Annotated in this window: 44 protein-coding genes and 1 pseudogene (1 of these 45 running past the window's edge); 25 read left to right on the top strand and 20 right to left on the bottom strand. The window is 62.1% G+C overall.

Annotation, left to right across the window (positions count from 1 at the left end; all coding sequences use genetic code 11):
* From BGRAMDRAFT_RS24875 to BGRAMDRAFT_RS24855, 5 genes are all read left to right on the top strand, one after another.
* Positions 1-218, top strand: the 3' portion of a protein-coding gene (locus tag BGRAMDRAFT_RS24875; protein WP_006051635.1) for a DUF3088 domain-containing protein. 130 nt of this gene lie to the left of the window's left edge; the window shows 218 of its 348 coding nt (coding positions 131-348); the start codon falls outside the window, past its left edge; it ends in the stop codon at positions 216-218.
* Between the two features lie 285 nt (positions 219-503).
* Entirely contained in the window at positions 504-2102 is a 1599-nt protein-coding gene (locus BGRAMDRAFT_RS24870; RefSeq protein ID WP_006051634.1) for an ABC transporter substrate-binding protein, read from the top strand.
* Positions 2103-2115: 13 nt separating this feature from the next.
* Positions 2116-3096 carry an ABC transporter permease gene (locus BGRAMDRAFT_RS24865; protein WP_006051633.1) on the top strand — a complete coding sequence of 327 codons (981 nt, stop codon included), beginning with the start codon at positions 2116-2118 and terminating at the stop codon, positions 3094-3096.
* A 58-nt stretch (positions 3097-3154) separates the two neighbouring features.
* The gene (locus BGRAMDRAFT_RS24860; RefSeq protein WP_006051632.1) at positions 3155-4132 is read left to right on the top strand and encodes an ABC transporter permease; all 978 of its coding nucleotides are present in this window, start codon (positions 3155-3157) and stop codon (positions 4130-4132) included.
* Positions 4133-4134: 2 nt separating this feature from the next.
* Positions 4135-5877: an ABC transporter ATP-binding protein gene (locus BGRAMDRAFT_RS24855; protein WP_006051631.1), complete on the top strand. Its 1743-nt coding sequence runs from the start codon at positions 4135-4137 to the stop codon at positions 5875-5877.
* Positions 5878-5992: 115 nt separating this feature from the next.
* On the opposite strand, the gene BGRAMDRAFT_RS24850 is transcribed toward BGRAMDRAFT_RS24855, so the two are convergent.
* From BGRAMDRAFT_RS24850 to BGRAMDRAFT_RS35065, 4 genes are all read right to left on the bottom strand, one after another.
* Positions 5993-7015, bottom strand: coding sequence for an aldo/keto reductase (locus tag BGRAMDRAFT_RS24850; RefSeq protein WP_006051630.1), 1023 nt, complete (start codon positions 7013-7015; stop codon positions 5993-5995).
* Positions 7016-7051: 36 nt separating this feature from the next.
* A complete protein-coding gene (locus tag BGRAMDRAFT_RS24845; protein WP_006051629.1) occupies positions 7052-8677 on the bottom strand; it encodes an ABC transporter substrate-binding protein in 1626 nt (541 codons plus the stop codon).
* Between the two features lie 223 nt (positions 8678-8900).
* A complete protein-coding gene (locus BGRAMDRAFT_RS24840) occupies positions 8901-10109 on the bottom strand; it encodes an LLM class flavin-dependent oxidoreductase (protein WP_006051628.1) in 1209 nt (402 codons plus the stop codon).
* A gap of 126 nt (positions 10110-10235) precedes the next feature.
* A complete protein-coding gene (locus tag BGRAMDRAFT_RS35065; RefSeq protein WP_006051627.1) occupies positions 10236-10379 on the bottom strand; it encodes a hypothetical protein in 144 nt (47 codons plus the stop codon).
* Positions 10380-10861: 482 nt separating this feature from the next.
* Here BGRAMDRAFT_RS35065 and BGRAMDRAFT_RS24835 point away from each other — a divergent pair, with 482 nt between their 5' ends.
* Both BGRAMDRAFT_RS24835 and BGRAMDRAFT_RS24830 read left to right on the top strand, forming a co-directional pair.
* Positions 10862-12451 carry an ABC transporter substrate-binding protein gene (locus BGRAMDRAFT_RS24835; protein ID WP_006051625.1) on the top strand — a complete coding sequence of 530 codons (1590 nt, stop codon included), beginning with the start codon at positions 10862-10864 and terminating at the stop codon, positions 12449-12451.
* A gap of 131 nt (positions 12452-12582) precedes the next feature.
* Complete coding sequence (locus tag BGRAMDRAFT_RS24830) at positions 12583-13938, top strand: LLM class flavin-dependent oxidoreductase (RefSeq protein ID WP_006051624.1); 1356 nt, start codon at positions 12583-12585, stop codon at positions 13936-13938.
* Positions 13939-13974: 36 nt separating this feature from the next.
* On the opposite strand, the gene BGRAMDRAFT_RS24825 is transcribed toward BGRAMDRAFT_RS24830, so the two are convergent.
* The gene (locus BGRAMDRAFT_RS24825; protein ID WP_409372894.1) at positions 13975-14943 is read right to left on the bottom strand and encodes an NADPH-dependent F420 reductase; all 969 of its coding nucleotides are present in this window, start codon (positions 14941-14943) and stop codon (positions 13975-13977) included.
* On the opposite strand from BGRAMDRAFT_RS24825, the gene BGRAMDRAFT_RS24820 reads away from it, so the two are divergent.
* Positions 14834-15208, top strand: coding sequence for a winged helix-turn-helix transcriptional regulator (locus BGRAMDRAFT_RS24820; protein WP_006051622.1), 375 nt, complete (start codon positions 14834-14836; stop codon positions 15206-15208). The two genes, BGRAMDRAFT_RS24825 and BGRAMDRAFT_RS24820, sit on opposite strands and share 110 nt — an antisense overlap.
* Before the next feature lie 175 nt (positions 15209-15383).
* On the opposite strand, the gene BGRAMDRAFT_RS24815 is transcribed toward BGRAMDRAFT_RS24820, so the two are convergent.
* From BGRAMDRAFT_RS24815 to BGRAMDRAFT_RS24795, 5 genes are read right to left on the bottom strand one after another with little or no spacing between them, the layout of a single operon-like run.
* Positions 15384-15644 carry a hypothetical protein gene (locus BGRAMDRAFT_RS24815; protein WP_006051621.1) on the bottom strand — a complete coding sequence of 87 codons (261 nt, stop codon included), beginning with the start codon at positions 15642-15644 and terminating at the stop codon, positions 15384-15386.
* Positions 15645-15676: 32 nt separating this feature from the next.
* A complete protein-coding gene (gene fabI / locus BGRAMDRAFT_RS24810) occupies positions 15677-16459 on the bottom strand; it encodes an enoyl-ACP reductase FabI (protein WP_006051620.1) in 783 nt (260 codons plus the stop codon).
* Positions 16456-17685: an acetate/propionate family kinase gene (locus BGRAMDRAFT_RS24805; protein WP_006051619.1), complete on the bottom strand. Its 1230-nt coding sequence runs from the start codon at positions 17683-17685 to the stop codon at positions 16456-16458. Before BGRAMDRAFT_RS24805 ends, fabI begins: the two co-directional genes overlap by 4 nt.
* A gap of 4 nt (positions 17686-17689) precedes the next feature.
* Positions 17690-18628 (bottom strand): phosphate acetyltransferase, encoded by a 939-nt coding sequence (locus tag BGRAMDRAFT_RS24800; protein WP_006051618.1) that lies wholly within the window; start codon positions 18626-18628, stop codon positions 17690-17692.
* Between the two features lie 44 nt (positions 18629-18672).
* A complete protein-coding gene (locus tag BGRAMDRAFT_RS24795; protein WP_006051617.1) occupies positions 18673-21009 on the bottom strand; it encodes a DUF3141 domain-containing protein in 2337 nt (778 codons plus the stop codon).
* A gap of 294 nt (positions 21010-21303) precedes the next feature.
* Between BGRAMDRAFT_RS24795 and BGRAMDRAFT_RS24790 the strand changes: the two genes are divergently transcribed.
* The 7 genes from BGRAMDRAFT_RS24790 to BGRAMDRAFT_RS24760 all read left to right on the top strand — a co-directional run bounded on the left by BGRAMDRAFT_RS24790 (position 21304) and on the right by BGRAMDRAFT_RS24760 (position 33573).
* On the top strand, positions 21304-23700 hold the full coding sequence (locus tag BGRAMDRAFT_RS24790) for a phosphoketolase family protein (RefSeq protein ID WP_006051616.1): 2397 nt from the start codon (positions 21304-21306) through the stop codon (positions 23698-23700).
* A gap of 86 nt (positions 23701-23786) precedes the next feature.
* Positions 23787-26285 (top strand): glycogen/starch/alpha-glucan phosphorylase, encoded by a 2499-nt coding sequence (locus BGRAMDRAFT_RS24785; RefSeq protein ID WP_006051615.1) that lies wholly within the window; start codon positions 23787-23789, stop codon positions 26283-26285.
* Positions 26272-28362 carry a glycogen debranching protein gene (locus BGRAMDRAFT_RS24780; RefSeq protein WP_006051614.1) on the top strand — a complete coding sequence of 697 codons (2091 nt, stop codon included), beginning with the start codon at positions 26272-26274 and terminating at the stop codon, positions 28360-28362. Before BGRAMDRAFT_RS24785 ends, BGRAMDRAFT_RS24780 begins: the two co-directional genes overlap by 14 nt.
* Positions 28363-28451: 89 nt before the next feature.
* Positions 28452-30041 (top strand): aspartate:alanine exchanger family transporter, encoded by a 1590-nt coding sequence (locus tag BGRAMDRAFT_RS24775; protein ID WP_006051613.1) that lies wholly within the window; start codon positions 28452-28454, stop codon positions 30039-30041.
* Between the two features lie 56 nt (positions 30042-30097).
* The gene (locus tag BGRAMDRAFT_RS24770; RefSeq protein WP_006051612.1) at positions 30098-31093 is read left to right on the top strand and encodes a 2-hydroxyacid dehydrogenase; all 996 of its coding nucleotides are present in this window, start codon (positions 30098-30100) and stop codon (positions 31091-31093) included.
* Between the two features lie 198 nt (positions 31094-31291).
* Entirely contained in the window at positions 31292-31861 is a 570-nt protein-coding gene (locus BGRAMDRAFT_RS24765) for a BPSL1445 family SYLF domain-containing lipoprotein (RefSeq protein ID WP_006051611.1), read from the top strand.
* A 92-nt stretch (positions 31862-31953) separates the two neighbouring features.
* Positions 31954-33573 (top strand): tetratricopeptide repeat protein, encoded by a 1620-nt coding sequence (locus BGRAMDRAFT_RS24760; protein WP_006051610.1) that lies wholly within the window; start codon positions 31954-31956, stop codon positions 33571-33573.
* Between the two features lie 82 nt (positions 33574-33655).
* Here the strand turns inward: BGRAMDRAFT_RS24760 and BGRAMDRAFT_RS24755 are convergent, their stop codons facing one another.
* Both BGRAMDRAFT_RS24755 and BGRAMDRAFT_RS24750 read right to left on the bottom strand, forming a co-directional pair.
* Positions 33656-34111, bottom strand: a complete 456-nt coding sequence (locus tag BGRAMDRAFT_RS24755; RefSeq protein WP_132384610.1) for a hypothetical protein — start codon at positions 34109-34111, stop codon at positions 33656-33658.
* Between the two features lie 314 nt (positions 34112-34425).
* A complete protein-coding gene (locus BGRAMDRAFT_RS24750) occupies positions 34426-35280 on the bottom strand; it encodes a DUF2092 domain-containing protein (RefSeq protein ID WP_232292363.1) in 855 nt (284 codons plus the stop codon).
* Positions 35281-36623: 1343 nt separating this feature from the next.
* Here BGRAMDRAFT_RS24750 and BGRAMDRAFT_RS24745 point away from each other — a divergent pair.
* The 10 genes from BGRAMDRAFT_RS24745 to BGRAMDRAFT_RS24700 all read left to right on the top strand — a co-directional run bounded on the left by BGRAMDRAFT_RS24745 (position 36624) and on the right by BGRAMDRAFT_RS24700 (position 49851).
* Entirely contained in the window at positions 36624-39326 is a 2703-nt protein-coding gene (locus BGRAMDRAFT_RS24745; RefSeq protein WP_006051607.1) for a TonB-dependent receptor plug domain-containing protein, read from the top strand.
* A gap of 116 nt (positions 39327-39442) precedes the next feature.
* Positions 39443-40054, top strand: a complete 612-nt coding sequence (locus BGRAMDRAFT_RS24740) for a MotA/TolQ/ExbB proton channel family protein (protein ID WP_006051606.1) — start codon at positions 39443-39445, stop codon at positions 40052-40054.
* Positions 40055-40079: 25 nt separating this feature from the next.
* Entirely contained in the window at positions 40080-40499 is a 420-nt protein-coding gene (locus BGRAMDRAFT_RS24735; RefSeq protein WP_006051605.1) for an ExbD/TolR family protein, read from the top strand.
* Positions 40496-41266 (top strand): TonB family protein, encoded by a 771-nt coding sequence (locus BGRAMDRAFT_RS24730; protein ID WP_006051604.1) that lies wholly within the window; start codon positions 40496-40498, stop codon positions 41264-41266. The genes BGRAMDRAFT_RS24735 and BGRAMDRAFT_RS24730 overlap by 4 nt, the downstream gene beginning before the upstream one ends.
* Before the next feature lie 115 nt (positions 41267-41381).
* Entirely contained in the window at positions 41382-43250 is a 1869-nt protein-coding gene (locus tag BGRAMDRAFT_RS24725; protein ID WP_006051603.1) for an extracellular solute-binding protein, read from the top strand.
* 34 nt (positions 43251-43284) lie between these two features.
* A complete protein-coding gene (locus BGRAMDRAFT_RS24720; RefSeq protein ID WP_006051602.1) occupies positions 43285-44337 on the top strand; it encodes a microcin C ABC transporter permease YejB in 1053 nt (350 codons plus the stop codon).
* Positions 44291-45406 carry an ABC transporter permease gene (locus BGRAMDRAFT_RS24715; RefSeq protein WP_006051601.1) on the top strand — a complete coding sequence of 372 codons (1116 nt, stop codon included), beginning with the start codon at positions 44291-44293 and terminating at the stop codon, positions 45404-45406. The genes BGRAMDRAFT_RS24720 and BGRAMDRAFT_RS24715 overlap by 47 nt, the downstream gene beginning before the upstream one ends.
* Entirely contained in the window at positions 45403-47061 is a 1659-nt protein-coding gene (locus BGRAMDRAFT_RS24710; RefSeq protein ID WP_006051600.1) for an ABC transporter ATP-binding protein, read from the top strand. Before BGRAMDRAFT_RS24715 ends, BGRAMDRAFT_RS24710 begins: the two co-directional genes overlap by 4 nt.
* On the top strand, positions 47054-48490 hold the full coding sequence (locus BGRAMDRAFT_RS24705; RefSeq protein ID WP_006051599.1) for a TldD/PmbA family protein: 1437 nt from the start codon (positions 47054-47056) through the stop codon (positions 48488-48490). Before BGRAMDRAFT_RS24710 ends, BGRAMDRAFT_RS24705 begins: the two co-directional genes overlap by 8 nt.
* Positions 48490-49851, top strand: coding sequence for a metallopeptidase TldD-related protein (locus tag BGRAMDRAFT_RS24700; protein ID WP_006051598.1), 1362 nt, complete (start codon positions 48490-48492; stop codon positions 49849-49851). Before BGRAMDRAFT_RS24705 ends, BGRAMDRAFT_RS24700 begins: the two co-directional genes overlap by 1 nt.
* A 27-nt stretch (positions 49852-49878) precedes the next feature.
* Here BGRAMDRAFT_RS24700 and BGRAMDRAFT_RS24695 read toward each other — a convergent pair whose 3' ends face one another.
* The 8 genes and pseudogenes from BGRAMDRAFT_RS24695 to BGRAMDRAFT_RS33940 all read right to left on the bottom strand — a co-directional run.
* Entirely contained in the window at positions 49879-52680 is a 2802-nt protein-coding gene (locus tag BGRAMDRAFT_RS24695) for an ATP-binding protein (protein WP_006051597.1), read from the bottom strand.
* Positions 52677-53810 (bottom strand): substrate-binding domain-containing protein, encoded by a 1134-nt coding sequence (locus BGRAMDRAFT_RS24690; protein WP_006051596.1) that lies wholly within the window; start codon positions 53808-53810, stop codon positions 52677-52679. Before BGRAMDRAFT_RS24690 ends, BGRAMDRAFT_RS24695 begins: the two co-directional genes overlap by 4 nt.
* 177 nt (positions 53811-53987) lie before the next feature.
* Complete coding sequence (locus BGRAMDRAFT_RS24685) at positions 53988-54896, bottom strand: LysR family transcriptional regulator (protein WP_006051595.1); 909 nt, start codon at positions 54894-54896, stop codon at positions 53988-53990.
* 94 nt (positions 54897-54990) lie between these two features.
* A complete protein-coding gene (gene iolG / locus BGRAMDRAFT_RS24680; protein ID WP_006051594.1) occupies positions 54991-55983 on the bottom strand; it encodes an inositol 2-dehydrogenase in 993 nt (330 codons plus the stop codon).
* Between the two features lie 40 nt (positions 55984-56023).
* The gene (locus BGRAMDRAFT_RS24675) at positions 56024-56260 is read right to left on the bottom strand and encodes a hypothetical protein (protein WP_006051593.1); all 237 of its coding nucleotides are present in this window, start codon (positions 56258-56260) and stop codon (positions 56024-56026) included.
* Positions 56261-56287: 27 nt separating this feature from the next.
* A complete protein-coding gene (locus BGRAMDRAFT_RS24670; RefSeq protein WP_006051592.1) occupies positions 56288-57091 on the bottom strand; it encodes an SDR family NAD(P)-dependent oxidoreductase in 804 nt (267 codons plus the stop codon).
* 92 nt (positions 57092-57183) lie between these two features.
* Positions 57184-57432 (bottom strand): YciI family protein, encoded by a 249-nt coding sequence (locus BGRAMDRAFT_RS24665; protein WP_415857595.1) that lies wholly within the window; start codon positions 57430-57432, stop codon positions 57184-57186.
* Between the two features lie 46 nt (positions 57433-57478).
* Positions 57479-57671, bottom strand: a pseudogene (locus tag BGRAMDRAFT_RS33940) (maleylacetate reductase); the annotation flags it as partial.

The following is a 57671-nucleotide window of genomic DNA, read 5'->3' as shown; positions in this document are numbered from 1 at the left end:
CGCGCCTCGACATTCGCAGGGTGGCGTTTGCGCGTCCGCGCGCTGAAGTGGTCGCGGCGCTCGACGCTGACCACCAGGGGCTGCCTGTGCTGATTTTCGGCGACGAACAACCCGCGCCTGCCGATGCACAGGTGCTGGGCGACAAGCGCTTCGTGACCGATACTCGCCGCATTCTGGACCTGCTCGCAGAACGTCACGGTTTTCCCAAGGTGCATTGAATACAACGGCGTTGAAATGCGGGCGCGGATGACCAGGTGGTCGCCGCGCCCGCCTTGCTTTGTGCGGTCGAAAAAAGGGGAAGCGTTAACGACAGAAGTCGCCGCGCAGATGAGAAAACTCCCGGAGGCGCGCCTGGTTCTATCGTCGGTGTCGTGCTTTGCTTATGCGCAACCGTTGGTTCTTTTGGCGCGGCAGCGGCTTTATCGTGTGCGTTGCTGCATGGCCGGCGATGGAATAGGCCCTCGAACCGGAGGCAGCGCATCGACAAAAAGGATCTGCATCAAATGGCGGGACTTAACCGACGCGAGTTTCTGATCTCGACGGCCGCAACGCTGTCAGCCGGCATGCCTGCATGGGCACTCGCGCAGAGCGGCAACGTCGCGCCGAGAAGGGGCGGCACGTTGAACATGCTGATCAACCCTGAGCCGCCGGTCCTCGTCTCGATCTTTCAGACGACCGGCCCCGCGCTCGTCGCCAGTTCGAAGGTACTCGAAGGCCTGCTGGCTTACGACTTCGATCTGCGACCGAAGCCGCAACTTGCGACTGCGTGGGCAGTGAGTCGCGACGGTCTTCAATACAGCTTCACGTTGCGTCAGAACGTGAAATGGCACGACGGTCAGCCCTTTACGTCGGCAGACGTTGCGTTTTCAATCGAGCTGCTCAAGGCGGTGCACCCACGCGGTCGCAGCACCTTCGCCAATGTGACACGCGTCGTCACGCCGGATGCCCGCACCGCGATCATCGAATTGTCGAAGCCCGCACCGTTCCTGCTGAAGGCGCTGTCCGCAGGCGAATCTCCCATCGTGCCCAGGCATCTGTACGCGAGCGGCGATCCGTTGACGAACCCGCACAACAGCGCGCCGATCGGCACAGGGCCGTTCCGCTTCAAGTCATGGACACGCGGCGCCAGCATCGTCTATGAACGCAATCCGGACTACTGGGATGCCGGCAAGCCGTATATCGACGCACTGGTGTTCAAGGTGATTCCGGACGCGGCGGCGCGCTCGGCTGCTTTCGAAACCGGCGCACTCGACCTGGGCGGCGAAAACCCCGTGCCGTTGACCGATCTGCCGCGCCTCTCGCAATTGCCGCAACTCGTCACCGAGACGCGCGGCTACCGGTTTCTCGAGCCATTGTCGGAGATCGACTTCAATCTCGATCATCCCATCCTCAGGGACCTCAAAGTTCGCCAGGCCATTGCCCATGCGATCAATCCGCAGGTCGTGCAGCGCACGATCGCGTATGGCTACGCGGACATCTCGCCGACGCCGATCACACCGGGATCGCCCTATCACGACGCAAAGCTCTCGCCCTATGCGTTCGACATTGCAAAGGCGGAGCAACTGCTCGACGCGGCGGGCTATCCGCGCAAGGACGGCGTGCGCTTCCGGCTGACGCACGACTTCCTGCCTTATGGCGATATGTATCGCCGTCAGGCTGACTACGTGAAGTCCGCATTGGCGCGCGTCGGTATCGACGTGACGGTGCGTTCACAGGATCTTCCCGCGTTCCTGAAACGCGTTTATGCAGACCGTCAGTTCGATTTCACGAGTATCGGCGTGAATACGCTGTTCGATCCGAGCGTCGGTGTGCAGCGTCTGTACTGGTCGAAAAACATCCGCCCGGGCGTGCCGTTCTCCAATGCGCCGCATTACAGCAACGCCGAGGTGGACCGGCTGCTGGAAAGCGCGTCCGTCGAGACCGACGAAGGCAAGCGCGTCGCGCTCTATCAGGAGTTTCAGCAGATCGTGTATCGCGATCTGCCCATTCTGAACCTCGTGGCGCCGCGCATGATCACGCTGGCGAACCGGCGCGTGCGCAACCACACCGTTTCCGCGCAGGGCCTCGAGGGCAATCTTGCGGATGTCTTTCTCAGCGCGTGACAGGAGATCCAGCATGAGCCGGAGTGTGCGTTTCGGAGCGGTCGCGCGGCGGACAGCGTGGCAGGTGTTGCCGACCGTGATCGGCATCGTGATCTTCAACTTCTTCCTGCTGAAGCTGATGCCCGGCGACGCCGCCGATGTGCTCGCCGGCGAATCCGGCTCGGCGACGGCGGAGACGATGCAGGTACTGCGTGCGAAGTTTGGGCTCGACCAGCCGGTGCTGCATCAGTTGTGGTCGTATCTGACTCATCTTGCGCACTTCAGCCTCGGCTATTCGCCGCGCTACGACGCGCCCGTCATGCAGTTGATCCTGTCACGCCTGCCCAATACGCTGCTGCTGATGGGCGTGGCGTTGACGTTCGCGATCGCGGTCGGCGTCACGCTCGGCGCCGTCATGGCGCATTGGGTAGGCCGGTGGCCGGATCGTGTGCTGTCGGTGCTGGCATTACTGTTCTATTCGACGCCTGGATTCTGGATCGGACTGCTCGCCATCGTGCTGTTTTCGGTGCACCTCGGCTGGCTGCCGAGCGGCGGGAACGTAACGCTCGGCGTCCAGTTGCATGGCTTTGCCTGGTTCGCCGATGCGGCAAAACACGTGTTGCTTCCTGCCGCGACGCTGTCGACGTTCTTCATTGCAATCTACGCGCGGCTCACGCGCGCGGCGATGCTCGAAGTGCAGCGCCAGGATTTCGTCCGCACCGCGCAGGCCAAGGGACTGCACCCGTGGCGTGTCACGGTGCGTCACGTGCTGCGCAATGCACTGATGCCGCTGACGACCATGGTCGGCATTCACTTCGGCACGTTGCTCGGTGGCGCGGCGGTCACTGAGACTGTGTTCAGTTGGCCAGGCCTTGGCCGTCTCGCCCTCGATGCGGTGATGGCGCGCGATTTCAGCGTGCTGCTCGGCGTATTGCTGCTGTCTTCGCTGCTGGTGATTATCGCTAACGTGCTGGTGGACCTGCTGCAGGCCTGGCTCGATCCGCGTATCGCCTAAGCAGGCTGCCTTTGAATCTGTTCGCTGTCGCAGAACCGTTATTCACCTGAGAGACGCAATGGCTTCCGAATCCTCCAATATCATTTCGACGACGCCGAAGCAGTCTGCCGGATCGTCTTCATGGCGGCGTCAACTGGCCGGTGCGCTGTTCGGCCAGCGCCGTGAGCGGATCGCTGCGGCCGGATTGTCACGGCGCAGCGGACGCGGCGTGCTGCGCACGCTCGCCGGCAATCCGTCGGCGTTGAGCGGTCTTGTCCTGCTCGCTGCCTTCATCGTGCTGGCGCTCGCCGCACCGCATCTGTTTCCCGGCGATCCGCTCGACATGGTCGCCGCGCCTTTCGAATGGCCGGGCAGCGATCCGCAATACTGGCTCGGCACCGATTCCCTTGGTCGCGACGTGGCGGCGGGCATTGCTCACGGTACGCGCGTGTCGCTTCTGATCGGAGCGTCGGCGGCTGGTATCGGGCTGCTCATCGGTACGCTGGTGGGCGCCGTGGGCGGCTTCTTCGGCGGTCTGGTCGACAACGTGCTGGTTCGTGTAACCGAGCTGTTCCAGACTATTCCTTCGTTCCTGCTGGTGATCGTGATCGTTGCGATTGGCCGGCCGAGTGTGGAGGTGATTGCGCTCGCTATCGGCGTCGCGTCGTGGCCTACTGTTGCGCGAATCGTGCGCGCCGAGTTTCGCACGCTGCGCGAGGCCGATTTCGTACTGGCGGCGCGCACTCAGGGCTTCGGCAACGCGCGCATCATATTCGGCGAGATTTTGCCCAACGCACTGCCGCCGGTGATCGTGACCGCTTCGGTGATGGTGGCGAGCGCGATCCTGATCGAGTCGTCGCTGTCGTTTCTCGGCATGGGCGATCCGAATGTCGTGAGCTGGGGCGCCATGATCGGCGCGGGGCGCGATTCGTTGCGAACGGCGTGGTATTTGACGGCGGTTCCGGGCACCGCGATCGTCGTCGCCGTGTTGGCGTTGAACCTCCTCGGGGACGGCCTGAACGACGCGTTGAATCCGCGTTTGCGGGAGCGTACCTGACCATGAACGCGAGGACGCAAGGCGTGAGCAAAGCCGACAACCTGCTCGAAGTACGCGATTTGCGCGTCAGCTTCGGCGCGCACGAAGCGGTACGTGGAATCGGTTTTGAGGTTGCCCGGGGCGAGACGCTCGCGTTGGTGGGCGAGTCGGGTTGCGGCAAGTCGGCCACCGCGCTATCGCTGATGCGCCTCGTGCCCAGCCCGGGGCGTGTGAGCGGCAGCGTGCGTTTCGATGGCCGCGATCTGCTCGATCTGTCCGCCTCAGAGATACGCGCTGTGCGCGGCCAGCAGATCTCCATGATCTTTCAGGAGCCGATGACTTCGCTCAATCCGGTTCTGTCGATCGGCGCACAGATCGTCGAAACATTGCGTCAGCACGAGAACCTGTCTAAAACCGCGGCATGGAAGAGGGCCGTGGAGTTACTCGACCTTGTGCGCATTCCCGAGCCGCAACGGCGCGTGTTCGACTATCCGCACGAGCTTTCCGGCGGCCAACGGCAGCGCGTGATGATAGCAATGGCCGTGGCATGCCGGCCGCGCCTGCTGATTGCGGACGAACCGACTACCGCGCTCGACGTCACGATCCAGGCGCGCATTCTCGAACTGCTGGACGGCCTGAAACGCGAACTGTCCATGTCGTTGCTGCTGATCACGCACGATCTGGGCGTGGTCGCACAACACGCCGATCGCGTCGCGGTCATGCTGGCGGGCCGGGTGGTGGAGCAGGCGGCCACTTCGCAACTCTTCGCGCGGCCCGAACATGCCTACACGCGCGGATTGCTTGGCGCGTCGTTGAATCTCGTCGACGATCTGCACTATCGCGGCTGGAAATTGCCGGAGATCCGTCATGTTCGATCGGACGACGGCAGCGCAGCCTTTTCGGTGATCCCGCGCGCGCCGTACTCGAGCGAAGACGACGCGCGGCGGGAGGCGGACAACGCCGCAAGCGTCGACGCGCCGTTGCTCTCGTTGCACGACGTCCGGATCGACTATCCGCAGCGTCATGGCAAGACGATGCTGCGTGCAGTGGATGGCGTGTCCCTCCAGATCGCACCCGGCGAAACGGTGGGTCTGGTCGGCGAGTCGGGTTGTGGAAAGTCGACGCTGTCGAAAGCCATTCTGCGGCTCGTGCCGGCCTCGGGCGGCCAGATCCGCTTACGGGGCACCGATCTCGTGCCGCTTCGCGAGCGCGAGTTGCGGCCTTTGCGCCGCCACGTGCAGATGGTGTTTCAGGACCCGTATGCGTCGCTCAATCCGCGGCGTACTGTCGGCGAAATCCTCGACACCGTTCTGGTGGTCAATGGTGTGAGCGATGCACGGCGACGCCGCACGCGCATTGCGGCAATACTCGACCGAGTGGGCTTGCCGGGCAGCGCGCAGCAGCGCTTTCCGCATGAGTTTTCCGGTGGCCAGCGGCAACGCATCGGCATTGCACGCGCGCTCGTGCTGGAGCCCGATCTTCTGATCTGCGACGAACCGGTGTCCGCGCTCGACGTGTCGATTCAGGCGCAGGTTCTCAACCTCCTCGTCGACCTGAAACGCGATCTCGGACTTGCGTATCTGTTCATCTCGCACGATCTGTCGGTGGTGCGCTATATCGCCGACCGGGTGCATGTGATGCAGGCCGGACGGATTGTCGAAAGCGGCGACCATCGCGAGATCTGGCGTGCGCCGCAGCATCCGTACACCCGCACGTTGCTCGACGCAGTACCGGGCCGCAAGTCCGAGGACGCGCGGGCCGCGTGAGGCGGGTGCCTCGAATCACTGGCGCCCGTGTCGATTCCAACGGAACGAGCTCGATGCCGGCTTGATCGGCGATCACGTCGTGCCCGGTCATGTCCACTCGAATCCGGTTGCCGTCTTACGTTGTGTCGCCATGACGAACGAGGCGCCCGAAGAACGGATGCCCCGGATCGTTGAAACCCGGCGTCGATGGATGGCCCGTGGTAACGAGCGAATCGACGAATGCTTCGTCTTCCGCGCTTAAGCGGTAGGCGAGCGCGGGTAAATAGTCCTGCCACTGCGCCTCGGTGCGCGGTCCGGCAATGGTCGAGCTGATGTAGCGGCTATTGAGCACCCACGCAAGCGCGAATTGACCCGCCGACAGTCCGCGCGCCTGCGCATGCTCACCGACTCGGCGGGCCAGTTCGATGGATTCCGGCCGCCACTCGGTCTGATGCAGACGCCTGTCGCTGCGGCCCGCGCGCGTGTCGGCGCGAGGGGCCGCGCCGGGTTCGTACTTACCGGTCAGCACGCCACGGGCGAGCGGACTGTACGAAATCACGCCGAGACCGTAGCGGTGCGCCGCCGTCAGCTGTTCGGCTTCGGCCTGGCGGTTGGCGATGTTGTAGAGCGGCTGACTCGCGACAGGCGCGTCGAGCCCGAGGGCCTGCGCCGTATGCGCGAATTCCGCGATCTTCCACGCCCGATGATTCGACAGCCCGTAGTAGCGCAGCTTGCCGGCGCGGATCAGATCGTTGAGCGCACGCACGGATTCTTCCACGGGCGTCCAATGATCCTCGCGATGCAGGTACAGCACGTCGATATAGTCGGTGCCGAGGCGCGTGAGGCTCGCTTCGACTGCGCGTTGGATGTGTTTGCGCGACGCGCCTCGGGCGTTCACGTCGCGTTCGTCGAGCGGGTTGGCGAATTTGGTGGCGAGCACCCAGCGCTCGCGCTGCGCGGCGATCGCGCGGCCCACTACGCGCTCCGATTCTCCCTTGCCGTAGACGTCCGCGGTGTCGATCGAATTGACGCCTTGCTCCAGCGCCTCTCCGACGATGCGCGCGGAGGTCGCTTCGTCGGTCGGGCCGCCGAACATCATCGTGCCGAGCGTGAGTGCGGAAACCTTGATGCCGCTGCGGCCGAGTTGTCTATATTCCATGTGAGTACAGTTCCGTCAGAGTGAGTGGGGATCGTTTCAACGTTGCAGCCAGACGTCGGCGAAACTTGCCGAGACCCCGTCCGGGCCAGTCGTATGGTTGTGAACCGCGCGTGAATACACGGTGAGATATCGCGGAGCGACGAGATTCAGGTCGGGCAGGTCGCGCTCCAGAATCTGCTGGATCTGCGAGAACAGTTGCTTGCGCTTCGCCTCGTCCGTTTCTTCGGCCGCCTGTGCGAACAGTCGATCGATCTGCGGATTGCTGTAGTGCGAGCCGTTCGTGAACGGCACGCCGCGCCGGAAGTTGCCGGTCGTGTAGAGGCGCGCGACGCCGACCACCGGATCGAACAGATTGCTCATGCCGTTGATCGAAAAATCGAAGTCGCGGTCGGTGTAGATCCGCTTCAGATACGCGGGCAGGTCCTGGCTGCGCACGGTGACCGCAATGCCGACTCTGGCGAGCGCCGACTTCACGTAGGCAGCGGTGCGAGCGGGCAACTCGCCGATCGGCAACGGATCGACCCTCAGCGCGAAGCGTGTGCCGTCGGCCTTGCGTGGAAAGCCGGCTGCATCGAGGAGCGCGTTGGCGCGCTCCACGTCATACGGATACGGCGCGGGCGCGGGATCGTAGTAAGGACTCGACGGAATGATCGGGCTGGCAAGCGGCGTGGCGTAGCCGTAGAAAATCACTTTGCGGATCACTTCACGGTCGATCGCCGATGCAATCGCCTGGCGAACCTGCAAGTTCTTCAGTACCGGATTGTCCAGATTGAATTCGATGCGGGTGACGCCGGCCTGGAACTCGTAGCCGCGCGAGTCGAGTGCGAGCTTCGGGCTGTTCTTCAGCCGCGCGAGGTCGGACAGCGGCACCGGCGTGTCGCCGCTCAGATCGATCGAGCCGTCTTCGAAGGCGACGGTGCGCGCCGCAGGATCGGTAATGATCTTGACGACAATCTTGTCCAGGAACGGCTTGCCTTTGTCCCAGTAGTCGTCGTTGCGGGCGTATTCGATGTAGCTGCCGCGCACCCATTTGACGAAGCGGAATGGCCCCGTGCCGATCGGCGCGTTGTTGGCGGGATTCGTCAGCGGGTCGCTGCCTTCGTACAGATGCCTCGGCACGATCGGCGTCTCCGACGAAGAGAACGCCTTGATCAGATACGGCGCGGGCTTCGACAGCGTGATGACGACCGTGTACGGATCGGGCGTCGTAATGGCGGTCACATTCGCGAAGGTGGTCTTGGCGCGCGGATGCACTTGCCGCAGTGTGTGCAGCGAATAGGCGACGTCGGCGGAGGTGAACGGCTGGCCGTCATGCCATTTCACGCCGTGCCGCAGATGGAACACATACTTGCGGCTGTCGTCGCTGATGTCCCATGAAGTTGCAAGCGACGGCTTCGGCTGCAACGAGAAGTCGTATTCGAGCAGTCCTTCGACGACTTTCGCGCTGACCTTCAGCACGTTGGTCGCGGTCGTGGCGAGATCCACCAGCGCGGTCGGCTCGGGCGTGACGACGAAGTTCAGGGTGCCGCCGCGCACAGGCGTCTGCGCGCTTGCGTATGAAGACGAGAGCGAGATCAGCAGGGCGGTGCCGAGTCCTAGCGCGCTGAGCAACAACGAGGTGCCGCGACGACGCGGCGCCGCCTGCGAGATGAGAGCAAGCATCTTACGGTTCGATAGAAAGAGGAGATGAATAGCAGCGCAATGGCAGCGGAATGGCGGCGCCTCAGACGGAAGCCGAAGCCGTTGCATCGCGTCGCGCCAGAGCACCACGCCAGCCCTTCTGTGCGGCAATGCCGAATGGAGTCGGAGCGGGGCAGCGGGTGTACCAGAGTCGGCTCATGCGTCTCGCCATGAAGTAAAGAGAAAGTGGGGGATGGGTCCGGGATCAGTAGCGCAGACCGGCTTCGCGCAATAACGGCAACACGTGTGCGCCAAAGAATTCGAGGTCCGGCTGAAAATCGAAAAAGCTCAGTTGCACGCCGTCGATACCGGCCCGGTGAAGCCGCACGATGTAATCGGCGATTTGCTGCGGCGAGCCGACTATCGAAATGTTGCCGCCCACCGCGCGCGCGGCTGCCTGATTGCGCTGTTCGGAATTGCCACGCCAGGCGTGCGCGTCGCTCTCGAAGCGATGGAAGCTGCCTTCGTCGCCATGCGCGACGATCGCGTCGCGATAGGCCAGCGCTTCGGCAGCCGTTTCGCGGCAAATCACCATGGGATTGATCAGCGTGCGGATCTTGCGGCCATATTTCGCCGCAGTGGCCTTCACACGCGCCGTGTGCGCGGGCAAGGCGGCGAGCGCGGCTTCGATCTCCGAGCCCGCGGGACTCGTGATGAACACCACGTCGGAATAGCGGGCGGCGAACTCGATCCCCGCATCGGAGCCGGTCGCATTGACGAGCAACGGGCGGCCGTATTGCGGCTTCGGCGTGACGAACGCCTTGTCGAGCCTCCAGCTCGACAAAGGCGGCGCAAAGCTGAAGTTATCGGGCTGTGCCCATAGCTGTTGCACGGCGTCGAGGAACTCGCTCGCCAGCTCATAGCGGCGATCGTGCTCGATGCGATGCCAGCCGAACATCTCGTGTTCGACGGCCCGATGCCCGGTGACCACATTGATGCCCCAGCGTCCCTTCGAAATGTGATCGAGCGTCGCGCAGAACTTCGCGAAATGCAGCGGATGCCACGGCCCGTACAGCACATGGCTGGTTGCGACCAGGATGATTTTTTCGGTGCACGCGGTCATGGCCGCGAGTGACATGAAGGAGTCGAGCGCCTCGCCGTTGAACACGCCGCCGTAACCGCCTTTCGGGAGCCACTGCGAGAGTGCGAAGGCGAGATCGAAACCGAGGCTCTCGGCTCTCTGCACCAGCGCGAGGTTGTAGTCGAAGTTCCAGTCGGTGGTGCGCGGCAGCGTCGACGCGCTCCAGCCGCCCGCCTGAATTGGCAGGAAGAGCCCGAGCAGCAGCGGCTGTTCGAGCGCGCGTGCAACGGGACTGGCAGGGAAGTCGGCGGGCGAGCGCACCGGCACGAAAGGCGTGGCATCCGGCGCTTGTCCTAATGCTTGCGGTGCGGCGGCGAGAAGGGTGTCGGTCATGGCGATAATCGGTGTAGAGAACGTGGCGGTTCGGTTCGGCGTGGCGCGTGTCAGGTCTCGCTCTTCGGCCGGATGGCGGCGCGATCAACGGCGATGCAGCCTAAGCGCATGCCTGGGCGCAGCGCGTCAGGTTTTGCCGGTCGCGGGCGGCCGCACACCATTCGGATAGAAGTCGCCGATCGCCGCGTACTTCCAGCGCACCGGGTCATGCACCGTGTGGACCCGGTCGGTGTTGCGGATGAGCGCCAATGGCGCGAAAAAACCGGTCATGACGGACATATCCGATGCTGTGACAGACGAAGTTCAGGGTCGGGCGTCGCATTCGGGCAGGCGCACCGGAGCCATCAAAACTTACCGGCAACTCAACACATCGGACAACGAACAATAATTTCTATCCTTATCTGCTCATGCAATTGGGCAGCGCGGGAAATAACGCAAAAGCGTAAGCAAAGAAGAATCGCTTGGTTCGCTCATGTGGAGTGGCTGGCTATGCTGTGCAGCGTATTAGCCTTGTCCAGTCACCCATCATTTCAACCGCTCATACATGACGACGCTCAACGAGTATCTCGTGCAAAAGCGCGCTGCCTGGCTTGCGAAACGCGAAGCCGCGCGCAACGATCCGGATCTCAAGTCCAACCGGCTCAAGGCGCGAGAGTCGCACCCAATAGCGCCGCAGCACGCAGCCGCGCCAGCCCAATGAAACGACAACAAAGCGACAACAACGACAACGAAAAGACAACAAGAGGACCACAATGAAACCGACACACAGGGCACGCGCGATCCGGCTCGTCGCGCTACTGGCGAGCGCATTCATCGGGATCGTGCCTGCGGGCGCGAGCGCCGCGCCCGACCACGGTGGAACGCTGACCTGGCTCGTGACGCCCGAGCCGGCTTCCATTGTTCCTCTCACTACGACGGCCGGGGGCAATGCGGAGATCGGCCCCAAGGTGGTGGAGGGCCTTCTGACGTATGACAGGAACCTCAACCCGAAGCCGCTGCTCGCCACTTCCTGGGTAGTCAGCACGGACGGACTGCAATACCGGTTCAATCTGCGTCGCGGTGTGAAGTGGCATGACGGCAAGCCCTTCACGTCCGCCGACGTTGCATTTTCGATCCTGACGTTAAAGCAGGTGCATCCGCGGGGGCGAAGCACGTTTGCCAACGTGACCGACGTGAAAACGCCGGACCCTTACACCGCAGTCATCGAGCTTTCCAGGCCCGCGCCGTTTCTGTTGACGGCGCTCGCGGGCACCGAGTCGCCGATCATTCCGAGGCACCTGTACGAGGGCACCGACATCGCGGCGAGCCCATACAACAGCGCCCCGGTCGGCACGGGTCCGTTTGTATTCAAGTCGTTCGTGCACGGCAGCAACATCGTGCTCGAACGCAACCCCGACTATTGGGACAAGCCGAAGCCTTACGTCGACAGGATCGTCGTGCGGTTTTTGCCGGATGGCGCGGCGCGCGCCGCGGCGTTGGAGTCGGGCGCCGCCAATCTCGGCGACCAGGCCATCCCGCTATCGGATGTGAAGCGCTTTAGCGCGCTGTCGAACTTCAATGTCGATACGACGAACTGGGCGTACAACAGCAATCATCAGCAGTTGATTTTCAACCTGGATACGCCCGTTCTGAAAGACAAGGCGGTCCGCAAGGCGATCTCGCAGGCGCTCGACGTCAATGCGCTGAACCGTGTGGTCTGGTATGGATATGGTCAGGTGTCGGCCGCCGCGATCGGTACGGCGAACGCGAAGTATCACAACGCCGACATTCACTACTTTCCGTACGACGTCGCGCAGGCGAACGCGGCCCTCGATGCAGCGGGTTATAAGCGCGGACCCGATGGCAAGCGCTTCGGCTTGCGGCTGCTGTACAACCCGTTCCAGGACCCGCGTGCGGCGGATTTCGTCCGGCAATCGCTGGCGCGAATCGGGATCGACGGCGAGATCGAAAGTTACGACTTCGCCACGTACGTGAAGCGGGCGTACACCGATCGCGCATTCGACATCACGCTAGAAGCGCTTTCGAACACCTTCGATCCGACCGTCGGAGTTCAGCGAGTGTTCTGGTCGAAGAACTTCAAGATCGGTCTGCCGTTCTCGAACGCCGCGCACTACTCCAATCCGGAAGTAGACCGATTGCTCGAGGCAGCCTCCGTCGCTACCGACGATGCCCAGCGCCGCCAGCTCTTCATGCAGTTTCAGCAGATCGTGCACGACGATATTCCGTCCGTCGAGTTCGGTGCAAATCCGAACATCACGATTTCGTCCAGGAAAGTGAAGAACTATGCGCCGGGCGGCGAGGGCATACGCGGCAATTTCGCCGACCTGTATATCGAACGCTGAATCGCCTGGCTGCCGATCCGAACTGAACGCGCCGTGCATGCCGGTCTCGCGCATCCCGCCAACGCACAGCGCTGGCGCACGCGACCGGCAGCATCGCGCGCTCGCCATCCGAAGCACACTTCGCACACACCATGAGCCAACGAAAAGGACAACTGCACCTCGGCGCGTTTCTCTATCCGACCGGGCATCACATCGCCGCGTGGCGTCATCCGGGCAGTCACGCGGATGCGGGACGCGACTTTCGGCACTACGTCCGGCTTGCGCAAGCCGCCGAAGCAGCAAGGTTCGATCTGGTCTTCCTCGCGGACGGCTCGGGAACGCGTGGCGACAACGTCGACTTCCTGAGCCGCACAGCGCACAGCTACGTCGCGCAGTTCGAGCCGCTCACCTTGCTCTCGGCATTGGCTGCGGTCACGGAGCGAATCGGCCTTGTGGGCACGGCGTCGACGACCTTCAACGAGCCGTATCACATTGCCCGCAAGTTTGCGTCGCTCGATCACATTAGCGGCGGGCGAGCGGGCTGGAACCTCGTCACGTCGTCGAATGCACACGAGGCGAAGAATTTTGGCTTCGACGAACATCTCGCTCACGCGCGCCGCTACGAGCGCGCGGTGGAATTTGCGGAAGTGGTCGAGGGGCTGTGGGACAGCTGGGATGAAGGCGCGTTCGTGCGAGACAAAGCGGCCGGGCGTTATTTCGATCCGGCAAAGCGTCATGTGCTCGACCATCGCGGCGAATTCTTCAACGTGCGCGGGCCGCTGAATGTCGAACGCTCGCCTCAGGGGAGGCCGGTCGTCGTGCAGGCGGGTTCCTCGGAAGCAGGCAAGGCGCTCGCGGCGCGTACCGCCGAAGTGATCTTCACCGCGCAGCAAACGCTGGACGACGCCGTTGCGTTCTACGCGGACGTGAAGGGCCGCCTCGCGCAGTACGGACGCGACCCGGACGATCTGAAGATCATGCCCGGCGTGATGCCGATTGTCGGCGCGACCGAGCAGGAAGCGCAGGACAAGTTCGCCGCGCTACAGGCGCTGATCGATCCGGCGGTCGGACTTGCATTGGTGTCCGGGCTTACGGGCGGCTTCGATCTGTCGGGCTATCCGCTCGACGGGCCGATTCCCGAATTGCCTGAGACCAATGCAAGCAAGAGCCGGCAGTCGTTGACGCTCGAACTGGCGCGGCGCGAGAAACTGACGATCCGCGATTTGTATCTGCGCGTCGCCGGCGCACGCGGGCATTGGCAACTAATCGGTACCCCGAAGCATATCGCCGATGCGCTCGAGGAACGCTTCGTCAACTATGGTGCAGACGGCTTCAACGTAATGCCGGCGCTGTTGCCGGACGGCCTCGACGACTTCATCCGACTGGTATTGCCGGAATTGCGGCGCAGAGGCCTCTTCCGCACGGAATACGAAGGTGCGACGTTGCGCGAGAACCTGGGCCTGCGGCGGCCGGTGTCGCGGTATCAGCGCGAAGCTACCGTAGCTTGAGGCGTTAGATGAAGCGCGGCGCTACAACTAGCCCGCTCACGACGCTGGTTTGCCTGCAACGATGTTGGTTGCACGGTTTGCCGCGACAATATCGGCGTGGGTGGGATTCGGGCCGAGGCTGGCGAAAACCTCCGGCAGCCGGTCGCGTATCCTGGGCGCAATTCCAGGAGCGGCCGCAGCCAGCGCCTTGCGCATGGCATCCGCATCGTAGTCGCAGCAATACGCAGGAGTTGATGGCTGCTGGCGCCAGGATTCTGCGAGCGAGCCCGCATCGACCGGATCGAAGCCCGTCTGATTCACCAGCTCCATCACGATTTCCCTGGAGCGCAGGTCATCCCCTGCCACGGCGACGGCGAGGCGGCCAGGCGTCCCCTGCGGCTGGCCCAACTCGGCGAGCGTGTAGGCCAGCACGTTGTTGAATGCCTTGATGACAGGGTGCCCGATCTGCCGGGACACCCACACGCTTTCGGGCATTCCTTCGTCGATTTCCAGAATGTGCGGGTCGCGCATGTCCGGGTAGTAGTTGCCGGTGTCGACGACGATCGCGTCAGCCGCTACTGAATCGAACAAATCCGCAGGAAGCGCCTGTATGGCGGGCAGCGGAATCGACAGGATGATGACTTCCGCGCCCTCGACCGCGCCGCGAACATCCACGGCTTGCGCGCCGATCTCGTCGGCGAACTGTCGAACACCATCCGCCCCGCGAGAGTTCGCGACGCGGACTTCATGGCCTGCCGCGCTCAACTTGCGGGCGAGAGACGCGCCAATGTTTCCTGTTCCGACGATCCCGATTTTCATAGCTGTATCCTCGATATTGCACGTGGCGCCCACTTTAGCTGGCTTATGTTGTAATGATAAGTACCGACTAAAAAGTAAGTAGCGTACCGAGGTGTTTGTGTCTGAAGAGCGTGAATGGAACTGCGAAGATCCCAAGAAGCGGCTTGAATGGGCCGAGGCGACGACAGAGGCCCTCCGGGTTCTGGAGGGCAAGTGGAAGATCGTCATCATTTGCCAGTTGTTTGCCGCAAAAGGCCCGCTGCGTTTCTCCGATCTGGAGAAGCTGATTGACGGCATCAACCAGAAAATGCTGATTCAGCAGCTCAAGCAGCTGGAGAAAGACGGCATCGTGCGGCGAACGGTGTATCCCCAAGTGCCGCCGAAGGTAGAGTACGAACTTTGCGATATGGGATATGCGCTCGGGCCGTCGATGCAGGCGTTAATCGAGTGGGCCGAGATGAGGCGCAGACGTGCCGGAGGTGACGGCTACTGAGAAAGAGGCCGGCGGCGGCTCGACCGCGCGGCGCGGCGTGCGGCTCGCTGATACCTCGGGCAAAGTGCAAGGACTACGAGTCGCCGTTCCCGACGTAACTGATCCCGTCGCCGTCGGTAACCTGGGTCGGCAAGCAAGGGGTCCAGGACCAGTCACATACCGTTCCGCTTACCTTCTACGACCTGTCGGCGCGCTCCGGCATGACCTGAACGACAATGGGCCGGCTCTTCCAGAACATGTTGTGGACTCGGGCCTGCAGATTGCGCAACGCATCCGGCGACGTGCCGCTGAAGCTGAGCACGATCGCGGGCCGCGCTCCCGTTCCGTGATAGCGGTGGATCCGATCGAATGGCGGAAAGCCGTATTTGATAAGGAAATCATTGATTTCGTCATCCGAAGTATTGTCTTCAACGTTTCCCATCCACAGATCAGCCATAAAGTGCTCCCTTAGTGGAATCGATACGGCGGTCAGGCCATGATATTGACGCCGCCGTCGATATACAGCGTCTCTCCGGACAGGCGCCGGGCGTAGGGCGTCGCCAGAAAGGCGCAGGTAAACCCAACATCCATGATGTCGACCAGCTCGCCCAGCGGCGCGCGTTGCGCAGCTTCCGTAAGTAGCAGATCAAAGTCTTTCAGGCCAGACGCGGCTCTCGTCTTGAGCGGCCCCGGTGAAATGGCGTGAACGCGGATTCCCTTCGGGCCGAGTTCATATGCAAGGTAACGGGCGCAGGCTTCCAGTGCGGCCTTGACGGGTCCCATCATGTTGTACGAAGGCACTACCTTGTTTGCGCCGTGATAGCTCATGGTGAGCATGGTGCCGCCGTTTTTCATCAAAGGCGCGGCAAGGCGGGCCATGCGCACGAACGAGTGGCACGAAATGTCCATTGCACTCGCGAAGCCTTCGCTCGAACTGTCGATCAACTGTCCTTGCAGATCATTTTTGGGCGCCCACGCGATCGAATGGACGAGAATATCGAGGTTGCCCCATTCCCGGTCGATTCGCTCGAACACGGCCGCAAGCTCGGCCGCGCTCGAAGCATCGAGCGGCTCGAAGATCGATGCACCGAGGGCCGTTGCAAGCGGCTCTACATAGGGCCTTGTTTTCTCGTTGGCATAGGTAATCGCGAGGTCCGCGCCCAGCTCGCGAAACGCTTTCGCACATCCGTACGCGATCGAATATTCGTTGGCAATGCCTGTGACCAGCGCTTTCGCGCCACTCAGGATCGGCTGCGGCGGGGCGGATGTCATGGAGGTATCCTTCGGGTCCGGTCGGGCGTACGTTCGCTCTCTGAGCCGGCGGCATGGATCGCCGCGAGTGTGTGTTGCCCTATCATGAGTTCTTCATTGGTCGGGATGACCCAGACGGATACCTTGCTCGACGCAGCGCTGATGCAGGGGCCGCCCGACTCGTTTGCCGCAGGGTCGAGTTCCAGTCCGAGCCATGCGGCGTCGCGCACAATGCGCTCGCGAATCGCGCTGGCGTTTTCCCCCACGCCGGCTGTGAGAACGAGCGCGTCGATGCCGTGCATCGCGGCCGCTAGCGAGCCGAGTTCACGGGCGATCCTGTACGTGTAGATATCGACTGCGAAACGGGCGCGTGGCGCATCGCTCGCGAGCAGTGCGCGCATGTCGCTCGAAATACCGGACACGCCAAGCAGGCCCGACTGCCGGTAGATCAGATCTTCGATGTCCTGCTTCTCCATCTTCAGTGCATCGATCAGATAGAGAATTACGCCTGGGTCCAGATTGCCGCAGCGTGTGCCCATCGGGAGGCCATCGACGGCGGTGAAGCCCATCGTGCTCGCGACGCTCTTGCCGCCCACCATCGCGCACATGCTGGCGCCGTTGCCGAGATGGGCTACGACGCATCGGCCTGCTGCCGCGGCCGGTGCGATCCGAGGCAGCACGCTCGCAATGTACTCATAGGAGAGGCCGTGAAAGCCATAACGGCGCACGCCTCTTTCCGTGATCGCCGAGGGTAGCGCGTAAGCCTGCGCGACCTCGGGTGTCAAGCGATGAAACGCCGTATCGAAGCAGGCTACCTGCGGGATATCGGGCCGAGTTCGCGCGATGATGCGTATCGGACTCAGGTTGTGCGGCTGATGCAGCGGTGCGAGCGGCACCAGCTTGTCCAGTTCGTCGAGAACGGCGGGCGTCACCGTCACCGGGCCCGAGTACATCTGGCCGCCGTGTACGACACGATGGCCGACGGCGATCAGACGATATCCTCCGCCGTAGCTTCGCAGGAAGCCGCCGATATGCTCGATTGCGCCCTCGTGTCCGAGCGTTGGATCGGCGTCCCAGTCGCGGGTTGTCGTGTTGCCGTCGCTGTCTACGGCGATAAAGCGTGGCGCCGTGCCGAGACCGTCGACCTGACCGCGCAGCACGAGATGCATCGTCGCACCGTCTACGCCGAAGGCGCGGAACTTGATGCTGGACGAACCGGCGTTCAGTACCAGAATGACATCCGGCATGGCGTTACCTCAACACCTTGTCGCTCGTGCGCCTGGCGTCTGCCACGAGGGCCGCCACTGCGCATGAGGCGAGGCGCGTCAGCAAGCTGTCGGCGCGGCTGGTTAGCACGATCGGCACACGGGCGCCCAGCACGATACCCGCCGCATCCGCACCAGCGAGAAACGACAGGCTCTTCGCGAGCATGTTGCCGGCTTCGAGGTCGGGCACCATCAGCACGTTGGCGCGGCCCGCCACCTGCGAATCGATCTGCTTGATCCGGGCCGCTTCGACACTGATCGCGTTGTCCAGTGCAAGCGGACCGTCTACCAACGCTCCCGTCACCTGACGTCGATCGACCATTTTGCAGAGCGCGGCGGCTTCTATCGTGGAAGGCAGTTTCGGATTCACGGTTTCCATCGCTGACAGAATCGCCACGCGTACTTGCTCGAATTGCAACGCGTGACCCAGGTCGATCGCGTTCTGCAAGATGTCCATCTTCACGTCGAGTGTGGGCGCGATATTGATCGCGGCGTCGGTGACGATCAGCGCCTGCTCGAGCAGCGGGACGTCCATGACAAAGCAGTGGCTGATACGCCGTTCGGTACGCAGCCCCGACTCGCGGCTCACCACCGCGCCCATCAGTTCGTCCGTATGCAGGCTGCCTTTCATCAGGGCTTCTGCCTTGCCTTCGCGCACGAGTTGCACTGCGGCGGCTGCCGCGGCGTGGCTGTGCGGGGCATCGACGAGCGCAAAGCCGGCGATCGCAACGCCGGCCAGCGCGGCTGCGGCTTCGATACGCTCGACCGGCCCCACGAGTATCGGCGCGATGAGCCCCAGCCGCGCCGCTTCGACAGCGCCCTCGAGCGAGCTCGCATCGCACGGATGCGCGACCGCCGTTTTCATCGGCGGCAAGCTTTTGCAGTGCTCGATGAGTCGTTGGTACTTGCTGTGCTTCGCTTCCATTGAGGCTCCATGCAAAACAGGAACGTGTGCATCAGGCTGGCGGACTATGGCCGCGCGAGCGCAGCAACGGAGCGGCCCGGCGTGGGCTTCGCCGTGAGTGCCTGGCGAATGCGATCGAACATGGCCCGCTGCGCTTCAGTCGGACCGGTGCTTTGTACGCGTTCGTCTTTCAACAATTCGTCTAGCAGCGTGATGAAACGCGCCCGATCTTTCCTGTCGGCGACAAGTACCGGCAACGTGGCAATCGCCTCATCCTGCTCGAAGCTGACGATGATTTCCTGCTCACCGCGAATTCGCCGCCACTGATCGGCAGGCAGATCCGGAAGATAGCTCGCGTACGCCTGAGCCAGTTCCTTGCGCGTGACGAGCCGCGAAAGCGGCAATGGCTCGCCTTTGCGCGAGAGCAGGGCGGCCGCGCGTGCGATTGCTTCCGTGTAGCCCCCTTCGCGGATCGACGCGAGCGCTTCCTTGACGAACGGCAAATCGCGAGGGTCACTGTCGGGCCCGGTCCCGCTTTTGGCCCCGCTTTCTGCCGCAGGTTTAGCGTCAGCGAGATAGAGCGAGAACAGGTTGCCGTAGATCGTGAAGAATGTTGCCTCCGTACCTGCATCGCGCATCTCCCGATAGTAATCGAGCGATGCGCTGATCATTTGCGAGCCGCTTTGCTCGATCGCGCGCCACGGGTTGTCTGCTTCCGCGGGCTGGCGATGAGTCTTCACCGCGCTCGCCGCGGATGGCAGCCACGCGAGCCAGGGATTGAGATCCGAGAACGCCCAGCGCTGCAAACGCAACGGATGAAATTCGCGAAGCAGCCGCGCGGTCGTTTCGTTCGACATGGCCTGCACGATCGGCTGGGCGAACAGTTCGTACGCACGCTGGTTGAACTCGGAAAGTTGCGCGACGGCTTCGAACGGCTTTTCGTCCTCGCGCTCGAAGCGGTTGAAATGCGCCGCGATTTCTTCGAGCCGATGTTCTCGAAACTCGACCTCGTATTCGGTTTCGCCGTTTGCGTCTTTCCGTTCGGTGATCGACATTCCGTAGAGGCCGGGCGCAAAAGATTCGATGGCTTCCAGCACTGAGACGATCTGCGTGTGTTCCTTCTTTGCCACTTTGCCCGATACAAAGATGCCGAGATGGCCGATGTCCTGATGCATGAGTCCGACGATCACCTGGCCGCGGGCCTTGATCTCCTCGGTGCTGCCGTACAGATCCGCCACCCAGTTAAATGCCTGTTGCGGCGGCGTGATGTTATCGCCAAGCGACGCAAACAGAATGATCGGCGAGCGGATCTCGCGCAGATCGAATGCCTTGCCGCTTGATCCTCTCACATCGCCAGACCAGAGCTTGTTTCCGATGAACAGGTTGTGCGTGATCCACTCGATTTCCTCGCGGTTCATCAGATAGTAATCGCCCCACCAGCGTTCGAAGTCGAGAAAGCGGGGCGGTTCGGTATCGACGTTGTGAAAGAGGTGATAGTACTTGTCCCACAGCGTATTCGCCGGATTAAGGCTCTCGAAGTTCTGCACCAGATGAGCGCCGTCGAATTTTCCGGCTCCGAGATCCGCGGCAAATGACGCAAGCCACGAGCCTCCGAGTATGCCGCCGGCGTAGCGCATCGGGTTATCGCCCTGGCCTTCGCTCCACGCACCGCTCCAGTAGGACATCGGCGCGCCATTGATGACGATCGGGCCGGTGTCGTCCGGGTCTGACGCCGCGATCATCATCGCGGCCCACCCGCCCTGGCAATTACCGACGAGCGCGGGTTTCGGGCTGTCGGGGTGTAGCGTGCGCAACCGCTTCACGAACTGCTGCTCGGCGGCGCACACGTCGAGCAATGTCTGGCCCGGTTCTGGATCGGGAAAGAAGATGAGAAAGTACACCGGATGTCCCCCGCGCAGCGCGACACCGGCTTGTGAGTCGTCCTTGAAGCCTCCAATGCCCGGGCCATGGCCGGCGCGCGGATCGATGATGAGGTAAGGGCGCTTGCGCGGGTCCACGATCACGCCTTCGGGAGGCTTGATTTTTAGCAGCGCGTAGTTGACGGGTCTTTCGAACTGGCGACCGTCGAGAACAGACTCGTAGTCGAAGTGCAACACGGGTTTCGGATCCTGCCGGGCCCGCTCGCGATACGCAGTCCCGCGCTCACGCAGCGTATCGAGAAACATGACCGACCGCTGAATGATGTCGAGCCCGTAAGACCATGTGTCCCAAGGCGTTGGCGCACGCGTGGTCGGCGCGGCTGCAGTGTCGCGATCGACACCTGACGCGGTGCGCACGCGTTCTGTCAGATGCTCGTGTGCGACCGCGCTGCGTTTCGTCAAAATGCGGGCAACCTTTGCATTGATGTCCCGACTGCGTGAAAACTGCTTTGCTCCGTCCATGAGATGGACCTCGACATTGAAAAGCGGGACCAACGAGGCGCGACTTGCCAACGGTTTGAATGCTGAAGGCAGCGCCCGACTGTGGCAATTGGACCATGGTCCTACACGCGAACCGCTGGTTGCCTGCCGGCCCGGCGGCGGGCAGGCAGCCGACGGCGTAATGGAGCAGGTTGGCTGCCCGCCAACATCGGCCTAAGGTCCTATTGCCTGTCGCCTGTCCGGCGTTTATCTCTATTGTGTAGAGCCGCTCGCCTGTTTGTTGGGGCCGAGGCTGCACGCACAGGAGACACCAGCATGAGCAGCAATCGAGCATCGGACTCCTCGTACCCAACCGCGCTCTCCAACGACGAACTAAGGCGGATCGACGCCTGGTGGCGCGCGTGCAATTACCTCTCGGTCGGCATGATTTACCTCAAGGACAACCCGCTTTTGCGCGAACCCCTCAAAGTCGATCATGTAAAGCACCGTCTGCTTGGGCACTGGGGCGCAAGTCCCGCGCTTTCGTTCGTCTGGGCGCATCTGAATCGCGTGATCAAGCGCGACGACCTGGACATGATTTTCATGGCCGGGCCTGGGCACGGCGCGCCTGGCGTACTCGGCCCAGCCTATCTCGAAGGCACCTATTCGGAGGTCTACCCGGACAAAAGCGAGGACGCCGAAGGTATGCAGAAGTTCTTCAAGCAGTTCTCGTTTCCGGGACATATCGGCTCGCATGTGACGCCCGAAACGCCCGGCTCTATTCATGAGGGCGGTGAACTCGGTTACAGCCTGGCGCACGCTTATGGCGCTGCGCTCGACAACCCTGATCTGATCGTGGCCTGCGTGGTCGGCGATGGTGAGGCCGAGACAGGTCCGCTTGCGACCGCGTGGCATTCGAACAAGTTCATCAATCCCGCGCGCGACGGCACCGTACTGCCAATTCTGAACCTGAACGGCTACAAGATCGCCAATCCGACGATCCTCTCGCGCATCAGCCACGGAGAACTCGCGGCGTTACTCGAAGGCTACGGCTATATGCCGTATTTCGTCGAAGGGTCCGACCCGTCGCAGATGCATCAGACAATGGCCGGCACGCTCGATACTGTGATCGCCGACATCCGCGCGATTCACGAAAGAGCGCGCGCGGATGGCAATGCCGAGCGTCCACGCTGGCCGATGATCGTGTTGCGCACGCCCAAGGGCTGGACGGGGCCGAAGGAAATTAACGGCCATAAGGTCGAGGGGTCATGGCGTTCGCACCAAGTGCCGTTCTCGGATGTAAGGGGAAACCCCGCGAACCTCGACCTGCTCGAAAGCTGGATGCGCGGCTACAGGCCCGGCGAATTGTTCGATGACTCCGGAAGGTTGCTTGCGGAACTGCGCGAGCTTGCGCCGCAAGGCCCGCGCCGCATGAGCGCGAACCCGCATGCAAACGGCGGATTGTTGCGCCGCGATCTGAAGCTGCCCGACTTTCGCGACTACGCGGTCGAAGTTTCACGCGCCGGCAATGTGCTGCGCGAAAACACGCAGCCGCTTGGCCAGTTTCTGCGTGACACCATGCGTTGCAACATGGACACCTTCCGCGTCTTCGGCCCCGACGAGACCGCGTCGAACCGGCTTCAGTCGATTTACGAAGTCAGCAAGAAAGCGTGGATGGCAGACATGCTGCCCGAAGACGACGACGGCGGCGAACTGTCGCGCGATGGCCGCGTGATGGAGATGCTCTCGGAGCACACGCTGATGGGGTGGCTCGAAGGCTATCTGCTTTCCGGCCGCCACGGCTTCTTTCACACGTATGAAGCGTTCGCGCACGTGGTGGACTCGATGTTCAACCAGCACGCGAAATGGCTGGACGTATGCAAGAACCATGTGCCGTGGCGGGCTTCGGTGGCCTCTGAAAATATCCTGCTTTCGTCGACGGTATGGCGTCAGGATCACAACGGCTTCTCGCATCAGGACCCCGGCTTCATCGACCTCGTGACTAACAAGAGTCCCTCGGTCACACGGGTTTATTTGCCGCCGGACGCCAATACGCTGCTCGTCGTGGCGGATCAGTGCCTGCGCTCGACCGACTGCATCAATGTCATCGTCGCCGACAAGCAGAAGCACCTGCAATTCACGACTATCGACGAAGCGGTCGTGCATTGCGCGAAAGGCATGGGTCTTTGGCGGCGCGCGAGCAATGACGAAGACATGGAGCCCGACGCGGTGATGGCTTCATGCGGCGACGTTGCCACGCAGGAAGCGCTCGCAGCAACGGCCATTTTGCGCGAGCGTCTGCCCGAGTTGAAACTGCGCTTCGTGAATGTAGTCGATCTGTTCAAAATGCAGCCGGTGACAGAGCATCCGCACGGCTCGACGGAGCGCGAATTCGACAGCCTGTTTACCGTCGATAAGCCCGTGATATTCAATTTTCACGGCTACCCGTGGCTGATTCACAAGCTTGCGTATCGATTCCGCAATCACGAGAATCTGCACGTTCGCGGCTACACGGAGAAGGGCAACATCAATACGCCGCTCGAACTCGCGATACTCAACAAGGTCGACCGCTTCAATCTGGTGCTGGACGTGCTCGATCGTGTGCCGCGCCTGCAGGGCAGAACCGCACATCTAAGAGAAGACATGAGGAACGCGATCATCCTCAACATGAATTACGCGCATGAGCACGGTACGGATAATCCGGAGTTGTCGGAATGGGTGTGGCCGTATTGACCGTCCGGAGCATAGAACCTGCGTTGCGCGATCCAACGGGAGCCGGGGCCGATCCCGCCCCGGCGTGAAATACGAGGGCCGAGACCATGAACGAGGTTTCCGTAGCGGAAGCGGCTTTGAATACGCAAGGCGCCACTCACGACGTGAGCGCCTACGCGTTCCAGAACGACGTAGTCAGGAATCTGATTTGCCGGGTAGGACGCTATCCGGACATTGCAAGCCCGCACGACTGGTACATGGCGCTTGCCTTCAGTGTGCGCGATCGGATGCTCGCGCGCTGGGCCGCGTCGACGAAAGTCTACGCCGCACAAAACGTCAAGGTCGCCTGTTATCTGTCCGCAGAGTTTCTGATCGGCCCACAGCTTGGCAATAACCTGCTCAATCTCGACATGGGAGACGAAGCGCGCGAGGCGATGCATGCGCTGGGGCAGGATGTCGACGCGCTGCTTGCGATCGAGGAAGAACCCGGACTTGGCAACGGCGGCCTCGGACGCCTTGCCGCGTGCTACATGGACTCGCTTTCCACGCTGGAAATACCGGCGATCGGTTATGGCATCCACTACGAGTTCGGCATCTTCGATCAGGTTATCCGCGACGGCTGGCAGGTGGAGGTGACAGACAAGTGGCTGCAGAACGGCAATCCCTGGGAACTCGTACGGCCGGATGTGAGTTACTACATCGGCTTCGGCGGATACACGCAACAGCAGACCGACGCTGAAGGCCGCCTCCGCGTGAACTGGATACCGGCGCGGCAAGTGAAGGGCGTTGCCTGCGACCTGCCGGTGCAGGGCTATCGTGTCGATACCTGCAATGTACTTCGGCTGTGGAAGAGCGAAGCGGTCGAGTCGTTCGACTTCCAGGATTTCAACGCCGGCGAATACTACGAGGCTGTGCAGGAGAAAGTGGTTTCGGAAACCTTGTCCAAGGTTCTCTATCCGAACGACGAGCCCGAGGCGGGCAAGCGTCTGCGGCTTGCGCAGCAGTATTTTTTTGTTTCGTGTTCGCTGCAGGATATGTTGCGGCTAGCGGCATTGAAGAACACATCGATCGAACACTTTCCCGACCTGTTTGCCGCGCAACTCAACGATACACATCCATCAATCGCCGTTGCCGAGTTGATGCGTCTGCTGCTGGACGTGCACGGACTTTCCTGGGATGCGGCGTGGGATATCACCCAGCGCACTCTTGCATACACCAATCACACGCTGTTGCCCGAGGCGCTTGAAACGTGGAGTCTGCCGCTCTTTCAGAGCCTGCTGCCGCGCCAGCTCGAAATCATTTATGAAATCAATCACCGTTTTCTCGACAGCGTGCGGTGTGCTTTTCCCGCCGACGACGCGCGCGCGACGCGCATGTCGCTGATCGACGAACGCGGCGACAAGAAGGTGCGCATGGCGCATCTCGCCACGGTGGGCGCGCATGCGGTCAACGGGGTCGCGGCATTGCACTCCGATCTTTTGCGCCAGACGGTGCTGCGTGATTTTGCGGAGATGTATCCACAACGCTTTCTCAACGTGACGAACGGCGTGACGCCGCGCCGCTTTCTCATGTTGAGCAATCCGGGGCTCGCGGGTCTTCTCGACGGGACTATCGGCGCGAAGTGGCGAGCCGACCTGACCGAGCTCGACGCGCTTGCCGCGCATGCCGACGATGACGGCTTTCACGAGGCGTGGCGTGCAATGCGCTTCGACAACAAGGCGGCGCTGGCGGCGCGTATCGCTGATGCAACAGGTATCGACGTCGACCCGAACGCGCTATTCGACGTCCAGGTCAAGCGCATCCACGAGTACAAACGCCAACACCTGAACGCGTTATACATAATCAGTCTGTATCGGAGGCTATGCCGCGATCCGGGGCTCGACATCGCGCCGCGCTGCTTCATCTTTGGCGGCAAGGCGGCGCCGGGCTACGCGATGGCCAAGCTGATGATCCGCCTGATTACGGGCATTGCCGAAGTCGTCAATGACGATCCGGTAATCGACGGTCGGCTGAAAGTCGTGTTCTATCCTGACTTCAACGTGAAAAACGGGCATTGGGTGTATCCCGCCGCGGACCTCTCGGAGCAGATTTCAACCGCGGGCAAGGAGGCATCCGGCACGGGCAACATGAAGTTCATGATGAACGGCGCGCTGACCATCGGCACGCTCGATGGCGCGAATGTGGAGATCCGTGAAGAAGCGGGCGCCGACAACTTCTTCCTGTTTGGCTTGACCGCGCAACAGGTCGAACAGGCCAAGCGCGACGGCTATCGTCCTTCCGACTATGTGAAGTCTAACGACGAACTGAGCGATGTGTTTTCGCAGATCGCGCAGGGGCGCTTCTCGCGGGGCGACCCGAATGTATTCAGGCCGCTTGTCGACAGTCTGCTGCAATTCGACCCGTTCCTCGTGCTGGCCGATTTCGCGGATTACGTCGCGTGTCAGCAACGTGTGAGCGACGCGTGGCAGGACGCAAGGCGGTGGACGCGAATGTCGATTATGAATACGGCGCGATCGGGCAAGTTCTCGTCCGATCGTGCGATAGGTGAGTATTGCGAGCGCATATGGAACGCTCGTGCAGTGAGGATCGACCTTGAGCAGCGCTAACGTCGATAGCCAGCGTACTTATGTAGCGCGGCCCGGCTCACGATTTCCGCCTGGTGCGTCGGTCGTGCCGGGCGGCGTGAATTTCTGTATTTTCTGCCGGCACGCGGCTCGCCTGGAACTGCTGCTTTACGCTTCGCCGGATAGCATCGCACCGTTCCAGATCGTCGGACTAACGCCCGAAACAAACCGCACATTCTATTTCTGGCATGTGTTGATAGAAGACCTTCCGGAGCAATGCTGCTACACGTGGCGTGCATACGGCCGTCATGGTGTTCCGCAACTGGATGACGAAGCCAGCAGCCGTTTTGAGTTGCTCGATCCCGGCGCGCGCGCGGTCAGCGATCGGCGATGGCGCCGCCAGCCCGCTGCCGCTGTACGGGAGCGAGAGCATGCTTCGCTGCGAGCCATCGTCACCGAACCGCTGGGCGAACGCGAAGACGTGAGCGTGCGCACACTCGATGACGCGATCATCTACGAGCTGCATGTAGGCGGATTCACGCGCGATTCGTCGAGCGGCGTTCAACACCCCGGAACGTTCTCGGGGCTGATCGAGAAAATCCCCTATCTGAAGGATTTGGGCATCACGCACGTGGAGTTGCTGCCGGTGATGGCTTTCGATGAGCAGGACGTGCCTGCACCGGCTGCAGCGATCGGCCTCGTCAATTACTGGGGCTACAGCACGCATAGCTTCTACTCTCCGCATCCTGGCTATAGCGTCGAACCTGGGCGCGCGCCGCAGGAGTTCCGTGCGTTCATCGATGCGATGCACGCGGCCGGGATCCAGGTGCTGCTGGACGTGGTGTTCAATCACACGGCGGAAGCGGGCGCGAGCGGCCCGGTGATCAATTTCAAGGTGCTCGCCAACGAAGTCTTCTATCACGTCGATCCGGCGCAAGGAGGACGTTATCTCGACTACACAGGCTGCGGCAATACGGTCAACTGCAATCATCCGCTGGTGTCGGCGTTCATCCTGCGTTGTCTCGAGTACTGGGTTCGGGAATTCGGCGTGGACGGTTTTCGTTTTGACCTCGCGAGCGTATTCACGCGCGGCGAGGGCGGTGCATTGCTAGGTACGCCGCCGTTGCCGTGGGCAATGGAAGCTTCCCCGGTACTCGCGCGCGTGCCGCTGATCGCGGAGGCTTGGGACGCGGCGGGGCTGTATCACGTCGGCGCGTTTCCGGGCATGGCGTGGGCCGAGTGGAACGGGCGTTACCGTGACGTGATCCGGCGCTTCGTGCGCGGCGATCCTGGAATGATCGGCCAGATGTGCACGTGTCTCGCTGGGAGCGCTGATCTTTACCAGGCGGACGGCAGGCTGCCAGTGAACAGCATCAACTTCGTCACCTGCCACGACGGCTTCACGCTGCGCGATCTCGTCAGCTACGACGCGAAGCGCAACCAGGCCAACGGCGACGACAACCGCGATGGCAGCAACGATAACCTCTCGTGGAATTGCGGCGAGGAAGGCGACACAAACGATCCGTCGATCGTCCGTCTGCGTTTGCGGCAGGGGCGCAACTTCATTGCGATCCTGCTGCTGAGCCAGGGTGTACCCATGCTTCTCGCCGGCGATGAAATCCTGCGTACCCAGCGCGGCAACAACAACGCTTACTGCCAGGACAACGAACTGTCGTGGACGGACTGGCGCTTCTCCGATGACTCGCTTGACATGCTGCGTTTCGTGCGCGAGATGATTGCGCTGCGCAAGCGTCACCCGAGCCTGCGTCGTCGCCGGTTCTTCACGGGCGGTACGGAGCATGGCCAAACGCATCCCGATGTGGCGTGGCACGGGGAACGGCTCGGAGCGCCCTCATGGGGAGACCCGCAGGCTCGCCTCGTCGCGTTCACGCTCGCGGCACAGGCGCTCGACGAGCCCATGTTGCACGTCATCTTCAACATGAACGCAGACGGGCGCGATGTTGAGCTTCCCGCGCTCGACCACGCGAACTGGCGGCGGCTCGTCGATACGGCTGCGGAACTGCCGTCGAAAGTCGTTTCGAACATTGAAACGGCCCGCGTCGAGCGCGGTATCTGCCGCGTCGAATCGCGCAGTGTGGTCGTACTTGAATCGAGATGAATTGGTGCAGTGGTGCAAGACCGTCGGCGGCAAAGCGACTTCCATATCGATGTATTGCTGCATTGCCTTGTACAACCTGAGGGGGCGTCATGGACGCAGTCAGAACCTTCGTCGAAGCTCAGCCGCTCTTTGCGCTGTTTTTGACGATCGCGGTTGGCTACCTGATCGGCGAAATCAATGTGAAAGGCGTGGCGCTGGGCTCCGGGGCAGTACTGTTCGTTGGACTGGCGCTTGGCGCGTTCGCGCCAAAAGCCACGCCGCCAGCGTTGCTGGGCACGCTGGGTCTGTTGATGTTTCTGTATGGCATCGGCATTCAGTACGGCGCACAGTTCTTTCGTGGACTGACGAGCCGCGAGGGCCTAAAGGCCAATCTCGCCGCATGTATCGGCGTCATTGCGTCAGGCCTCGCAGCGTGCGCGTTCATCCGCTTTGGCGTTACGCTCGCCGATTCTCTCGGCATGTTCGCAGGGAGCGGCACGAGCACGGCGAGCCTTCAGGTTGCGATCGCATCGATGAACAGCAGCGATGCCGCCGTGGCCTATAGCGTTGCCTATCCGTTCGGCGTGGCCGGGCCGATTCTATTTATCTATGCGCTCAACGTGGCGCTCAAAGCCAGGATACGCAAGCCGCCCGCGAAGTTGCTCGAGACTGCGGAAATCGCGCTGCGCAATGAGCGTCTCTTTGGTCTGCGGTTGCCGGAACTTCTGACACAACTGCCTGCTGGCGTAGCCATCGCGGCCGTGCGGCGCGCGCATCGCAACCAGCTCCCCACCGACGATCTCATTCTGCGCGCCGACGACGTCCTTCTTGTCACGGCCACCGACGCGCGCCTGCTCGAGGAGGCGACGACGCTGTGCGGGGAGTTGCAGCCGGGACGCATCGCGAGTCACCGGGAAGACCTGGACTACATGCGCGTGTTCGCTTCGAATCCGTCGGTGGTCGGCATGCCGCTTGGCAGTCTGCGTTTCCCGGACGGTGTGAACTGCGCGGTTGCGCATGTGCGGCGCGGCGATACGGATCTGCTGTCCACGCCGGAGCTTGTTCTCGAAGCGGGCGATCGGGTCGGCCTGCTCGTGAACCGCGCGCATCAGGTGGCCGTGCGCGCGTTCTTCGGCGATTCGATCAAGAGCACGGCCGATCTCAGTTTCATTTCCTTGGGCATAGGCGCGGCTGCGGGACTGCTGGTCGGCGCGATCCCGCTGCGCTTTCCGGGTCTCGGTGCGTTCAGTCTGGGTCTGGCGGCGTTGCTGCTGGTCGCGCTGTGCCTTGGCAAGGCGCGCCGCAACGGACCGTTCGTATGGACGATGCCGCTTTCCGCGAACCTTGTCCTTCGCAACCTCGGACTCACCATCTTCCTCGCGCAAGTGGGCATCGCTTGCGGACCCAAGTTCGTCACGACCGTCGGGACCGCGGGGCCGCTGCTGCTGCTTTATGGCGCGATAACTTTGCTCGTGCTCGTCGGCGTCACGGCGATATGCTGCCTCTGGGTTTTCAAGCTGTCTTTCGATACATCGGTGGGCGTGATTTGCGGTGCAACCGGCAACCCCGCGATTCTCGCCTTCGCGAACCGCGTTGCGCCGACGGATCAGCCCGACATCATGTACGCAATGATTTTCCCGTCGATGACCATCCTCAAGGTGCTTTTCGTGCAGCTTGCCATAGCGATTGCAGCCGGCTAGACGAAGCTGCGCCGCACGAGGACGCACGTTCAACCCGGACACTGAAGGAGTCGATCATGGAAGTAGCGGTATTTAGTTCGACGCGCTATGAACGCCGGTATCTCGACGGAGCGAATCGCAACGGTGCGCACAAGCTGCATTACTTCGACGTGTTGCTGGATACGGATACCGCCGGCCTCGCCGCCGGCTACGGCGCCGTCTGCATCTTCGTCAACGACAAGGCGGACGCGGAAGTACTCGGCGCGCTGCACAGGGGTGGGACGCGTCTGCTGGCTCTGCGCTGCACGGGCTTTAACAACGTCGATCTCGCCGCCGCCGCCGGGCTCGGCATGAAGGTGGTGCGCGTGGTGACGTATTCGCCGAACTCCGTGGCGGAACATGCCGTAGCGCTTCTGCTCGCAATCAACCGAAAGGTGCATCGTGCCTACAATCGCACGCGTGACTCGAATTTCTCGCTTGACGGGCTGACTGGCTTCGACCTTTGCGGCAAGACGGTTGCGGTGGTCGGCACCGGTAAGATCGGCTGCGTGTTCGCGAAGATCATGCTCGGCTTCGGCTGCAGGGTGATCGGTTTCGATCCGCAACCGTCGGCGGAATTTCAGGCGCTCGGTCTGAGCTATGCGAAGCCCGGCGAGATAGGGGAGCAGGCCGACGTTATTTCGCTGCATTGTCCGCTTACACCGGCGACACACCACGTGATCAACCCGCAGACGCTCGCACGCGCGAAGCGAGGCGCGATACTCATCAATACCAGCCGCGGGGGCCTGCTCGACACCGAGGCTGCCATCGACGCGTTGAAGACCGGGCAGCTCGGCGGCCTTGGAATAGACGTGTACGAACAGGAGAGCAATCTCTTCTTTCGCGATCTATCGAGCGAAATCATCACCGACGATGTCTTTCAGCGACTCGTGTCGTTCCCCAACGTAATTGTGACGGGGCATCAGGCCTATCTCACGCACGAGGCGTTGACGACCATTTGCGAAACCACGCTTGAAAGCGTCTCGGCATTCGAGAACAATCGGACTTTAGAGAACGAGGTGAAGATCCAGTAGCAGCGTGTGCTATTGACTACGCGAAGCGAGGCTAACGAGGTCGCGACGCATCGGACCAAGGTCCTATACCTGCCCGCGTGCGCGAGGCCTATCGTTCATGTGCGGTGTTGCCGCGTTACTCCGTCGCGTGGCGGATACGAATCGCAATCTCATCTGTTTCCAGGCGCAAATCTGGCGCACTTCAATAAGGGAACGCTCATGAACCGTCGCACTTTTTTTTCGGTTAGCGCAATCGCACTAGCCAGCTCGCTCGCCGCGTGTGGCACGACCTCGAATCCGACGGAAGCGGCCAATAAGCGCAATGAAATCGACGACGGCGTCGATGGCGCCCTCAAGAAGCTATACAGTTCGACGCCGGGTGCTCAGGCGCAGGCCGGCAACGCCAAGGGGATTCTTGTCTTTCCGTCCGTGTTCGCGGCAGGCGTAGTGGTCGGTGGCGAATACGGCGAAGGCGCGCTTCGCGAGCGAGGCACGTCCGTCGGGTATTACAAGACCAGTACCGCCTCATTTGGCTTGCAGATCGGCGCCCAGTCCAAGGCGGTGATACTTATGTTCATGACGCAGGATGCGCTCGACAAATTCCGCACCACCGACAAGGGCTGGACAGCCGGCGTGGATGGCTCCGTCGCGGTGGCCAAGACTGGCGCCAACGGTTCGCTCGACACTGCAACGACCAGTTCGCCGATCGTCGGTTTCGTGGTCACGAACTCCGGCCTGATGGCCAACCTCAGCTTTGAAGGCACGAAGGTCAGCAAGCTCGACATCTAGAAGCGGTGGCGGACCGGATGAATCTCCGCTGAATCTGGCGGTAACCAACCGGAAGCATCGCTCGTAAGACCCGCTAGACGCGATTCCGTACAATGGGCCTCTACGATCTTTGGACAGATCGCACTTGCCTGGTGCCCAGCGTAATGAGTCACGATACTGAACACATTCTCGCCGCCGCGCAGGCGAACTTGCAGGCCGGTCGGCTCGACGATGCGGCAAGCCTGCTTCACGGCATTCTGAAGACCGCTCCCGACCACGGCGAGGCGCTCGCAGGCCTTGGCTATATCGCCGCCCAGCAGGGCGATCATGCACGCGCCGCGGACTATCTGATCCAGGCATCGGAGCGTGCGTTACTCTCGTGGCATCAACTGAAGTTCGCCGCGCAGGTTTGTCGGCTGGCGCAGCGCCGCGATGCTGCTATAGCGCTGCTCGAACGCTGCCTGGCGCAGTGTCGCAACGATGCCGCCGCGTTGCATGGTGTGGCGGTGTCGCTGATAGAGCTTGGCGAATCGCAGCGGGCACTCGAGGTGTTCGTGCATCTTTGCAAGGTCCATCCGCAACTAGCCGAAGCGCACTACAACCGGGGAACGCTGCTAGGCACGATGGGTCGCTATGACGACGAGCTCGATGCCTACCGGCAGGCCATCGCGCTCAAGCCGCGGTTCGTGCGCGCATACGTTAACCTCGGGGTCGCATTGCGAGATCTCCGGCGCTTTGATGAGGCGTTGCTTCAATTCAGGAAGGCGCTTTCGATCGATCCGAACGACGCCGGCGCACGCACGAATCGAGCACAGACCAATTTACTGCTGGGCGAATTCGAACACGGCTGGCGCGAGTACGAATGGCGCTGGCGCGATGGCTCGGGCGACCACGGATTTCCGCAGCATTCGCTATGGACTGGCGCGCAACCGATAGGCGGAAAGACAGTGCTCGTTCATCATGAGCAAGGGTTCGGCGACACGCTGCAATTCGTACGCTTCGTGGATCAGCTAAGTGCGGCTGGCGCGCATGTCGTGCTGCGTGTCCAGGACGCGTTGTTACCGCTCCTCCGACATTATCCTGGCGCGGCGGAAGTTATCGGCGAGACCGACCAGGTAAAGCATTTTGACTATCACATTCCAACCATGAGTCTGCCGTTTGCGCTCAAGGTGGGTACACCCGGTCTCGCGCTATCCGGTCCCTATCTGCAGGCCGACGAAGAGCTTGTCCGTCAATGGGACGAGTTGTTGCCGGTCGCCAGGCGACGGCCGCGGATTGGGATTGTGTGGTCGGGAAGCCGTACGCATCTGAACGATCACAATCGATCGATTCCGCTTGAGCAACTAAAGCCGGTATTCGAAACCGACGCGGAATTCTTCGCGTTGCAACCGGATGTGCGCGATAGCGATCGCGCGTGCCTCGCACAACTTGAGCAAAGCGGGGCGCTACGCGATGTGTCAGGACGGCTAACCAGCTTTGCCGAAACCGCTGCGCTGATCGCCCGGCTCGACCTGGTAGTCAGCGTCGACACAGCCGTGGCGCACCTGGCCGGGGCGCTTGGAAAACCCGTCTGGATCGCTCTGCCGTTCATGCCGGACTGGAGATGGCAACTCGATAGGAACGATAGTCCGTGGTACGCAAACGCGCGGTTGTTCCGGCAAACCACGAGAGGCGATTGGACGGATGTAGTCGCTGCGCTTCGCGCAGAGATCGATGCGCTGCCGGACGTCTAAACGGTGGCTTTCGTGCTGACATTCGAGAGTCAGCAGGACCCAAGCGATGCTCAACCCCCAGCCGTGCGAGAGGCGACCGCGATCAATATCCAGGCGGTGGCGGAACTTGTGTGTACACCACGCCGCCGCTGCCATACCCCGTCGCGAACCACGTCGCGCCGCACTTATAGTACGGCACCTCGTTAACGGCGATTGGTGCGACGTTGCACGGCGGCGCGACAGGCGCAGGCGCTGCGACAACCGCAGCGGTTGCGGGCGGCGGTGCGGTTGCGGCAGCGGTCGCACCAACCACCATTGCCCCGGCCACAAATCCGACTGCCGCAGAGCCGCCGTCCCAATCCGAGTTGGAGCAGTTGTTGCAATCGCCATGGTAGTTGTTCTGCACGTTGCTCACGGTGTTAGCCCGCGTGTTCTGCATCTCCTTAGCGGTGGATTGACGTGCACCCTGGTTCTGGCTCGACGCAGCCTGGCGCTGGGACTGGTTCTGGCTCGCGCTCTGCTGGCGGTTCGCCTGGTTCTGGCTGGAGGTTGCCTGCATCGAACTCGCTGAACTCTGACGCGCGCTCTGATTCGCACTTGATGTCGAGGTCGCTGTAGCCTGGCGAGAGGTCTGCCGTTGTTGGGCCGTTGCCTGCTGTCCGCCGCGAGATCGTGAACCGCCTTGCACAGCGGTCGAGCCGCCGGAAGAGAGGCCCCCAGCCGACGCTGCCCCGCCACGCGAAAAGCCACCTTCGCCGCCGCCACGGGCGCCACCACCTCGCTCGCCTCGTGCATCTACCTGGTTGATCAGCCCCAACGTGAGCACTGCGGCGAACAACGCCGCAATGGCACGGTCCCACGGTCCTGTTTTCATTATTTGGCTCCCTTCTTCGCCGACGACTGGCGAGCCGTGTGCGACGCACGCGGAAGTTGCGCTGCGAACGCGACTTTCTGCAGGCCCTCGGGGACCTGTGCCGAGAAGGTCGCATCGTTAAGTTGGGGCGCGAGATTCCAGTCGATAAAATCCGCCCAGAACTGGGGCTGGCCTACAGCCTTCTTGTAAGTCAGTACGATCCGCTGCAGCAGGGGCTTGTCGCCATCGGCTACCCACACCTGAAAATCCACCGTGTCGGTACGCGCGGCCAGATGATGGGACGCAGTTCCGTAGATACTCGTCTTCTCGACATAGTCCACCGAACCTACCCTGGTTTGCAATTCTTCTGGCAACCGGTTCAACAGCAGCGCAGCGAGCGGCAGGCGCATGCCGAGATCCTTGACGAAATAGACGATGCTCTGGTCCAGCGCACCTGGTTGCGGCGCAGTCGCATAGACTTTGCTGGCGAGATCGACCAGAACGATCTCTTTTCCAGTCAGGACAACTAGTGTTTTTGCGCCATCGCTGCGCTCGGTTTCTACTCGCATGCGATCCGGCCGGCTCAACGTAACGGTGCGGTATTCGCCGAATTCGATTTTTTGCCCAGACGGCTGCTCCGCGTCGTAGCCGCTGCGCACACCGACACGAAAGTTCTGCGTCCCGCCAAGGAACTGCGCCATTTTCATGAGAATCGCGCGAGCCTCGGCTTGTGAGGCGGTTTCAGGATGAGCTCGCGCGGCACGCACCGGCGGTTCTTTTTGCCCGGAGGCAGGATAGGCGTGAGGAGCGCTGCTCAATAGCAGAACTAATAGCAAGCTCGCCCACGATGAGCGGCGCAATAAGTTAGTGATCAATTTATTAACTCCTCAACTGGAACAGCCCTGAGAGCTGTCGGTCCGCCCATATAAAGAATAGTGGATTACAAAGTTTTTACCATGCAAGGATGCGCATCTTAGCCAGCTAACGCGCAGCCAGGGTCTGATCAGGTGTGGTCATGGTTGCTCGATTTCGAGCCACGTGAAGTGTATTTCCGCCGGGCGTCTAGGCGTCTTGCCGGTATCGAAGGATTGGCTTGTGGATTTAAAGCCCATCGGACTACGAATGATTTGCGAAGGGATGGTCTCAAGCCACGCGGGCGTTGCTCTAAACGGGTGCTCGAACCTGAGCCGGCACCAACGACTAGCGCCCCACCATTGCATCGCCACAAGCAAGCGCACCGTCTATCTGCCACTCGCATTGCGCTCAGTCTCGTTGCGATAGCTCACCCTTCACAGGCAGTGAAAAGCACGAGAAAATTCGAAAGCCCTAGAACGATCCATCTAATGACAGGTGCGGTGCAAGTTTGAAACAACGGCATCAAAAAAAGTTTGACGACCGATTTTGATTTGTTATTGTCCCTGTCCATTGAGCGCTTTGGTAACACGCAGCGCGCGGCCGTGAGATCCGTGAGTTTCTATCTCCACGCTTTTCCCGCCGGAGCAAAAGTCAGCGTCCCGCTATTCGGACGCCGCTTTCGCTCGCGCTCGAAAGTCGTGGCCGGGTTCGCGTCGTATGGGACACGTCGGACGAGACGCTGTGCAGCGCCCATACACCAGATGAAGCCTGGCCAAAAAGGCATCAAACAAGATTTGTATATATCAAACAAATTTTGACTCTGCGTTTCTGGCTTGCTATGTTTCATCCCACCCAAGGCAAGGGCCGCCATGCGCATGCAGGCGTTCCTGGCCGCGCAACGAAGATGGTAGCCAGGTGTCCGCAAACCTTTCGATAGGCTGACGAACCCACCGGCAAGCCGCGGCGCGCGAACCGGGGGGCGAGTCCTGCCTGACCGGAGGCGGAGAGAAGAAAACTTAGGCATCCGTACTAGTTACCGGCTGCGCAAGTGATACAGGCGATGCGAAAAAGTCGAATGCCCAACGCTTCGAATTTTTATCGAACCTGAAATGTTCCAGAAAGAAAATACCTTTCATTTTGTTATTTAGTTAGGCATCCATATTTAAAGCCATTGAATAGATGGCTGGTCTCTGATTTAACAAAAGTGCACCTGATTAGATTTATCCGTTTTGGACGTATTTGCACACATGCGGGGCATATCCGGTAAAGCGTGGTGCGTGGGCGTTGTAAAAAAGGCGGAGAAGTCCATAAGACTTTTCTTTGCACAACAGGTGTGGTCTTACTGACAAGTGAGAAGGGGAAAATGAAACAAAGGGCATTGGCGTTGGCCATCAGAAAAATGCTTTGGGCAGAACTTGCGCTGTCAGCGGCGATTGCCGCACCAGCGTTTGCACAAAGCCAACCGGCCCCGACCGGTAGTACCGCAGCCACCACGACGTCGGAAGCCGCGCCGGCCGCGACGGACACGGGTAACGTCACGAAGATGCAGCGCGTGGAAGTCACCGGTTCGCTGATTCGCACGTCGGACAAGGTCGGCAACACGGAAGTGCAGACCATCACGCCCAAGGAAATCGAGCAAAGCGGTTATACGACGGTGGCCGATTTCCTGCGCGGCACGTCGGCGAATTCGGGCAGCAGCTGGGGCCAAACGACCATGAACAGTTCCGCGCAAGGTGGCGGCGGCATCGCGCTGCGCGGCTTGAGTGAGAAGTACACACTGGTCCTGGTCGACGGCCAGCGCGTCGCGAATTACGGCAAGGCGGTCAACTTCACGGACACCTTCTTCGACGTCAATTCGATTCCGCTCAACATGGTGGATCACATCGATATCGTGAAGACCGGCGCCGTGTCTGTGTACGGCTCCGACGCGATTGCGGGCGTGGTCAACATCATCACGAAGAAGAACTTCCAGGGCCTGCAGATAGACGGCCAGCTCGGCAAGGCGCAGCATCCCGGCGATGCCCAGGGCAACTTCGGCGTGCTCGGCGGCTTCGGCGATCTGAACGCGGATCGCTTCAACGTGACGGCCGCGGCAAGCTACTACCGCGACAGCGGATCGTCGCTGGCGGACCGGTCGATGACGGCCAATCAGGACTTCAGCCAGTTCCCCGGCGGCCTCGCAGGCCCGCTCGGCCCCAATCAGCAGTCTTACTGGACAGCGCCCGACGGCACCCAGACCGCGCTCAGCCCATGCCCGCCCGGCAGCGTCTCGGCAAACGGCGGCGCGACGTGCAAGAGCAACCCCGCCAGCGCGACATCGCTGGTGCCGTCCACCACGCGTCTGAATGCGAAGGTGCACGGCACCTTCAAAATTAACGACGACGTGCAGGCCTACGCGGACTTATGGGTGAGCCGCAATGAAACGGTGCAGAACGAAGGCCCGGCCGTGCTTGCAAGCACGACCAACGCGTTCAATCCGGCGACCGGCTCCGCGTTGCCGCTGTCGCGAACCGTCCCGGGAAGCAATCCGTACAACCCGTTCGGCGCGCCGGCGCAAATCAATTACACGTTCCCGAATACGGTTTCAGCCGATACGGTGTCCACTTTCTGGCGCGCGACGACCGGCGTGAAGGGCTCGTTCACCACGCAGAAGTTCGGCGACTGGGACTGGTCCGCGGACTACGGCCATTCGCAAAGCACGGTCGACACGACGTACAGGAATGCCCTGAACGTGGCGGGTGTCGAAAACATCTTGCAGAACGGCGTTTATGATTTCTCGAATCCGTCGGCCACGCCTAACGGATTGAACGGCGTGTTCCAGAACGACTACGAGCAGGCCATCTCCAAGCTCGACAGCGTGACGGCCAAAACCTCCACGGGCAATCTCTTCAACTTGCCGGGCGGGCCTGTGGGCGTCGGCTTCGGCACGGAGTTCCGTCACGAGAGCTCGCTGATCAATTCGCGCACCTACAGCGCGCTCGGCATCACCGCGCCGGCCAACGTACAGACGGTCGACGGCGAGCGCAACGTGGCCGCGGTCTACTACCAGATCGACATTCCGATCATCCGCAACCTGACGTTCACGCAGGCCGGCCGTTACGACCACTACAGCGACTTTGGCGGCGCGTTTTCGCCGAGCTTCGCGCTGCGCTTTCAGCCGGTGCAGGCGCTCACGACATTCGCGTCGTACAGCCGTGGTTTCCGTGCGCCGACGCTCGTCGAAAATTCGCAGGCGACCTATCTCGCGCACCAGAATCTGGTGGACCCGAACGACCCGAGCGGCGTGCCGACCAAGCACTTCACGACCGAACAGGTGAACGGCAATCCGAACCTCGGACCCGAGCGGACCAAGAACTACAACATCGGCTTCCAGCTGTCGCCGGACTCGTCGACGGATATCGGCGCGGCGTTCTACAAGATCCATATCGACGGAGTGATCGGCACCAACGACCCGAACGCGGTGATCAACGCGAACGATCCGTCGACGGTGATTCGCAATGCGGACGGCACGGTAGCGTACATCAAGGAACAGTTCGTCAATCTTGGCTCGCTCGACACCGACGGCTTCGACATGAACTTCCGCAAGTCGGTCGGCACGAAGTACGGCACGTTCACGCTCGCGGGCGACTGGGCCTATGTATGGCACTTCAAGCTCAATAGTCCGGGCGCGCCCACTCAGGATTTCGCCGGCAACAATCTCGCGCTGCTGCAACCGTTCGGTGCAAGCAATCCGCGCTGGAAGGGCAATACGAGCCTGAGTTGGGACTACCGCAAGTTCACGACGACGCTCACCTGGCAATACACCGGCCCGTACACCAACGCGGTGGCGGACGAGTTCGGCGACGGCGGCACCTTGTCTGTCGCGTCGTATAGCCAGTTCAACCTGATGGCCACGTATCGCGGCTTCAAGCACTGGACCATCTACGGCGGCATCAACAACATCTTCGATCGCAAGCCGCCGTTCGACGTGGAGTGGCAGGCCACGCCGGATATCACCGGCTACGACCAGTCGCTTTACACCAACATTGGCCGCTTCTTCCAGGTCGGCGCGACGTATCGCTTCTAGGCCGCGCGATGTCTGTTTTCGAAACGCAGTCTGTCTAGTCTGGTCGGTCGCCGCCTCGGCTCAGGTCTTCGGACCGAGACGGCTCAACTTTGTTAAAGACGTAACCGGAGTTTTTCGTGCTCAATACCCTTATCAACTATTCGGTTCAATCGATGGGCCTGATTCCGCTTCTGGCCTTCATCTTCCTGCTGGGCATCTCGATCATCGTTGAGCGCTTCATGTTTTTCTCGCGAGCGGTCAAGGCAGGCAAGACGCTCGAACATGATCTGAAGATGGTCGAGCCGGCCAACCTGTCCGACGCGCAAAAGGTCGCCGAACATTACGGACAGACCGTGCAAGGCGAACTCGTCAAAAGCGCGCTGAAAGTGCGGGGCAAACCGGAAGCGGTGGTCGAGCGCGAACTCGAGGAAACCATCATGTTCCAGATGCCGCGGCTCGACCGCAACCTGTGGATTCTCGACACGGCGGTCACGCTCGGCCCGCTGCTCGGTCTGCTGGGCACGATCATCGGCATGGTGGAGTCGTTCAACGTGCTCGGCACGAGCGGCACTGCGAACCCCAACGGCGTGACGGGCGGCATCGGCCATGCGCTGACGGCCACCGCCTGTGGCCTGACCATCGCGATTGTCTGCGTGATCTTTCTGAACTATTTCAACAAGCGCATCCGCATGACGGTGAATCAGTTCGATCTGATCAAGTCGCTGCTCGTGTCGCGATTCGCCGCCTGAACGCCCGCTTCCAAGGAGAACGATCATGCGTAACCATCGCAGCCATTACCTGGGCGCGGAAGAGAAGGCGCGCATCGAGATCATTCCGATGATCGACATCATGATGTTCCTGCTGGTGTTTTTCATGCTGGCCACGCTGAAGATGATCCAGGGCGCGGGCATCAAACTCGACCTGCCGCAATCGAGCACGGCGGAGCAGTTACAGCAGACGGTGAAGGTGTCCATCGGCGTCACCAAGACCGACGAAATCTATCTCGACGCAAAGCCCGTTACGCCGACAGAACTGACCGCGCACCTGCAAGGGCTCGTGCACGATTCGAAGAAGGTCGACGTGGCGATCGCGGGCGACGAAGGCACGAGCTACAAGAACATCGTCAAGGTCATGGATCTGGTGCGCGCGGCGGGCATCAGCTCGGTTGCACTGGCAACGAACCCGACGACATGAGCTCTCCGGTACTCGACATGAAAGACCCGCAAAGCCGTCTGAACGGCGCGCTATGGGCGTCGTCCAATCCGGCGCATCATGGCCGCATGTCCATGAAGACAGCGCTCGCGATCGCGCTCGTTGTCGAACTGCTGATCGTCGCGGGGCTCTCGCACGTGAGCTTCAAACAGGAGCCGCCGCCCGCGCGCGAAGTCATGCAGGTGACCATGGCGCCGCCACCGCCTCCGCCTCCGCCCGAGGTGAAGAAGCTCGAACCGCCGCCCGCGCCGACGCCGGTGAAGCCGCCGCCCAAACCGCAGCAGCCCAGGCCGTTGCCGGTGGCGAAGCCGCCGCCTGCGTTGCCGTCCGCGACGCCTAAGCCCGCCAACATCGCGCCCGCTGCGAATCCGAGCGCGAATGCGCCTGCGCTCGCCACCGCCAATGCGACGCCAGGTCCCGCTACGGCGCCCGCGGCTCCGCCCGCGCCGGTGGCGCCGCCGGCGTTGCATGGTGTGGTCGACGGACGCGGTCACTGTCAGGCAGTGCAGCCGCAGATTCCGCGCCGCGCGCTGCAGGACGGTATTTCGGCGACCGTGATTGCGCATCTGTCGATTAGCCCGGACGGCAGCGTGAGCGACGTCAAGATCGTGCGCGTGACGCCGCCGACCTCGGTCTTCAACGAGGCGGTCGTCACTGCGGCGAAGGCATACCGGTGCGAGAAGAACTCTGAGCCGTACGTCGGCGAAGTGGCGTTCTCGTTCAAGACCACGCCGGCCGACGACGAGTAACGCGGCATCAGCATTGAAGCAGCGGCGCGCGCGATGAGCATCATCATCGTCGCGCCGGTTCGATGTATCGCGCGCCGGCTCGCAAGCGGCGCGCGACCTCTGGCATTTGAAACAGATGACACCTGTGAAGTTTCGCTGGCCGCGCGCTGTCGGCCTGAGCCTTGCGTTCGGTGTGCTGTGCGCGGGCGCGCACGCGAAGCCCTCCATATCGCAATACGACGAGCCGAAATACGCCGCGAATTTCACGCATTTCGACTACGCCGATCCCACGGCGCGCACGGACGGCACACTGAATTTTCAGAACTACAACGAATTGCAAAGCTACGATTCGATGAATCCGTTCCTCGTGCGCGGCGCGCCCGCGCCCGACGTGCTGCATCTGATGTTCGACACGCTGATGCAGCGAAGCTGGGACGAACTCGCGTCGGAGTATCCGTTGATCGCGAACGATGTCGAAGTCGCGCCCGACCTCTCGTCCGCGACGTTTCACATCGACCCGGCCGCGCGCTTTTCGAACGGCGATCCGGTCACGGCAGCCGATGTCAAATATTCGTTCGACACGTTGACGAGCCCGCGCGCCTCGCCGATGTTCAACGCGCAGTTCGCGGTGATCAGGCGCGCGGTGGTTATCGATCGCGCGACGGTGCGCTTCGACTTCCGGCACGCCGAACGCGATGCGCCGCTGATCGCCGGCGACTTGCCGGTGTTCTCGCCGAAATGGGGGATGCGCGCTGACGGCACGCGTCCGCCGTTCGATCAGATCGCGAACGAGCCGCCGATCTCGAGCGGCCCGTATCTCGTCGAGTCGCGCAAGAACGACAAGGAAATCACCTACCGGCGCAACCCTGCCTACTGGGCGGCGGACCTGCCGTCGCGGCGCGGCATGTACCGCTTCGCGAACATCACGTTCAAGCTGTATCGCGACCATTACACGCAACTGGAGGCGTTCAAGGCGGGCGACGCCGACGCGATCGTCGAATACAGCGCGACGCAATGGGCGCGCAAGTACGTGGGCAAGAACTTCGCGAACGGCCTGCTGAAGAAGGGCGATTTCGCGGACGGCCCCGCGCAGATGCAGGGCATGCTGATGAATCTGCGCAAGCCGATGTTCCAGGACGTGCGCGTGCGCCACGCGCTGACGCTCGCGTTCGACTACGACTGGATGAACCGCATGATGTTTTACGGCCAGTACAGGCGCACGAAAAGCTATTTCGACGCGAGTCCGTTTGGCGCGACCGGCATGCCGGGACCGAAGGAACTCGCGCTGCTCGAACCGTTCCGCGCGAGTCTGCCGCCCGAAGTGTTCGGGTCCATGCTGCCGCCGCCCAACACGTTGCCGCCGAACTCGCTGCGCGGCAATCTGCGCGTCGCCCGCGATCTGCTTGCTCAAGCCGGCTGGCACTATCGCGACGGCGCCCTGCGCGATCAGCACGGCACGCCGATGACGATCGAGATCATCGACGACCAGCCGGGCATGGACCGTCTGATTCTGCCGTACATGCAGGCGCTCGCGAATCTCGGCATAGACGCGCATTTGCGCGAGATCGACAGTGCGTTGTATCAGAAGCGGATCGACAACTTCCAGTTCGATATGACCACGTACATCTATCCGCCGGTGACGATTCCGGGCGTGGAACTGGAACGGCGCTTCGGCAGCGCGGCGGCTTCGCAGGTGGGCTCGGAAAACTATTCTGGCATTCGCTCGCCCGCGGTCGATTCGCTGATTCGCGCGGCGCTCGCCGCGACCACGCTCGACGACCTGCAGGCGGCGACCCGCGCGCTGGACCGTGTGCTGATCAACTCGTATTACCTCGTGCCCGAGTACTACGCGCCGGGGGCGCGCATCGGCTACAAGACGACGCTCGGGTTCCCCAACGTCGTGCCGGCGTCGTATGGATACGAGGACTGGGTGATCAGCTACTGGTTCGCAAAGCGTCCAGACGGCGACGTGGCCACGGCGACAGTCACATCCGCGGCTCACTAGCCGTTATCGATGGATCGAGGAATCGAGGAGCAGCATGCTTGCCTACATTCTCAGACGATTGTTGTTGATGGTGCCGACGCTCCTTGGCGTCGTCACGCTCACGTTCGTCGTCACGCAGTTCGTGCCGGGTGGGCCGGTCGAGCAGGTGATGACGCAACTCCGCCACGGCGCCGGCCGTGGCGGAGAGGCGGGCGCGGGCGGCGGCGGATATCACGGCAGTCAGGGCGTCGACCCGCAGCAGATCGCGCAGATCAGGAAAGAGTTCGGCTTCGACAAGCCGCCGCTCGAACGCTATGGGCTGATGCTCGAACACTATGCGAGCTTCGATCTCGGACAGTCGTACTACCAGCATGCGCGAGTATGGGACGTGATCCGCTCGAAGCTGCCCGTGTCGATCACGCTCGGGCTATGGACGGTGCTTCTCACGTATCTGGTTTCGGTGCCGCTCGGCATCGCCAAGGCCGTGCGCAACGGCTCGCGTTTCGACACGGCGACGAGCGTGCTCGTGCTCGCGGGCTATGCGATCCCCGGCTTCGTGCTCGGCGTTCTGCTGCTGATGCTGTTCGGCGGCGGCACTTTCTGGCAGGTGTTTCCGATGCGCGGACTCACATCGGACGACTTCGGCGAACTCAGCCTGTTCGGCAAGCTGCTCGACTATCTGTGGCATATCGTGCTGCCGGTCACGGCATCGGTGGTCGGCAATTTTGCAATCGTCACGATCCTCACGAAGAACACGTTCCTCGAGGAGATCGGCCGGCAGTACGTGCTGACCGCGCGCGCGAAGGGCGCCTCCGAGCGCGACGTGCTGTGGAAACACGTGCTGCGCAACGCGGCTATCCCGCTGTTGACCGGTTTGCCCGCGGCCTTCGTCGGCGCATTTCTGAACGGCAACCTGCTGATCGAAACATTGTTCTCGCTCGACGGCATGGGCCAGCTTTCCTACGATTCTGTGATTCGCCGCGATTATCCGGTCGTGCTGGGTTCGCTGTTCCTCTTCACGCTGATCGCTCTCGTAACCAAACTCATTGCTGACGTCTGCTATGTCCTCGTCGACCCGCGCATCCAGTTCAACCGGCTGGACCGATGATGTACCCGGCGCGACGCGCCGGGCCGTGAATTCTCCGTGGCGGCGGACATGGCTGCGCTTCAGGCGCCAGCGTCTGGGCTACTGGAGCCTCGTGATCTTCATGTCGCTGTTTGTCGTGAGCCTTCTGGGCGAGGTGCTGTCGAACGACCGGCCGCTCGTGGTGCGCTACGACGGCCATTACTATTTTCCGATCGTGAAAGACTATCCGGAGACGCTCTTCGGCGGCGACTTTCCGGCGCGCGCCAATTACCTCGATCCGTACATCCGCTCGCGGCTTCAGTCGAACGGCAACTTCGCGATCTATCCGCCCAACCATTTCCGCTACGACACCATCGACTATTTCGCCGCGCATCCGTATCCCGCGCCGCCCACCGCGTCGAACTGGCTAGGCACCGATCAATACGGACGCGACGTGCTTGCGCGCCTGCTGTACGGCTTCAGGCTCTCGGTGCTGATGGCGCTCGCGCTGACGGTCTCGGGCGTGCTGATCGGCGTCGCAGCGGGCGCGATACAGGGCTTCTACGGCGGCCGCACCGATCTGATCGGCCAGCGCCTGATCGAGATCTGGAGCTCGATGCCCGACCTCTATCTGCTCATCATCTTCGCGTCCATCTTCGAGCCGACGCTGTGGCTGCTGTTCATTCTTCTGTCGATGTTCGGCTGGCTCGTGCTGTCCGACTACGTGCGCGCGGAATTCCTGCGCAACCGTTCGCTCGACTACGTGAAAGCCGCCCGCACGATGGGTCTGTCGAACTCGCAGATCATCTGGCGTCACGTGTTGCCGAACAGTCTCACGCCGGTTATCACGTTTCTGCCGTTCCGCATGAGCGCCGCGATCCTGTCGCTCACGGGTCTCGATTTCCTCGGGCTCGGTGTGCCGCCGCCGACGCCGAGCCTCGGCGAATTGTTGCAGGAGGGCAAGAACAATCTCGACGCATGGTGGATTTCGGTGTCGGCATTTGCCGCGCTGGTTGTCACGCTGCTGCTGCTGACGTTTATCGGCGACGCGTTGCGCAATGCGCTCGACGCGCGTTCGCGCGGCTCGGCATTCGGTGGAGCGCCGCGATGAACCGCACTGCAAACGAGCGGCCCTTGCTCGAAATCGAGGGCTTTTCCGCGCGTTTCGGCGACAGGCTAGCGGTGCGCGATCTGAGCCTGTCGATCGCGCGCGGCGAGCGCGTCGCGCTGGTCGGCGAATCGGGTTCGGGCAAGAGCGTCACCGCGCTGTCCATCTTGCGGCTCGTCGATCATGCGGAACTGGGCGGGCGCATTCTGCTCGACGGCGACGACCTGTTGCGCAAGACCGAGCAGGAGATGCGCGGCGTGCGCGGGGCGGACGTGGCCATGGTGTTTCAGGAACCGATGACCGCGCTCAATCCGCTCTTCACGATCGGCAAGCAGATCGCCGAAAGCGTGCGTCTGCACGAGGGCGGGCGGCCCAACGCGGCGCGGGCACGCGGCATCGAACTGCTCAGACGCACGGGCATTCCCGAGCCCGAGCGGCGCATCGACAGTTTTCCGCATCAGTTGTCGGGCGGCCAGCGTCAGCGCGCGATGATCGCGATGGCGCTCGCATGCCGTCCGCGTCTGCTTCTCGCCGACGAGCCCACGACCGCGCTCGACGTGACCGTGCGCCAGCAGATCGTCGATCTGCTGATCGAGCTTCAGGAACAGGAAGCCGCCGAGCGCGGCATGGCCGTGCTGCTGATCACACACGACCTGAACCTCGTCAGACGCTTTGCGCAACGCGTCGCGGTCATGGAGAAGGGCGTGCTCGTCGAAACCAATACGACGGAGGCACTGTTCGGCGATCCGCAGCATCCCTACACCAGACGCCTGCTCGACAGCGAGCCGCGCCGTTCGATTGCGCCGCTCGCCAAAGGCGCGCGCCGTCTGCTCGAAGTGCAAGGCTTGTGCGTCGACTACAGCACGCCCGCGAAGGGCTGGCGCTCGCTGGTCCGACGCTCGACATTTCGCGCGGTGCATGACGTCGATCTCAGCTTGCGGCGCGGCGAAACGCTCGGCATTGCCGGCGAATCGGGCTCGGGCAAGTCGACGCTTGCGGCGACCGTGCTGGGCTTGCAGCGCGCGGCCGCGGGTCATGTTCATATCGACGGCATGCCGCTGTCCACGCTGAGCTCCGCAAGTTCGCGGCGGGCCTTGTATTCGCGCATGCAGGTCGTCTTTCAGGACCCGTTCGGTTCGCTGTCGCCGCGCATGACGGTCGAGCAGATCGTCGGTGAAGGGCTCGCCGTGCATCGCCCGGAGATCGACGCGAAAGCGCGGCGCGCGCGAGTCGCCAGTTTGCTGGACGAAGTGGGGCTGCCCGCTGATGCCATGCCGCGTTACCCGCATGAATTTTCGGGCGGGCAGCGTCAGCGGATCGCCATCGCGCGCGCACTTGCAGTCGAGCCGGAACTGCTGGTGCTCGATGAACCGACGAGCGCGCTCGACGTGTCGATCCAGCAACAGGTACTCGCGCTGCTGGTACATTTACAGAACACGCGCAAGCTGAGCTACCTTCTCATCACGCACGACCTGGCGGTTATGCGGGCCGTCGCGCATCGCGTGATCGTGATGAAGTCGGGGCGCGTCGTGGAGAGCGGCGACACGCTCGACGTGCTGCGCGCGCCGTCGCATCCCTACACGCGCTCGCTGCTGGCCTCGTCGCTGCTGTCGCCACTGCCTGAGCCCACGCCAAACCTACGGAGCCTGAATGATTGACGAACGCTGGGTGCAAGCCGCCCGTTCACTGACGAGCCGCGCCGGGTTCTGGTCGCTGCGCATTGTCGATGAGCGGATCGACGATCACGAAGTCCGCAACGACATCGCGCAGCCGCTGCGCACCGTGCGCGATCGGGGTGCGATGCTGATCGCGTGGGTCGGGGCGGGGGCCGGTTATGCGGCGACGGCCAACCTGTCGGCGGCGGGCCTTCAGCATGCGCTCGATCTCGCAAGCGCGCGTGCCGAGGCGAGCGCGGCATTGTCGTTGATCGATCATCGCGAGGTGGCGCGGCCGTCGGTGAGCGGCGAATATGTGTCGCCGAATGCGCAGCACGCGCTGCCGGGCCGCGCGGAATGGATCGACCGCCTGAGCGCGGAATGCGCGGCTGCGAAGCTTGATCCGCGCATCGTCGAACGCGTGGCGGCGATGCAGATCACGCATACCGATCAGTTCTATATGACCGGCGACGGCGTGCGGATCGATCAGCGCTTTCGCTTCGTGATGCCGCAACTCAGCGTGGCCGCGCATGCGGACGGCGACACGCAGGTTCGCACGCTCGGCGGCAATTACGGCACGCTTGCGCAGGGCGGCATGGACGTGCTGGCGCGTTTCGGCTTCGACGGCGCAGGTCCGCGCGTCGCCACGGAAGCATTGCAATTGCTGGCCGCGCCCAACTGCCCATCGGGCAAGCGCGATCTGCTGCTGATGCCCGACCAGATGATGTTGCAGATTCACGAGTCGATTGGGCATCCGCTGGAACTTGACCGCATTCTCGGCGACGAGCGCAACTTCGCGGGCTGGAGTTTCGTCAAGCCGGACATGTTCGGCTCGTATCGCTACGGCTCCGAACTGCTGAACGTGACCTTCGATCCTGAACTGCGCGAGGAAGCCGCGGCCTATGCATTCGACGACGACGGCACCGAAGCGCGCAAGGAATATCTGATCCGCAACGGCGTGCTGGAGCGGCCGCTCGGCGGCGCGCTGTCGCAGCAACGCGCGGGCATGCCGGGCGTCGCGAATTCGCGTGCGTCGAACTGGAACCGGCCGCCCATCGACCGCATGGCGAACCTGAATATCGAACCCGGCGACAGTTCGCTCGACGAGATGATCGGCAACATTGAACACGGCATTCTGATGCGAACGAACACCTCATGGTCGATCGACGACCATCGCAACAAGTTCCAGTTCGGCTGCGAATTCGGGCAGTTGATCGAGAACGGCAAGCTCACGCAGATCGTCAAGCAGCCGAACTATCGCGGCATCTCCGCGAATTTCTGGCGCAGCCTGAGTGCCGTGGGCAACGCCGACACGCGCGAGGTGTTCGGCACGCCGATGTGCGGCAAGGGCGAGCCGGCGCAGGTCATTCGCGTGGGGCATGCGTCGCCGGCTTGCGTGTTCAGCGACGTCGACGTGTTCGGAGGCGCATGATGAACCACTTCATGTCGACGCGCGCCGGGCAACTGGTCGACTGGCAGGGGCACTTCACGTCGCTTGCCGACGCTATCGAGCGCCTTCAGCAAGGCGGCGAAACCACGCTGAGCTCGTTCGCCGGCGAGCAGTCGGACTTCATCCGCTTCAACGCGGGCAAGGTGCGCCAGAGCGGCACCGTGTCGCAAGGCAAGCTGACTTTGCGGCTGATCGACGGCGCGCGCCAGGCGTATTCCACGTTGACGGTCTGCGGCGATCTCCAGCAGGACATCGACGAAGTGAGCGCCGCGCTTGCGATGTTGCGGCAAGCGCTGCGCGATGCCGCCGACGATCCGCATCTGCTCGTCGATACGTCCGCATGGCAGCGCACGACGCGGCGTTCGGGCAAGTTGCCCGACCCGCACGGCTTGTCGCGCATCGTCGGAGAATGCGCGCGCGGCCTCGATTTCGTGGGCTTCTACGCGGGCGGCACGATCGTGCGCGGCTTTGCATCGACGCACGGCAGCCGCGGCTGGTACGAAGTGGACAACTTCAATTTTAGCTGGTCGCTGTACGACCCGAGCGGCCGCGCGATCAAGACCACTTATGCCGGCGACGACTGGAGCGATGCCGTTTTTGCGGCGAAAGTGGAGCAGGCCGCCGGGCGGCTCGCGGTGCTCGCTCGCGCACCGCGTGTGCTCGCGCCGGGCGCGTATCGCGCGTGGCTCGCGCCGGCCGCGCTGGCGGAGTTGCTTGGTGTAACGGCATGGCGCGGCTTCTCGGCGCGCGCGCAGGCCAGTTCGCGCAGCGAGTTGTACAAGCTGCACGTGGGCGAAGTCGCGCTGGACCCGCGCGTCTCGATAGCCGAGGAACTGGAGCTGGGCATCGCGCCGGCCTTCAACGAAGACGGTTATCTGCGTGAGCGGGTTGCGCTCATCGACGCGGGGCGCAGCGCCGGCACGCTGACCAACGCGAGAAGCGCCCGTGAATACGGCTTGACGCCGAACGGCGCGCTTGCTGAAGAAGCGCCAACGTCGCTTGCAATGCAGGCCGGCGGTCTCGCGGATCACGACGTTCTCGCCCGGATCGGCACGGGTCTCTATGTCGGCAACTTGTGGTACGTGAACTTTTCGGACCGCATGAATTGCCGCCTCACCGGCATGACGCGATTCGCGACGTTCTGGGTCGAGGACGGGCAGATCGTCGCGCCGCTCGACGCCATGCGCTTTGACGACAGCCTGTATCGGCTGCTCGGCAGTGAGCTCGAGGAGCTTGGCGCGCAAGCGGAATTGCTGCTCAGCGACGGCACGTGGGGCGAGCGGGCGACGGGCGGCATGCAATTGCCGGGCATTCTTGCGCGTTCGTTTCAGTTGACGTTGTAGGGGGGCGCGGCGGTGATCTGCCCACAATCACGGCACGCTCCTCCTTTCCAGACATCGGTCGACGAAACTTAGGATTGCCTTCGACTGGTAGTCCTTCGCCAACTGGCAAAGATGATCGGCGAACGGACGATATCGCTCGTCAAGCCCGGCAACCTGCGTGGCGTATTGCGCGATGGCACGCATGTCGCCGAGTCGCGCCAGGTGGTGCAGCGCCTCGAGTTCCCCAGGCGGCGGCATGATGAAGCTTTCCATCGACGGAGCGGCGGCTTGCGTCCGCGGAACTTCGTAGATCCACTCGATCGAAAGAAGCATCTGGATCTGCGACAGCAGCGCGCTGAAGTCGATTGGCTTTGGCAGAAACGCGTTTGCACCGGCCGCCAGACTTTTCGCGGCGTCGCTCCCCGAGGCGCCGGCGGATACGGCAATGATGGGCCGATCGGCGAACTCGGAAATCGAGCGAAGCTGCCGCGTCGCTTCAAGTCCGTCCATCTCTGGCATGACCACATCCATCAGGATCAGCGCCGGCTGCAGCGCTTGCGCTTTTTCCAATGCATCGAATCCGTTGATGGCCCCGACCGCATCGAATCCGAGCTGACCGAGCATATCGATCGCCACAGCACGGTTTACCGCCACGTCATCCACGACGAGAATCAGCTTGCGCGGTCCCTTGTAACCGCTGACCGCCTGCTCGGGCGGAATGGCAACTGACTGATGCGCCACTACCTGCACGTTCAACTCGAAGGAAAACGCGCTGCCCGCGCCGTGGCGGCTGTCGACGCGGATCTCACCGCCCATCAGGCGCAAGAGCTGCCGGCTGATAGTGAGGCCCAGCCCGGTGCCTCCTATCTGGTGCCGGGCATCGCTTACCTGCTCGAACGGCCGGAAGATTGCCCCCAGACGCGCTTCGTGTATACCAATGCCCGTGTCCCGCACTTCGAAAGACAACCGCGCGGGCGGCATCCACCCGACGCGCAGGCGCACGCTGCCCGTCTCCGTGAATTTGATTGCGTTCGAGAGGAGATTGAGCAGCACCTGGCGCAGCCGTTTTTCATCGACTCGCACAGCCGCAGGAAGATTGGGCGCCAGCTCGCACGCGAAGGCCAAGCCCTTTTCCATTGCCTTAACCCGAATCGTCTCGGCGATGAAGTAGATAAACCCCTCGAGCGGAACGTCGGACAAAGTGAGCTCCGCCTTTCCGGCCTCCATCTTCGCCATGTCCAGAATGTCGTTGATGATCGCAAGCAGATGTTCGCCGCTGCGCTGGATCACCGTGATTCCATCGACGTGGCGTCGGTCCAGGTTCTTGTCGCACTTCAGTATCTGCGCGTAGCCCAGAATTCCGTTCAACGGCGTACGCAGCTCATGGCTCATGTGCGCGAGAAAGGCGCCCTTGGCCTGATTGGCCGCATCGGCGCGCTCCTTGGCGACGGCCAGTTCGGCCGTTCGCTCGCGGATCATGTCCTCGAGGTGTTCGCGATAGCGCCGCAATTCCTCTTCGGCTCGCCGTTGCCCGGTTATGTCGCGCGAGATGCCGAGCAGAAACTGCGGCTCGCCGCGCTCGTCGACGATGGGGATCTTCATCGTGTGCAGCAGACGCTGCCCGTGAATGGTTTCGACCGGCTCCTCGGGCACGTCGACCATCTGATGCGACTTCAGCACGTCACGATCCTTCAGCGCGAAAAATTCCGCCTCTTGCGCCGGAAACATGTCATGCACGGACTTCCCGATGATCTGCTCGCGCCCGTAGCCGAGCAATTGCTCGCCCGCCTTGTTGATGCGCACGAAGCGCAGCGTCGCCGCATCCTTTACGAAAATCGTGTCGGGGATGTTCTCGACAATGCTGTCCAGGAAGTGTTCGCTCGCTCGCGCAACCTGCTCGGCACGCTGTCGTTCGACGATCTCCGCGGTCTGACCCGCGAGCGCAGCACTGAGTTCAGCCGTGCGCTCCGCAACGCGCGCCTCAAGTCCGGCGTTGAGTTCCTTGAGCGCATCCTCGGCCTGCCGACGCTGGCGCCGATCCTTCAGGAACTGCTCGACGGCGCGCGCCATGTCGGCAATCTCGTCGCCGCCGTGAACGGGAACGCCTACCTGGACGCCGCCGACATCACCGTGACGCAGGAAGTGGCTGACCCGGCGCAGCCGCGCCACGACGTGACGACCGAGGAATGCATGGGCGATCAGCCAGGTAAGCAGCAGGCTCACCGCCACCTCGCCGGCTACCCACATGCGGGTGCGGTTTACGTCGTCGGCGAGGCCTTGAACGGCTTTCCGATAATCTCGCGTGAAATAGTCAGACTGATCGCGGGCTGCGGCCGCCAAGGCGTCGGCCTGGCGGCGAAGATCGTCGTCGAGGCTGGCCAATGACGCGCCAGGCCGAGGCACGGCCTGCGACATCGTGTCGGCGCCGAGCGCGGTCTCGCGCAACTGGGCCTCGATATTGACCGTGTTGCGAAAACGCTGGCTCGACCGATGCAGCGTCAGCGCGTCGACGCCCAGGTTGTCGCTCGTGGTCGCGGAGGCGAGGCGGTCGACCGCACGATCGAACGACACCAGTTGTTCAAGCACCCGCCGATGCGTCTCGCGCACCGCGTCGACGGTATCGTCACGCGAGAGCTGTAGCGCGAGGCGCTCGATGATCAGGGTTTGCTGCGCCAGGTCTTGTGCATCCTCCTGGCGAGCCAGCCGCTCTTCGGCCAACTGACGAATTGCGTGGGCAGAGCCGGCCAATGAGTACAGGGTCGTGGCGCCGACCGCGACGACGAGCGCCGCGAGGCAGGAAACCACGAAGGTGAATTGCGCGGTGAGCGAGCGGGGCAGAGGAGCTTTCACGGGCGTTGCCAGATGCGGCGATAGACGTCACGATAACCGTTGGCCGGGTCGTAGATCAGACGATCGCCGCCGTCCGCGGCGACATTGTTCGCCGTCACGAGGTGCACGGGGAAGACGTAACCCGTCACGCCTGCACCGGCGAACAGCCGGTTCATTTCGTCTACCAACTGCCAGCCATGCAGATTCAGCGGTTCGGCAACGGTGCCGGTCTGGAAGCTGCCCGTCCGGATCCGCAGGAAGGCGGACTCGCTGCCGTCGCCGGCCGACAGCATGGCCATCGCGGTGGTTGGAATCCCGGCCTGCGTCAGTACGGGCGCGGCGTAGTCGAAGTAGATGTCGTTGACGGCCAGCGCATACGTCCAGCGCTCGCCAAAACGTGCGAGCAACGCGCGTGTCGTGCGCGGCATCAGGTCCTGGCTGCGCGAGATCGCCACGTCGCGCACTTCAAGCAGGGTACAGCCGCTGCACGCACGCACAACCGCGGCCATTTCGTCTGCCTTGCTTCGCGCAATCCGGAAATTGGAGTCGGTGAAGATGACGACTTGCGCTTGCCCGCCGGACTGCACGATGGCCGCGAGCGCAGTCACGCGCGCGACCTCGAGTGGATCGGTCGCCACGTTCATCGCCACGGGCGTGCCCGGCACCGGTCCGGCCTGGGCGGCGACATGCCAGCCGACGATAGGAATGTCGCGCTCGGCAAACGGCTGCAGGCCGGACATCAGGGCGCGTGCGTCGCTGCCGACGATGATGAGACCGTCCGGTCCACTTGCCAGCGCGTTCGCAAGCATCTTTAGCCGCAGGTCGGGCGTGCCGCCCGAGTCGAATATTCTTACGTTCCAGCCGATGACCTTGGCCGCCTCGAGCACACCGTCGACCACGCCAATGATGCCGCCGTTGCGCAGATCCTCGGCAACGATGGCGACGCGTCTGCCGGCTTGGGCGCGCGGACCGCTCCGCGGCCCGTTCCAGGGTGCGGCGGGTTGCGCCGCCGCATCGACGACGCGCTCCGCTGCGGCCAGATAGTCCCTGGCCGCGACAGTGGTCCCGGGCGCTGGCACGAGCGGCATACCTTGCGCTGCGGCAACCGACAGCGCACACACGCATTCCAATGCCACCAGCAAGCGCCTCATGCTGTTCCCCAAGGGCTTCATCGCGGTCGATCAACCGCTGTTGAACACGTGCCCAGACGCCGCACCGCATCTGCCCTGCGGATACGATAGTACACCGCGATGACCGCGTCTTCTATCGTGCGGCTGGCGCTTGCAAAGGGTGATTTCGCAGCGAAAACGATTAACAAACCGGCAGGTTCAATCCAGTTTGCCCTGTTCGGCCAGCTCGACAAAAGTGTCGACCACATGGCGGACTTTCGGCCGTAGGTGAGCCACCTTCGGCCAGACGGCGTGCACGTCGATGAACTCACTCGAAATGTCTTCGAGAACTGATATCAACTTGCCCGACTCCAGATGAGGTCGCAGCAGAGACATTGGCATCTGGCAAAGTCCCAGGCCCGCGAGCGCGGCCTCGACGATCGAGTCGCCGTCGCTGATTTGATGGGTTGCCGGCGGGGAAATCCGGGAGACCTCGCCATCGACATTCACGCGCCATGAAAGCGGCTGACCACGGCGATGGCCGACAATGCATGAGTGATTCTTCAGATCTTCAAGCGCGCTCGGAGTGCCGCGCTGCGCAAGATAGTCAGGCGATGCCGCAATCACCATCCGTTGGCTGGTCAGACGACGCGCAACGAGACCACTCGAGCTTTCGAGTTCGCCGAATCGAATCACAAGGTCAACGCCTTCCTCGATCGGGTCAATGAGATGGTCCGAGAAGGTCATCGTGAACTGCAGGTCAGGATGCTTTCGACCAATGTCCAGCAGAATTGGAACGAGAATGCGTCGGCCGAAAGCTGCGGGCATGTCAATCCGCAAGCGACCGACTGGCCGCTGGTTGCCCGGGCCAAGTGCCGTTTCCGCTGTGCTGATTTCATCGAGTGCAGAAGCGCATGCCGCAAAATAGGCATCGCCGTCGGCCGTGAGCGAGATGCTTCTCGTCGTGCGATGGAATAGCTGCGCGCCGAGCCGGTCTTCCAGCTTTGCGATTGCTTTACCGACGGCCGACTTGGTCAGCCCGAGTTCTTCGGCTGCGTCGGTGAAGCTGCGCGACTTCGCTGCGGTGACGAATATCAATATCCCGCTGAATGTGTCGACCTGCGCCATGTCATGCCCCGTTGACGAGTTTGATTCCACCTATAGGGCACGAACGCGAGCACTGTCAACCAGCAACGCGGAAGTCAACGGCCAACGGTCCCGATTAAATTTTGACCGCGCAGCCTGTGTTGGCCGCCTCAAGGGCGCAGTTCGCAATGCGCAGCGCGCGAATACCGTCCCGAGGCGTTGCAGGCATCGGTGCATTGTTTTCGAGCGCCGTCAGGAAGCGGTCCAGTTCGACCTTGTATGAATCGGCGTGCCGCTCAAGAAAGAAATTGAGCAGCGGCTCACGCGCTTCGGTCCTGTCGCTCGTCCACCGGCGCAGGCTCGACGGCCTGTGGTTTTCATTCAAAACCATTCCCTTTGAACCAAAGACTTCGACCCGTTGGTCGAAGCCATACACGGCTTGGCGTGAACCGTTGATGTGACACTGCTTGCCCGACGCCGTCCGCAGCAGCACCATCACACTGTCGTAGTCCGGAAGCTCTTCCAGACCCGGGTCGACCAGGCGGTTCCCCATTGCCATCACTTCGACCGGTTCTTCGCCGAGCAGCCAGCGAGCAGTGTCGAAATCGTGAATCGTCATGTCACGGAAGATTCCGCCCGAGTGCCGCAGATACTCTCGCGGCGCGAGGCCGGGATCGCGACTCGTGATGACGACCTGGCGAACATCGCCGACTTCGCCTTCGTCGATAGCCTGCTTGAGCCGCATTGCATCCGGGTCGAAGCGTCGATTGAAGGCAAGCATCACGCGCCCGTTAAGACGCTCGATTTCTTCGACGGCGGCGAGCGCCCGGTCTATGTTTAGGTCGATGGGCTTTTCGCAGAGTACCGGCTTGCTGAGCCGGACGGCTTGCAGCGTCAGGTCGATATGTGTATCTGTCGGTGTGCCGACGATGATGGCGTCGACATCTTCCCGATCGACTACGGACTTGCAATCCACAGACGAGTCGCAACCGAGTTCTGCGGCGAGCGCCTCGACCGCTTGCTTGTTCGGGTCGGCCACAACGACGAGCTTCACTCGACGGTCTGCGGCAACATTGGCCGCGTGAATTTTTCCGATGCGTCCGGCACCGAGAACAGCGATACGCAACATCTGAGTCTCCTATATTTCGTCGGCGCGTGAAGCGCCCCGGCTATTCACTCTTGATTTCGGTAAGCGCCGATACAGCGATCTGTCGGCTAAGCCGCAGGATGTCGTCAAGACCAAACTCCTGGACTTCCGGCACTCGGTCTCCACGCGCTTTTGCTACATCCGTCGCGATGCGAAGCGCGTTTGAGCGCTCACGCATCAACAACTCCAGCGCCTCGACAAGAAAAGCGCGTTCTCTCTGCGATACCTTCGCTGCAACCACTTGGTCATAAGCAGACATACGCGGGTCTCCAGAACAATGCGGCCTTCAAATCAGGCTGCGGATACTGCCGCCATCGACACCCCAGACCGCAGAAGTGACGAACGACGCGAGGTCGGAAGCCATGAAAACAATCACGTTGGCCACTTCGTCCGGCTGGCCCAGCCGCTTTAACGGCAGCTGGCGCAGAGACAGCTCGTGCTCGACCGCGTCTTTCGGAGCCATGCCATGAAACTTGCCCATCGTGTCGGCGAATCCGCCGTCTTTTGTCCAGAACGGCGTCCAGACAGGACCCGGCGCGACTGCGTTCACGCGAATTCTGGGAGCTTCGGCCCGCGCGAGACCTTTTGTCAGAGCGAGTACCGCCGCCTTGGATGCGGAGTAATCAATCGGAACAGGTTCGGGCTGGCGGGCGAGGTCCGACGCGTTGTTGATAATCACCGAGTTCTCGCGAGCGCGCAGTACCGGCAGCAGGTATCGACACGTCCGGACATAGCTCATGAAATTAAGGCTCATCGTGAAGTCCCATTCCTCGTCCGAAAGTTCTTCGAACGTGCGGACCTTCCCCGCGCCGACGTTGTTCACGAGAATGTCCACCTGCCCGTTGTGCGGCTTAAGGGCCGCGTCGATGCCGCTTTTCACGCCATCGGCCGTGGATAAATCTGCCTGCGCAGTCGTGACATTGGTGCCGAGCGCGCGCAATTCCGACTCGATCTCCTTCAGCGCATGCGCGTCGATGTCGATGATGCAAAGACGTGCGCCTTCGCGTGCGAAACCCAAAGCGGTCGAGCGTCCGATACCTTGGGCTCCGCCCGTGATGAGCACGATTCTCCCTTCCAGGCCTGTCTGCATGATGTCTCCATTCAATGTTCTGTAGTTTGCGAGCGTTCAGGAACTCGATGCCATTTCCATTCGCTTTCAAACAGCGCCGTGATACGACGGACTTACCGGTTGTCGACCCGCTTGATGAAAGGCCTGATATCGACCGTGGCCCAAATTCCGGCTTTGTTGAACGGGTCGGCTTCTATGAATTTTTGAATTTCTTCGATGTCATCGGCTTCATAGAGAAAGAAGCTGCCAATCATCGTCTGGCCGTCAGCTTTCGTCAGCGGGCCGGAGATGAGTGTCTTTACAGGTGCTGTCTGTAAATGGGCCTTGTGCGCGTCATAGTTCTCAAGGCGGCGCTCGACCATATTCGGATGATCAAGACAGTAGACAGTGAAGTTCATTTTCGTCTCCTTACTCTGATTGAGTTGTTGTTGCGCCGCGCGGTGCGACGCCATCGAAGGCATCCTGCAGAAGCGCAGCAGAGCGTCCCGCTCGATTTCACGCGGATTCCAGTAGGGGTTCGAGCTGGCTATGTCGGCGGCCTTCGACACATCTTCGGCGGACATCCCGATGTCTTTCAACGCAAGCGGCGCACCGCAGCGTT

Source organism: Paraburkholderia graminis C4D1M (genome assembly GCF_000172415.1).
GTDB classification, from domain to species: domain Bacteria; phylum Pseudomonadota; class Gammaproteobacteria; order Burkholderiales; family Burkholderiaceae; genus Paraburkholderia; species Paraburkholderia graminis.
The sequence above is the reverse complement of the archived record's forward strand: the minus strand, read 5'-3'. Positions and strand labels throughout refer to the sequence as shown.

What these genes read in the sequence shown, in the direction of transcription:
- BGRAMDRAFT_RS24870 (WP_006051634.1), top strand. Translation starts at nt 504, where the DNA reads ATGGCGGGACTTAACCGACGCGAGTTTCTGATCTCGACGGCCGCAACG.
- BGRAMDRAFT_RS24865 (WP_006051633.1), top strand. Translation starts at nt 2,116, where the DNA reads ATGAGCCGGAGTGTGCGTTTCGGAGCGGTCGCGCGGCGGACAGCGTGG.
- BGRAMDRAFT_RS24860 (WP_006051632.1), top strand. Translation starts at nt 3,155, where the DNA reads ATGGCTTCCGAATCCTCCAATATCATTTCGACGACGCCGAAGCAGTCT.
- BGRAMDRAFT_RS24855 (WP_006051631.1), top strand. Translation starts at nt 4,135, where the DNA reads ATGAACGCGAGGACGCAAGGCGTGAGCAAAGCCGACAACCTGCTCGAA.
- BGRAMDRAFT_RS24850 (WP_006051630.1), bottom strand. Translation starts at nt 7,015, where the DNA reads ATGGAATATAGACAACTCGGCCGCAGCGGCATCAAGGTTTCCGCACTC.
- BGRAMDRAFT_RS24845 (WP_006051629.1), bottom strand. Translation starts at nt 8,677, where the DNA reads ATGCTTGCTCTCATCTCGCAGGCGGCGCCGCGTCGTCGCGGCACCTCG.
- BGRAMDRAFT_RS24840 (WP_006051628.1), bottom strand. Translation starts at nt 10,109, where the DNA reads ATGACCGACACCCTTCTCGCCGCCGCACCGCAAGCATTAGGACAAGCG.
- BGRAMDRAFT_RS35065 (WP_006051627.1), bottom strand. Translation starts at nt 10,379, where the DNA reads ATGACCGGTTTTTTCGCGCCATTGGCGCTCATCCGCAACACCGACCGG.
- BGRAMDRAFT_RS24835 (WP_006051625.1), top strand. Translation starts at nt 10,862, where the DNA reads ATGAAACCGACACACAGGGCACGCGCGATCCGGCTCGTCGCGCTACTG.
- BGRAMDRAFT_RS24830 (WP_006051624.1), top strand. Translation starts at nt 12,583, where the DNA reads ATGAGCCAACGAAAAGGACAACTGCACCTCGGCGCGTTTCTCTATCCG.
- BGRAMDRAFT_RS24825 (WP_409372894.1), bottom strand. Translation starts at nt 14,943, where the DNA reads ATGACGATCTTCCACTTGCCCTCCAGAACCCGGAGGGCCTCTGTCGTC.
- BGRAMDRAFT_RS24815 (WP_006051621.1), bottom strand. Translation starts at nt 15,644, where the DNA reads ATGGCTGATCTGTGGATGGGAAACGTTGAAGACAATACTTCGGATGAC.
- fabI (WP_006051620.1), bottom strand. Translation starts at nt 16,459, where the DNA reads ATGACATCCGCCCCGCCGCAGCCGATCCTGAGTGGCGCGAAAGCGCTG.
- BGRAMDRAFT_RS24805 (WP_006051619.1), bottom strand. Translation starts at nt 17,685, where the DNA reads ATGCCGGATGTCATTCTGGTACTGAACGCCGGTTCGTCCAGCATCAAG.
- BGRAMDRAFT_RS24800 (WP_006051618.1), bottom strand. Translation starts at nt 18,628, where the DNA reads ATGGAAGCGAAGCACAGCAAGTACCAACGACTCATCGAGCACTGCAAA.
- BGRAMDRAFT_RS24795 (WP_006051617.1), bottom strand. Translation starts at nt 21,009, where the DNA reads ATGGACGGAGCAAAGCAGTTTTCACGCAGTCGGGACATCAATGCAAAG.
- BGRAMDRAFT_RS24790 (WP_006051616.1), top strand. Translation starts at nt 21,304, where the DNA reads ATGAGCAGCAATCGAGCATCGGACTCCTCGTACCCAACCGCGCTCTCC.
- BGRAMDRAFT_RS24785 (WP_006051615.1), top strand. Translation starts at nt 23,787, where the DNA reads ATGAACGAGGTTTCCGTAGCGGAAGCGGCTTTGAATACGCAAGGCGCC.
- BGRAMDRAFT_RS24775 (WP_006051613.1), top strand. Translation starts at nt 28,452, where the DNA reads ATGGACGCAGTCAGAACCTTCGTCGAAGCTCAGCCGCTCTTTGCGCTG.
- BGRAMDRAFT_RS24770 (WP_006051612.1), top strand. Translation starts at nt 30,098, where the DNA reads ATGGAAGTAGCGGTATTTAGTTCGACGCGCTATGAACGCCGGTATCTC.
- BGRAMDRAFT_RS24765 (WP_006051611.1), top strand. Translation starts at nt 31,292, where the DNA reads ATGAACCGTCGCACTTTTTTTTCGGTTAGCGCAATCGCACTAGCCAGC.
- BGRAMDRAFT_RS24760 (WP_006051610.1), top strand. Translation starts at nt 31,954, where the DNA reads ATGGGCCTCTACGATCTTTGGACAGATCGCACTTGCCTGGTGCCCAGC.
- BGRAMDRAFT_RS24755 (WP_132384610.1), bottom strand. Translation starts at nt 34,111, where the DNA reads ATGCAGGCAACCTCCAGCCAGAACCAGGCGAACCGCCAGCAGAGCGCG.
- BGRAMDRAFT_RS24745 (WP_006051607.1), top strand. Translation starts at nt 36,624, where the DNA reads ATGAAACAAAGGGCATTGGCGTTGGCCATCAGAAAAATGCTTTGGGCA.
- BGRAMDRAFT_RS24735 (WP_006051605.1), top strand. Translation starts at nt 40,080, where the DNA reads ATGCGTAACCATCGCAGCCATTACCTGGGCGCGGAAGAGAAGGCGCGC.
- BGRAMDRAFT_RS24730 (WP_006051604.1), top strand. Translation starts at nt 40,496, where the DNA reads ATGAGCTCTCCGGTACTCGACATGAAAGACCCGCAAAGCCGTCTGAAC.
- BGRAMDRAFT_RS24725 (WP_006051603.1), top strand. Translation starts at nt 41,382, where the DNA reads ATGACACCTGTGAAGTTTCGCTGGCCGCGCGCTGTCGGCCTGAGCCTT.
- BGRAMDRAFT_RS24720 (WP_006051602.1), top strand. Translation starts at nt 43,285, where the DNA reads ATGCTTGCCTACATTCTCAGACGATTGTTGTTGATGGTGCCGACGCTC.
- BGRAMDRAFT_RS24715 (WP_006051601.1), top strand. Translation starts at nt 44,291, where the DNA reads ATGTCCTCGTCGACCCGCGCATCCAGTTCAACCGGCTGGACCGATGAT.
- BGRAMDRAFT_RS24710 (WP_006051600.1), top strand. Translation starts at nt 45,403, where the DNA reads ATGAACCGCACTGCAAACGAGCGGCCCTTGCTCGAAATCGAGGGCTTT.
- BGRAMDRAFT_RS24705 (WP_006051599.1), top strand. Translation starts at nt 47,054, where the DNA reads ATGATTGACGAACGCTGGGTGCAAGCCGCCCGTTCACTGACGAGCCGC.
- BGRAMDRAFT_RS24700 (WP_006051598.1), top strand. Translation starts at nt 48,490, where the DNA reads ATGAACCACTTCATGTCGACGCGCGCCGGGCAACTGGTCGACTGGCAG.
- BGRAMDRAFT_RS24690 (WP_006051596.1), bottom strand. Translation starts at nt 53,810, where the DNA reads ATGAGGCGCTTGCTGGTGGCATTGGAATGCGTGTGTGCGCTGTCGGTT.
- BGRAMDRAFT_RS24685 (WP_006051595.1), bottom strand. Translation starts at nt 54,896, where the DNA reads ATGGCGCAGGTCGACACATTCAGCGGGATATTGATATTCGTCACCGCA.
- iolG (WP_006051594.1), bottom strand. Translation starts at nt 55,983, where the DNA reads ATGTTGCGTATCGCTGTTCTCGGTGCCGGACGCATCGGAAAAATTCAC.
- BGRAMDRAFT_RS24675 (WP_006051593.1), bottom strand. Translation starts at nt 56,260, where the DNA reads ATGTCTGCTTATGACCAAGTGGTTGCAGCGAAGGTATCGCAGAGAGAA.
- BGRAMDRAFT_RS24670 (WP_006051592.1), bottom strand. Translation starts at nt 57,091, where the DNA reads ATGCAGACAGGCCTGGAAGGGAGAATCGTGCTCATCACGGGCGGAGCC.
- BGRAMDRAFT_RS24665 (WP_415857595.1), bottom strand. Translation starts at nt 57,432, where the DNA reads ATGGTCGAGCGCCGCCTTGAGAACTATGACGCGCACAAGGCCCATTTA.